General features: G+C 66.7%; 28 protein-coding genes (2 of these 28 running past the window's edge). 14 read left to right on the top strand and 14 right to left on the bottom strand.

What is annotated here, in order from left to right:
* The 6 genes from BLR94_RS16240 to BLR94_RS16215 all read left to right on the top strand — a co-directional run.
* Nucleotides 1-1,526: the 3' portion of a carboxyl transferase domain-containing protein gene (locus tag BLR94_RS16240; protein WP_084307196.1), read on the top strand. 82 nt of this gene lie to the left of the window's left edge; 1,526 of the gene's 1,608 nt are visible here — the last part of the coding sequence; the start codon falls outside the window, past its left edge; it ends in the stop codon at nucleotides 1,524-1,526.
* Between the two features lie 19 nt (nucleotides 1,527-1,545).
* On the top strand, nucleotides 1,546-2,343 hold the full coding sequence (locus tag BLR94_RS16235) for a gamma-carboxygeranoyl-CoA hydratase (protein ID WP_084307197.1): 798 nt from the start codon (nucleotides 1,546-1,548) through the stop codon (nucleotides 2,341-2,343).
* Nucleotides 2,340-4,247, top strand: a complete 1,908-nt coding sequence (locus BLR94_RS16230) for an acetyl/propionyl/methylcrotonyl-CoA carboxylase subunit alpha (RefSeq protein WP_084307198.1) — start codon at nucleotides 2,340-2,342, stop codon at nucleotides 4,245-4,247. The genes BLR94_RS16235 and BLR94_RS16230 overlap by 4 nt, the downstream gene beginning before the upstream one ends.
* Nucleotides 4,244-5,146, top strand: a complete 903-nt coding sequence (locus BLR94_RS16225) for a hydroxymethylglutaryl-CoA lyase (RefSeq protein ID WP_084307199.1) — start codon at nucleotides 4,244-4,246, stop codon at nucleotides 5,144-5,146. The genes BLR94_RS16230 and BLR94_RS16225 overlap by 4 nt, the downstream gene beginning before the upstream one ends.
* 259 nt (nucleotides 5,147-5,405) lie before the next feature.
* Nucleotides 5,406-6,140 carry a BamJ family beta-barrel-assembly machinery protein gene (gene bamJ / locus BLR94_RS16220; protein ID WP_084307200.1) on the top strand — a complete coding sequence of 245 codons (735 nt, stop codon included), beginning with the start codon at nucleotides 5,406-5,408 and terminating at the stop codon, nucleotides 6,138-6,140.
* A gap of 451 nt (nucleotides 6,141-6,591) precedes the next feature.
* Nucleotides 6,592-7,023: a YkvA family protein gene (locus tag BLR94_RS16215; protein WP_084307201.1), complete on the top strand. Its 432-nt coding sequence runs from the start codon at nucleotides 6,592-6,594 to the stop codon at nucleotides 7,021-7,023.
* An 87-nt stretch (nucleotides 7,024-7,110) separates the two neighbouring features.
* On the opposite strand, the gene BLR94_RS28200 is transcribed toward BLR94_RS16215, so the two are convergent.
* From BLR94_RS28200 to BLR94_RS16200, 4 genes are all read right to left on the bottom strand, one after another.
* Nucleotides 7,111-7,239: a hypothetical protein gene (locus tag BLR94_RS28200; protein ID WP_279615867.1), complete on the bottom strand. Its 129-nt coding sequence runs from the start codon at nucleotides 7,237-7,239 to the stop codon at nucleotides 7,111-7,113.
* A gap of 21 nt (nucleotides 7,240-7,260) precedes the next feature.
* Nucleotides 7,261-7,581, bottom strand: a complete 321-nt coding sequence (locus tag BLR94_RS27980) for an SDR family NAD(P)-dependent oxidoreductase (RefSeq protein ID WP_244158198.1) — start codon at nucleotides 7,579-7,581, stop codon at nucleotides 7,261-7,263.
* A 44-nt stretch (nucleotides 7,582-7,625) separates the two neighbouring features.
* Complete coding sequence (locus BLR94_RS16205; RefSeq protein WP_084307202.1) at nucleotides 7,626-7,919, bottom strand: hypothetical protein; 294 nt, start codon at nucleotides 7,917-7,919, stop codon at nucleotides 7,626-7,628.
* 86 nt (nucleotides 7,920-8,005) lie between these two features.
* Nucleotides 8,006-9,187, bottom strand: a complete 1,182-nt coding sequence (locus BLR94_RS16200) for an acetyl-CoA C-acetyltransferase (protein ID WP_084307203.1) — start codon at nucleotides 9,185-9,187, stop codon at nucleotides 8,006-8,008.
* A 246-nt stretch (nucleotides 9,188-9,433) separates the two neighbouring features.
* On the opposite strand from BLR94_RS16200, the gene BLR94_RS16195 reads away from it, so the two are divergent.
* Nucleotides 9,434-10,354 carry a lipid A biosynthesis lauroyl acyltransferase gene (locus BLR94_RS16195; protein WP_084307204.1) on the top strand — a complete coding sequence of 307 codons (921 nt, stop codon included), beginning with the start codon at nucleotides 9,434-9,436 and terminating at the stop codon, nucleotides 10,352-10,354.
* A 21-nt stretch (nucleotides 10,355-10,375) separates the two neighbouring features.
* On the top strand, nucleotides 10,376-11,578 hold the full coding sequence (locus BLR94_RS16190; protein WP_084307205.1) for a patatin-like phospholipase family protein: 1,203 nt from the start codon (nucleotides 10,376-10,378) through the stop codon (nucleotides 11,576-11,578).
* A gap of 264 nt (nucleotides 11,579-11,842) precedes the next feature.
* On the opposite strand, the gene zapE is transcribed toward BLR94_RS16190, so the two are convergent.
* The 4 genes from zapE to BLR94_RS16170 form a co-directional block, all read right to left on the bottom strand.
* Nucleotides 11,843-12,964 (bottom strand): cell division protein ZapE, encoded by a 1,122-nt coding sequence (gene zapE / locus BLR94_RS16185; protein ID WP_084307206.1) that lies wholly within the window; start codon nucleotides 12,962-12,964, stop codon nucleotides 11,843-11,845.
* Nucleotides 12,961-13,158: a helix-turn-helix transcriptional regulator gene (locus tag BLR94_RS16180; protein ID WP_084307207.1), complete on the bottom strand. Its 198-nt coding sequence runs from the start codon at nucleotides 13,156-13,158 to the stop codon at nucleotides 12,961-12,963. Before BLR94_RS16180 ends, zapE begins: the two co-directional genes overlap by 4 nt.
* Nucleotides 13,155-13,532, bottom strand: coding sequence for a hypothetical protein (locus BLR94_RS16175; protein ID WP_084307208.1), 378 nt, complete (start codon nucleotides 13,530-13,532; stop codon nucleotides 13,155-13,157). The genes BLR94_RS16180 and BLR94_RS16175 overlap by 4 nt, the downstream gene beginning before the upstream one ends.
* Before the next feature lie 249 nt (nucleotides 13,533-13,781).
* Complete coding sequence (locus tag BLR94_RS16170) at nucleotides 13,782-14,273, bottom strand: RNA polymerase factor sigma-70 (RefSeq protein ID WP_279615866.1); 492 nt, start codon at nucleotides 14,271-14,273, stop codon at nucleotides 13,782-13,784.
* A gap of 405 nt (nucleotides 14,274-14,678) precedes the next feature.
* Between BLR94_RS16170 and BLR94_RS16165 the strand changes: the two genes are divergently transcribed.
* The 4 genes from BLR94_RS16165 to BLR94_RS16150 all read left to right on the top strand — a co-directional run bounded on the left by BLR94_RS16165 (nucleotide 14,679) and on the right by BLR94_RS16150 (nucleotide 30,663).
* A complete protein-coding gene (locus tag BLR94_RS16165) occupies nucleotides 14,679-27,578 on the top strand; it encodes a non-ribosomal peptide synthetase (protein ID WP_084307210.1) in 12,900 nt (4,299 codons plus the stop codon).
* 450 nt (nucleotides 27,579-28,028) lie between these two features.
* On the top strand, nucleotides 28,029-29,432 hold the full coding sequence (locus tag BLR94_RS16160) for an aspartate aminotransferase family protein (RefSeq protein ID WP_084307211.1): 1,404 nt from the start codon (nucleotides 28,029-28,031) through the stop codon (nucleotides 29,430-29,432).
* 210 nt (nucleotides 29,433-29,642) lie between these two features.
* Nucleotides 29,643-29,888 carry an MbtH family protein gene (locus BLR94_RS16155; RefSeq protein WP_084307212.1) on the top strand — a complete coding sequence of 82 codons (246 nt, stop codon included), beginning with the start codon at nucleotides 29,643-29,645 and terminating at the stop codon, nucleotides 29,886-29,888.
* Nucleotides 29,889-29,898: 10 nt separating this feature from the next.
* The gene (locus tag BLR94_RS16150) at nucleotides 29,899-30,663 is read left to right on the top strand and encodes a thioesterase II family protein (RefSeq protein ID WP_084307213.1); all 765 of its coding nucleotides are present in this window, start codon (nucleotides 29,899-29,901) and stop codon (nucleotides 30,661-30,663) included.
* Between the two features lie 182 nt (nucleotides 30,664-30,845).
* On the opposite strand, the gene BLR94_RS16145 is transcribed toward BLR94_RS16150, so the two are convergent.
* The 6 genes from BLR94_RS16145 to BLR94_RS16120 form a co-directional block, all read right to left on the bottom strand.
* The gene (locus BLR94_RS16145; RefSeq protein ID WP_084307214.1) at nucleotides 30,846-31,811 is read right to left on the bottom strand and encodes a siderophore-interacting protein; all 966 of its coding nucleotides are present in this window, start codon (nucleotides 31,809-31,811) and stop codon (nucleotides 30,846-30,848) included.
* A 259-nt stretch (nucleotides 31,812-32,070) separates the two neighbouring features.
* Nucleotides 32,071-33,087, bottom strand: coding sequence for an HNH endonuclease (locus BLR94_RS16140; RefSeq protein ID WP_167359763.1), 1,017 nt, complete (start codon nucleotides 33,085-33,087; stop codon nucleotides 32,071-32,073).
* Between the two features lie 213 nt (nucleotides 33,088-33,300).
* Nucleotides 33,301-34,275 carry a lysylphosphatidylglycerol synthase transmembrane domain-containing protein gene (locus BLR94_RS16135; RefSeq protein ID WP_084307216.1) on the bottom strand — a complete coding sequence of 325 codons (975 nt, stop codon included), beginning with the start codon at nucleotides 34,273-34,275 and terminating at the stop codon, nucleotides 33,301-33,303.
* Nucleotides 34,276-34,288: 13 nt separating this feature from the next.
* Complete coding sequence (locus BLR94_RS16130; RefSeq protein ID WP_084307217.1) at nucleotides 34,289-35,029, bottom strand: SDR family oxidoreductase; 741 nt, start codon at nucleotides 35,027-35,029, stop codon at nucleotides 34,289-34,291.
* On the bottom strand, nucleotides 35,026-36,339 hold the full coding sequence (locus BLR94_RS16125) for an FAD-binding oxidoreductase (RefSeq protein WP_084307218.1): 1,314 nt from the start codon (nucleotides 36,337-36,339) through the stop codon (nucleotides 35,026-35,028). Before BLR94_RS16125 ends, BLR94_RS16130 begins: the two co-directional genes overlap by 4 nt.
* Entirely contained in the window at nucleotides 36,336-37,760 is a 1,425-nt protein-coding gene (locus tag BLR94_RS16120) for a UbiA family prenyltransferase (RefSeq protein ID WP_090423724.1), read from the bottom strand. Before BLR94_RS16120 ends, BLR94_RS16125 begins: the two co-directional genes overlap by 4 nt.
* A gap of 204 nt (nucleotides 37,761-37,964) precedes the next feature.
* On the opposite strand from BLR94_RS16120, the gene BLR94_RS16115 reads away from it, so the two are divergent.
* Together BLR94_RS16115 and BLR94_RS16110 are read left to right on the top strand one after the other, a co-directional pair.
* Nucleotides 37,965-49,010: a non-ribosomal peptide synthetase gene (locus BLR94_RS16115; RefSeq protein WP_084307220.1), complete on the top strand. Its 11,046-nt coding sequence runs from the start codon at nucleotides 37,965-37,967 to the stop codon at nucleotides 49,008-49,010.
* Nucleotides 49,010-57,671 carry the 5' portion of a non-ribosomal peptide synthetase gene (locus BLR94_RS16110; protein WP_084307221.1) on the top strand. Its footprint extends 3,083 nt past the window's final position, so only the first 8,662 of its 11,745 coding nucleotides appear in the window; it begins with the start codon at nucleotides 49,010-49,012; its stop codon lies beyond the right edge, outside the window. The genes BLR94_RS16115 and BLR94_RS16110 overlap by 1 nt, the downstream gene beginning before the upstream one ends.

The following is a 57,671-nucleotide window of genomic DNA, read 5'->3' as shown; positions in this document are numbered from 1 at the left end:
AGCTGTACGGCGTGCTCGCCCGGATCCGTGAAGGTGGCGGAACCAGGGCGCAAGAGCGACATACCGCACGGGGCAAGCTGCTGCCTCGCGAGCGCATCGACCGGTTGCTTGACCCGGGCTCGCCGTTTCTGGAAATCGCCCAGTTGGCCGCCTACCAGGTGTACGACGAAGACGTCGCAGCCGCTGGGGTGATCGCCGGGATCGGTCGTGTCGAGGGCGTCGAGTGCATGCTCATCGCCAACGATGCCACGGTGAAGGGCGGCAGTTACTACCCGCTGACCGTGAAGAAACACCTGCGTGCCCAGGCCATCGCCAGCGAGAATCGGCTGCCGTGCATCTACCTGGTGGATTCCGGTGGTGCCAACCTGCCGCGTCAGGACGAAGTATTTCCGGATCGCGAGCATTTCGGGCGGATCTTCTTCAACCAGGCCAACATGAGTGCCCGGGGCATTGCACAGATCGCCGTGGTGATGGGGTCGTGCACGGCGGGTGGCGCCTACGTGCCGGCGATGAGCGACGAGACCATCATGGTGCGCCAGCAGGCCACCATCTTTCTTGCCGGCCCGCCGCTGGTAAAGGCGGCCACGGGCGAGGTGGTCACTGCCGAAGAGTTGGGAGGCGCCGATGTACATTGCAAGACCAGTGGCGTGGCCGATCACTATGCGCAAGACGACCAGCACGCCCTGGCCCTGGCGCGCCGCTGCGTCGCCAACCTCAACTGGCGCAAGCTTGGCGAGCTGCAGGCGCGGCTGCCCATCGCGCCTCGTTATGCCGCGGATGAGCTGTATGGCGTCATTCCCGCCGACCCCAAGCAGCCCTTCGACGTCCGCGAGGTGATCGCACGGATCGTCGACGACTCGCAGCTCGACGAATTCAAAGCGCTGTTCGGTACCACCCTGGTCTGTGGTTTCGCGCACCTCAACGGTTACCCGGTGGCCATTCTGGCCAACAACGGCATCCTCTTCGCCGAAGCCGCGCAGAAAGGCGCGCACTTCATCGAACTGGCCTGCCAGCGCGGTATCCCGTTGCTGTTTTTGCAGAACATCACCGGTTTCATGGTCGGGCAGAAATACGAGGCAGGCGGTATCGCCAAGCACGGCGCCAAGCTGGTCACGGCGGTGGCCTGCGCCCGGGTACCCAAGTTCACGGTGATCATCGGTGGCAGCTTCGGTGCCGGTAACTACGGTATGTGTGGCCGCGCCTATGACCCGCGCTTTCTGTGGATGTGGCCCAACGCGCGCATCGGCGTGATGGGTGCGCAGCAGGCCGCCGGGGTGCTGGTGCAGGTCAAGCACGAGCAGGCGCAACGGGCCGGTGAAGTGTTTTCCGCCGAGGACGAGCAGCGCCTCAAGCAGCCGATCGTCGAACAGTACGAGCGCCAGGCCCATGCCTTCTACTCCAGTGCGCGGCTGTGGGACGACGGCGTGATCGACCCGGCACAAACCCGCGAGGTGCTGGCCCTGGCGATTTCCGCCAGCCTCAATGCACCCATCGAGCCGACACGCTTCGGCGTGTTGCGCATGTAGCCTGGCCGAGGACAGACCGATGAGCGATTTCAACACCCTCGAATTGCACACCGACCCGCGCGGGGTCGTCAGCCTGTGGCTGAACCGCCCGGACAAGCACAACGCCTTCAGCGCCGAGATGATCGACGAGCTGATTCAGGTATTGCGCCAGATGGCGGCTGACGACGGCCTGCGGTTTCTGGTCCTGCGTGGTCGGGGCCGGCACTTTTCCGCTGGCGCCGACCTGGGCTGGATGCAGGCTTCGGCGCAGCTCGACTACGCCGCCAACCTGCGAGATGCCCACCAGCTCGGCGAGTTGATGAGCCTGCTCTATCACTTGCCGTGTCCGACACTGGCCGTGGTGCAGGGCGCCGCGTTCGGCGGTGCGGTCGGGCTGACCGCCTGCTGCGACATCGCCATCGGTGCCAGCGAGGCATCGTTCAGCCTGTCCGAGGTGCGCATCGGCCTGGTTCCCGCGGTGATCAGCCCCTATGTGGTACAGGCCATCGGCGAGCGTGCTACCCGCCGCTACGCGCTCAGCGCCGAACGCTTCAGCGGAGAGCGTGCGCGGGAGCTGGGCCTGCTCGCCGAGTGCTATCCCGCCGCCGAGCTGGAGGGCGAGGTGGAGCAGTGGATTGCCAACCTGCTGCTCAACAGCCCGCAAGCCATGCGCGAGAGCAAGGCGCTGTTGCACGGCGTCGGTAGTGGGGTGCTCGGTGACGCCCTGCGTCAGCGCACCGAGAGCGTGATCGCCGGCATTCGCGTCAGTGCAGAAGGGCAGGAAGGCCTTGCGGCCTTTCTGCACAAACGTCCACCCGCCTGGCAGGCACAGTCATGAAAACCATCGATACGCTTCTGATCGCCAACCGCGGCGAGATCGCCTGCCGGGTGATGCGCACCGCCAAGGCGCTCGGACTGACCACGGTGGCTGTCCACAGCGCCATCGACCGCAGTGCCCGGCACGTGCGCGAGGCGGATATCGCCATCGACCTGGGCGGCGCCAAGCCCAGCGACAGCTACCTGCTGATGGACAGCATCATCGAGGCTGCGCGGGCCAGTGGCGCGCAAGCCATTCATCCTGGCTACGGCTTTCTGTCCGAGAACGCCAGCTTCGCGCGCAAGCTCGAAGCGGCCGGGCTGATCTTTCTCGGCCCGCCGGCCAGTGCCATCGATGCCATGGGTAGCAAATCCGCCGCCAAGGCGCTGATGGAGGAGGCCGGTGTACCGCTGGTACCGGGTTACCACGGCGAGGCCCAGGATCTGCAAACCTTCCGCGCGGCAGCCGCGAGTATCGGCTATCCGGTGTTGCTCAAGGCCACTGCCGGCGGCGGCGGTAAGGGCATGAAGGTGGTCGAGAGTGAAAGCCAACTGGCCGAGGCCCTGGCGTCCGCGCAGCGTGAAGCGCAGTCGGCGTTCGGCGACGGACGCATGCTGGTGGAAAAATACCTGTTGCAGCCGCGTCACGTGGAGATCCAGGTATTCGCCGATCAGCACGGCAACTGCCTGTACCTCTTTGAGCGTGACTGCTCGATCCAGCGGCGTCATCAGAAAGTGGTGGAAGAAGCCCCCGCGCCGGGCCTGTCGCCCGAGCTGCGTCGTGCCATGGGTGAGTCCGCCGTGCGAGCCGCCCAGGCCATCGGTTATGTCGGCGCGGGCACGGTGGAGTTTCTCCTCGATGCCCGGGGCGATTTCTTCTTCATGGAGATGAACACCCGTCTGCAGGTCGAGCACCCGGTGACCGAAGCCATTACCGGCCTGGATCTGGTGGCCTGGCAGATCCGCGTGGCGCGTGGCGAGCCGCTGCCGATCCGCCAGGAGCAGGTGCCGCTCGATGGCCATGCCATCGAGGTACGCCTGTACGCCGAAGACCCCGAAGGCGGCTTCCTGCCGGCCAGCGGGCACCTCGACCTGTACCGCGAGCCTGCGGCCGGGCCGGGGCGGCGGGTCGACAGTGGCGTGGAGCAGGGCGATGAGGTGTCGCCGTTCTACGACCCGATGCTGGCCAAGCTGATCGCCTGGGGCGAAAACCGTGAAGAGGCCCGTCAGCGACTCCTGGCCATGCTGGGGGAAACCGTGGTCGGCGGTTTCAAGACCAACCTGGCGTTCCTGCAGCGTATCCTGGCCAACCCTGCATTCACTGCGGCGCAACTGGATACCGGTTTCATCGAGCGTCACCAGGCGCAGCTGCTACCGCCGGCCGAAGCGCTGCCGGAGGCATTCTGGCAGCAGGCAGCGGCAGCATTCCTGGCCACCGATATCGAGCGGCGGCGGGCCGACGACCCGTACTCACCCTGGGCCGCACGCAATGCCTGGCGCAGCGGTTTGCCGGCCGAGGTGCCTATGACGCTGGTGTGTGGTGACGTCCGCCGCAGCCTGGTGCTCCAGGCCCGTCCCGCCCGCGCGGTAGCCAAGGCCGAGACCCTGCGGCAGGGCGACACCCTGTATCTGCGCAGGGGCGTGGAGTGGCTCGCCGTACGCCGCTTCGATCCGCTTGCCGCTGCCGAGGCGGGCAGTCTCCACCAGGGTGGGCTCACCGCACCCATGAACGGCAGCATCGTTCGCGTTCTGGTCGAGCCGGGGCAGCAGGTGGAGGCCGGTGCCACGCTGGTGGTGCTGGAGGCCATGAAGATGGAACACAGTATCCGGGCACCGCAGGCGGGCACGGTCAAGGAGATCCACTGCGCCGAGGGCGAGCTGATCGGCGAAGGTGCGGTGCTGGTCGAATTGGAGGCGCAGCCATGAGCCTGCCCAGCCACGTGCGCCTGGTGGAAGTCGGCCCGCGGGACGGTCTACAGAACGAGAAACAGCCGATCAGCGTGGCCGACAAGGTGCGCCTGGTGGACGACCTGAGTGCGACGGGGCTCGGTTATATAGAAGTCGGCAGTTTCGTATCACCCAGGTGGGTCCCACAGATGGCCGGCAGTGCCGAGGTATTCGCCGCTATCGAGCAGCGACCCGGTGTCACCTACGCGGCGTTGACGCCCAACCTGAAAGGGCTGGAGGCGGCAATCGATGCCGGCGTGAAGGAAGTCGCCGTGTTCGCGGCGGCGTCCGAGGGTTTTTCCCGGCGAAATATCAACTGTTCGATCGCTGAAAGCCTGACGCGCTTTCAACCGCTGCTGGAGGTGGCTCAGCGGCACGCCATCCGGGTGCGTGGTTATGTGTCGTGCGTGCTGGGGTGCCCCTATGACGGCGCCATCTCGGCTCACCAGGTCGCTGCGGTTTCCCGAGAATTACAGGCCATGGGCTGCCATGAGATCTCACTGGGCGACACCATTGGCGTGGGGATGCCTGACGCTGTGCGGCAGTTGCTCGACGTGGTGGCGCGCGTGGTACCACGCGAGCGACTGGCTGGGCACTTCCACGACACCCATGGGCATGCGCTGGCCAACATCCATGCCAGCCTGCTGGAAGGCATCTCGGTGTTCGACAGTTCGGTTGCCGGTCTGGGCGGCTGTCCCTATGCCAGGGGCGCGACCGGTAACGTGGCGAGCGAGGATGTGCTCGACATGCTGCAAGGCCTCGGCATCGAAACCGGTGTCGATCTGCCGCGCTTGATCGTTGCCGGGCAGCGCATCAGTCGCTCGCTGGGGCGCCAGTCCGCTTCGCGGGTGGCGAGGCGACATGCATCTGCTTGGTGAGGCCGGATCACGGTCTGCCAATGAACTTATACGGGTAAAAAAACTCATACCCGCTAGTCAGTTACGCTGCTGCTTCGATGAATCGCCGCGGCGAACTGAACGATCCGTTCAGTATCCCGCTTGCGCTCGGCACTTCTCGCTGGGCCTGCGTGATCTGCCTGAACAATTCACAGCGACGCGGCTTGCGTTGATATACCCACACCCCCTAAGCTCGCGCCTTCACTCGATTGCCCTAGGGCGCAGCGGACAAGGAATCAGCATGAAACAGCATCGTTTGGCAGCAGCGATCGCCCTGGTGGGCCTGGTGCTCGCCGGTTGTGATTCGCAAACCAGCGAAGTGAAACTGGAAAGCCCGGCCCAGAAAGCTTCCTACGGCATTGGCCTGAACATGGGCAAGAGCCTGGCTCAGGAAGGCATGGACGATCTGGACCCGAAAGCTGTCGCCCAAGGTATCGAGGACGCCGTTGGCAAGAAAGAGCAACGCCTGAAAGACGAAGAGCTGGTCGAGGCTTTTGCTTTCCTGCAGAAGCGCGCCGAAGAGCGCATGACCAAAATGAACGAAGAAGCGGCCCAGGCCGGCAAGAAGTTCCTGGATGAGAACGGCAAGCGTGACGGCGTCACCACCACCGCTTCCGGTCTGCAGTACGAAGTGGTCAAGAAGGCTGACGGTCCTCAGCCCAAGGCCGACGACGTGGTCACCGTTCACTACGAAGGCAAGCTCACCGACGGCACCGTGTTCGACAGCTCCGTCGAGCGTGGCACTCCGATCGATCTGCCAGTCGGCGGCGTGATTCCGGGTTGGGTGGAAGGCCTGCAACTGATGCACGTCGGCGAGAAGTACAAACTGTATATCCCTGCCGACCTGGCCTATGGCGCGCAGAGCCCGAGCCCCGCGATTCCTGCCAACTCGGTGCTGGTGTTCGATCTCGAGCTGCTGGCCATCAAGGACAAGGCTGCTCAGGAACAGGCACCTGAGGCCGCTCCGGCCAAGTAAGCAGATCTGCTTCGAGACGACGCCCCGTTCTACGGGGCGTTTTCGTTTCCGCGGCTGGCTATCGGCACCGCCGCTGTCCTCGTGGGCTGGCCGCCACGACCCTGTGGCCTTGGAAAAGACCCCGGTGGCCTTGGCGCCGGGCAGGGTGCTGGAATCGGAGCATGTGCCTAGCCGCAAAGCGGCGCGAATGCAACCCCCCGAGTGGTGGTTATACACATCGCGATGAGCTGTCTCATTGACTTGGTCAGATTTTTTAAGAAATCTTTTGATTTTTTTAAATTATTGATTATTAAGGATTTTATCTGCTGGATAAAAAATGTCCGATCTGTGGCAAGGCCGCATGGCGAGGGCGTTTGGTAAGCTAATCCAATAACTGTTCACAAGGTTATCCACAGCTATGGTGGATAACCACAGACAGCCCAGCGAACACGCGGGCTGACGAGGAGTGGTCATGAAAGCACCGTGGAATTTCGCCCGCTACCTGCCATTGGCGCAACGTTTCCTGAAGCGTGGCCGCCTGCCTGCATTGTTGCTGGCGGTAACCCGTAAAAGCACGGGCGGCGGGCGCAGCCTGTCCTCGTTGAGAGGTGATCTGAGCCTGCTGCAGGAGCTCTGCGTGGCCTGGTGGCGAGGCAGCTACCGGACGATCAATCCGCAGGCGCTGCTCGCCGTGGTGGCTGGCCTGCTGTATTTCGTGTCACCGCTGGATGCCATTCCCGACATCATTCCCGGCCTGGGGCTGGTGGACGACCTGGCTGTGCTCGCCTGGGTCATGAGAACCTGGGGCAGCGAGCTGGACGCCTTTCGTACCTGGCGCGATGCCCAGGACCGTGAAACCCGTGACGCCATTGCCAAGCTGCCCGTGGCCGAGCGGGTGACCTGAGCGAGCGGTCACCACCCGAATGGGCGCAGCAGAGGAGCGGTGACGTTCAGGCCGCGAAGCCACTGTCGATGGTCAGCGCGGCACCGGTCACCAGCCCGGCTTCGGCACCCGCCAGCCAGGCCACCATGCTGGCGATTTCATCGCTGCGGGCGCGTGTCGATTGATCGCCATGAAGCTGTGCATCAGCTCGTTCAGCGGGCCGTCGACCGGGTTCATCCCGGTGTCGGTCGGGCCTGGTTACACGACGTTGACGGTAATGTCACGCGCGCCGAAGTCCCTTGCCAGTCCCTTGACCATGCCACTCAATGCGGCCTTGCTGGCGCCATAGGCGGCCATGCCCGGCATTGATGCGCGGTCGGCGATGTTCGAGCCGATCAGGGTGATCCGGCCGCCGGCTGGCATCTGCCGCGCCGCACTGACCGCTGCATGGTAGGGCGCGTTGATATTGATGGTGAAGAGCTGGTCGACGGTATCGGTATCCAGCTCCAGGGGGTTGCCCGCGACGAACACGCCGGCGTTGACCACCGGCACGTCGATGGCGCCGAGGCTGTCGATCATCGCCGTGCCGTGCGGCACCAGCTAGCGGCCCTGAGCCCTGGCCGTCACTCGATGGTGCGGTCTATGCGGGCGATCTCCCGCGCCGACAGCGCTCGCCAGTCAGCCTCGGCGATGCCGTGATCCTCCAGGGCGGAATGCATCGCTTCCTCCAGCGACAGCCAGAGGTGATCGCCTTCGAACTGGCCGCTGGCGTAGTCGGTGTAGCGGATTTCCAGGTACACCACGTCGCCATCCTCGCAGAGCAGGGCGAAGAGCACGATGGCCGTGACGTCCGGGCGCTGCGGGCAGGTTTTGCCGCAGTCGGCGAACAGATAGTGGAGGGTCGGGAGATCGTTCATGGGGAGATTCGTTGGGATGGAGCCTGATCGTATCGCGAACCGGCCCTTGAGTGGCAGGCCCAACCGGTGGCTGGTCCTCGCCGTTTTCAATCCCGCTCGAGCAGCAGCGCCACCCCCTGGCCACCGCCGATACACAGCGTCGCCAGGCCTTTTTTCGCGTCACGCTTGAGCATCTCGTGCAGCAAGGTGACCAGTACGCGGCAACCGGAGGCGCCAATCGGGTGGCCGAGGGCGATGGCCCCGCCGTTGACGTTGACCTTTGCAGCATCCCAGCCCAACTCCTGGCCGACCGACAGGGCCTGGGCGGCGAAGGCTTCATTGGCCTCGATCAGGTCGAGCTGGTCGAGGGACCAGCCGGCCTTGTCGAGGCTGCGGCGGGTGGCCGATACCGGGCCGATGCCCATGATCGCCGGGTCGACGCCGGCGTTGGCGTACGCCTTGATCCGCGCCAGTACCGGCAGCCCCAGACTCTGCGCTTTGCTCGCGCTCATCAGCAGCACCGCAGCTGCGCCGTCGTTGAGGCTCGAGGCATTGCCGGCGGTGACGCTGCCGTCTTTCTTGAAGGCCGGTTTCAGCTTGGCCAGGGCTTCGGCCGTGGTGCCCGGGCGGGGCTGCTCGTCGGTGGCGAAGGCGATGGGCTCACCCTTGCGCTGGGGAATCAGGATCGGGGTGATCTCCTCGGCGAAACGCCCGGACTCGATGGCTGCCACGGCTTTCTGCTGGGAGGCTGCCGCGAAGGCATCCTGGGCCTCTCGGCTGATGGCGTATTTGTCCACCAGGTTCTCGGCGGTGATGCCCATGTGGTAATCGTTGAAGGCATCCCACAGCCCGTCGCTGATCATGCTGTCGATCAGTTGGCCATGGCCCATGCGCAATCCGGTGCGTGCCTTGGGCAGCACGTAGGGCGCCAGGCTCATGTTTTCCATGCCGCCGGCGATGATCACCTCGGCATCGCCGCAGCGAATGGCCTGGGCCGCGAGGTGTAGGGCCTTGAGCCCCGAGCCGCAGACCTTGTTGAGGGCCAGGGCCGGTACGGCATGGGGCAGGCCGGCAGCGATGGCCGCCTGGCGGGCGGTGTTTTGCCCGGCGCCGGCGCTGAGCACATGGCCGAGGATCACTTCATCCACCTGATTGCCATCCAGGCCGGTCTGTTCGAGCAGGCGACGGATCACCGCTGCGCCCAGCTCGGTGGCCGCAATAGCCGCCAGCGCCCCCTGGAAACTGCCAATGGCGGTACGGGTGGCGGCGACGATGACGACATCTTGCATGGGATTCTCCTGGCCATGGGCGGCTATTGTTATTGGCTGGGGACGATCCTGACGCCGGCTCGGCCGGCATGCAAGCCCCAGGCGCACACCGTCCGGGTCGCGATCGCGGCGCAGCGGGCACGGCCATAAGTTGTGCATGCGCGCCGTCAAACGCGCAGATCGCCTGGCGGCGTTGACTGGCGGTGGCGCAGCATTGCCGAGCGAGCTGTTAGACTAAGCGGCTTTGAACGCTATCCAGGATCGTCAATGGATCGTCCCGTATTTCGCCGTGCCTTCGTTCACCCGCGCTTCTGGCCGTTGTGGCTGGGCCTGGGCCTGCTGTGGCTGATCGTGCAGTTGCCCTATGGCGCACTGCTGCGCCTGGGCCGTTGCCTGGGTGGGTTGATGTACCGGGTTGCCGGCTCCCGTCGGCGTATCGCCACGCGCAACCTGGAGTTGTGCTTCCCGACGATGTCCGCCGCCGAGCGCGAGCACTTGCTGAAGGCCAATTTCGCGTCCACCGGCATCGCCTTTTTCGAGATGGCCATGAGCTGGTGGTGGCCCCGGGAGAAACTCGCACGTCTGGCCCATATCGAAGGCATCGAGCACTTGCAGCAGGCCCAGGAACGCGGGCAGGGCGTGATCCTCATGGCGATTCACTTCACCACCCTGGAGATCGGCGCGGCCTTGCTCGGCCAGGTGCATACCATCGATGGCATGTACCGCGAGCACCGCAACCCGGTGTTCGATTTCGTGCAGCGGCGCGGCCGCGAGCGCCACAACCGGGATGCCACCGCCATCGAGCGTGAGGACGTGCGGGCGATGATCAAGGTGCTGCGTGCCGGGCGGGCCATCTGGTATGCGCCGGATCAGGACTACGGCCGCAAGCAGAGCCTGTTCGCGCCGCTGTTCGGCGTGCAAGCGGCCACGGTCACGGCGACCACCAAGTTCACCCGTCTGGGGCGCGCCATCGTGCTGCCGTTCACCCAGCAGCGCTTGCCGGGCAACCAGGGTTACCGCTTGACCATTCACCCGCCGCTCGCGGATTTTCCCGGCGAGTCCGAGGACGCCGACTGCCTGCGTGTCAACGCCTGGGTCGAGGAGGCCATCGTCACCTGCCCGGCGCAGTACCTGTGGGCGCACCGCCGTTTCAAGACCCGTCCGCCCGGCGAGCCAGGGCTTTACTGACAACTTCGAAGTGGAATCGACATGACGCAGGATGCCGTTAGTACCCCAGCGACCACCGGGCTCATTCTTTCTGGCGGCGGTGCGCGCGCGGCGTATCAGGTGGGGGTGCTGTCGGCGATCGCCGAGCTGCTGCCTGAGTCGTCAGACAATCCGTTTCCGGTGATCGTCGGGACGTCGGCTGGCGCCATCAATGCCGTCAGCCTCGCCTGTGGTGCCCTGCATTTTTGCGAGGGGGTGCGTCGGTTGAGCAGCGTGTGGCGCAGCTTTCACACCGATCAGGTGTACCGCAGCGACTGGCCGGGTGTACTGCGCCAGGCCAGCCGTTTCGTCGGCCATAGCCTGCTCGGCCTCGGCAAACAGGTGCCGGTCGCGCTGCTCGACAGTTCTCCGTTGGCCGCGCTGCTTGAGCGCGAGCTGGATTTTTCCGGTATCGCCGCAGCGATCCGTCATCGCCAGCTGCGTGCGGTGGCGGTGACGGCATTCGGCTATGAGTCCGCCCAGGCGGTGACCTTCTACCAGGGTCGCGCCGCCATCGATCCCTGGTTTCGCCATCGCCGCGTCGGTGTACCGACACGCCTGGCATTGCCGCACCTGCTGGCCAGTACCGCCATCCCGCTGATTTTCGAACCGGTGAAAATCAACCGCGAGTATTTCGGCGACGGCGCGGTGCGGCAGATGGCGCCGATCAGCCCGGCGCTGCACCTTGGGGCCAGCCGGGTGTTGGTGGTGGGGGTCAGTGGCAACCCGGTGGGCGATCAGGCCAACCCCGGCGCCCCGACACCCCGACCGATCGGCAGCATGCCGAGCCTGGCGCAGATCGCCGGGCACATGCTCAACAGCACCTTCATCGACAACGTGGAGAGCGATATCGAGTTGCTCGGCCGGCTCAACCAATTGGGCCGGCTGGTGCCTGCCGAGCAGCGCAGCCGTGCCTACGGGCTGACGCCAGTGGAGGTGCTGGTGATTTCCCCGAGCCAGCCACTGGATCTGATCGCCGCTCGTCATCGCCGCGAGATGCCGGCGGCGCTGCGCCTGTTTTTGCGCGGCCCGGGCGCCAACAAGGCCAATGGCGCGGGCATACTCAGCTACCTGCTGTTCGAGCCCGGCTACTGCAACGAACTGATCGAACTCGGTCACCGCGACGCCATGGCCAAGAAGGCCGAGTTGTGCGCTTTCCTGCGCATCGAGCCGGCGGCCGAGCAGGCGCAGGCCGGTTTGCTCTAAGCAACCTGCCCATGATCGTTCAAGGCAGGTTTCCGGTATCCAGGCAGCGCAGGGCGATAGCCGTCTTTCGTAGGGTGGACCGGGGCGCGTAGCCGACGCTTCACCTACGCGGCCCGACCCGTCCACCAACCTAGCGATCGCAATGGTGGATGAAAAGAGCGTCATCCACCCTACGGCGGCTTTCGCCTTGCAGCAGCCCCACATGAAGTTCACCAACTTACAAGAGACCTAGGCGACGGGTCAGTGGTATGGGCGGCCTCTCTGTTACCCGAAGCGCTGCAATTGCATTTCCTGCAAGCGACTCAGGGTGCGGCGGAAAGCGAAGGCCAGGTAGCCCTCGGTATACAGCGCGTCCAAGGCCACCGCCGCTTCCAGGTAGAGCGGGATGCGGCGGTCGTAGCACTCGTCCACCAGGGCGATGAAGCGCCGCACGGCGTTATCGTTCGGCGACAGCGCCGGCAACTGGCGATCGCCCGCGACCACCTGGGCGGCGGCGTCCTCGGTGCCCCGGGCGATTTTCGCCGGGCGTTGCCGGGCGCCCAGGGCCGGCACCTCCCCAAGCAGGATGGCGGCGAAGCGGTCGCACAGCAGGATGAAATCCTGGGTGTGCAGCGCCTGCTCGCAGAGCTGGGCGAAACTGCACTGCAGCACACGGGCGCTGTAGCGTTGCACGGCGATCCGGCGCTGGCCCAGCGTCAGGGCATCCTGGTGCACCGTCTCGCCGGCGCTGAGCGCATCGAACAGTGCTGGCAGGGCGCTGGCCTGCCCGGCCTGGCGGACCCAGTAGCGCTGCAGCGGCTGGCCGGGATGCAGGCGGTGATCCTGCTCGCCGGCCACCGGCACCACCTCCATGTGGCGCTGCATGGCGGCGATGGCGGGCAGGAAGCGTTCGCGGTTGTGGCCGTCGGCGTACAGCAGATGCGGGGGTTGGTTGGAGGTGGCGACCAGCACCACGCCCTGCTCGAACAGGCTGCTGAACAGTCGGCCGAGGAGGATCGCATCGCCGATATCGCTGACGAACAGTTCATCGAAGCACAGCACGCGGATCTCCCCGGCGAGCTCCCGGGCCAGGCAGGCGAGGGGATCCGGCGTGCCGCTCAGTTCGAACAGGCGGCGGTGCACCCAGCGCATGAAATGGTGGAAGTGCTGGCGGCGGGCGGGCACGCGCAGCGACCGGTGGAAGCTGTCCATCAGCCAGGTCTTGCCACGGCCCACAGGGCCCCACAGGTACACCCCTGGCGTCGTCCCGTCGGTATGCAGGGCCTGGTGGCAGGCCTGCAGCGCCTGCGCCGCGCACAACTGGGCAGCGTCGGCGACGAAGCCCGCCTGTTCGACGGCGTGTCGGTAGCGGCCCAGGGGCGAGTCGTCATCCAGGCTCGGGCTCATGGCGCCGGCGCCTGGAACAGGGCTTCGATCGGGGCCTCGAACAGCCGGGCGATCTTGAACGCCAGCGGCAGGCTGGGGTCGTAGCGGCCGGTCTCGATGGCATTGACGGTCTGCCGGGACACCCCCAGACGCTCGGCCAGGTCGGCCTGAGACCAGCCGCGCTGGCTGCGCCGTTCGCGCACCTGGTTGATCACCGGTAGCGCCTCCAGGCGATCCATGTGCCCAGCGCCCACAGGGACGCCAGCAGCGGCCAGACGAAGAACATCGACAGGCGCGGGAACCCGGCAGTCTCCAGAAAGCCGTAGCTGAAGGTGAGCAGTGCCGTGCCGACGAAGGCCATGGCCAGTGCCTCGAAATGAATGCTGCGGGCCAGTTCGTCGAGCTGGCGAACCTGACGAACGACCGTGGCGGCTACCGCGAACAGCGGCGCGACGGGCAGCAGCGCGCAGAGCGTACGCAGGCCGCCCTCGGGCAGGGTGGCCAGCAGCAGGACACTGATCAGTACGGCGATGGCATAGGCAGCCATCGCGATGGCGAAATGCATGAAGAAGCGGGGCGTGTCGGGCATGGCCGGTTACCAGGATGGAAAGCAGGCTTTACATTAGACAGGCAGCGTCCCTTAGTCAAGTACGCTTTACATTGGTGTTCTCGCGCTGCGCTCGGGCGATCTAGGTGTCATCCGCCGCGGTTCACTGCAGAGGCCTGCAGGGCTGTCGGGTCATGAGGCGGCAATCATGCAGGAGGCGCTTTCGCCTCGAGGTGGCGATCGGCGACGCGTGGCGAGCGCGGCCGGTCGCCGCTCCAGCGGGAGGGGGAATCAGGCCGCCGCGCGGGCGAGGGTCTTGCGGCAATGCGCCAGGGCGTCGCGAACCATGAAGTTGACCAGGGTCGGAGAGACGCCCAGCTCCTCGGCGATGTCCTTCTGCTGCATGCCATGCAGCCGGTACATCTCGAAGGCATAGCGGGTCCGCGCGGGCAGTTCACCCAACGCTGCGTCGATCAGGCCGAGGGTTTCCCGATGCAGGCTGGTGCTTTCCGGGGTGTCCGAATGGATGGCCGCATTGAGGCCTTCCTCTTCCGATCCCGTGTACTTCTGCTCCATTGCCTGCTTACGGTAATGGTCGATCGCCAGGTTACGCACGATCCTGAACACGTAGCTCATCTGTGCCTTGAGCGGCAGGCTGACCCGTTGGGTTCCCGCCAGCCTGAGGTAGGCATCCTGAACCACATCTTCGGCCCGACTGTGGCAACCGGTGATGCGGGCTGCCGTCTTGACCAGCGTGGAACGGTTGTCCATCAACGCTTGCATCAATGGGAGCGATCCATTGGCGGATCGCTCCGCGATTCCATATTCCTGCATGGCTATACCTACGCGACGAGGGGGAGGCTGCTAGGCCAGTTGATCCTTAACGACGCGAAGTAACCTAGACTTTGTGAGAATTTATGTCAAATACGAATGATAATATTTATTATATTTAAAAGGCATATCACCCATCCAGATGTCATTGCCACGCCCGAGCAGGAATAGCGGGTGCCGTTCATCAATGACGAGCCGTCGGCAGAAGAATTTAGCGGGCCTCGATGACCCGACAGTGACCGTCTTTCGCCCGCTAATTTTTCTTCGCATCCATCCGTCATCGAGTCATGACTCTCCGGCCTGCGAGCACGCTCATGTGGTTCGCCAGCGCCGGTCACCCCGCGATTAGGTGCAGACATGACGGATACTTTCGAACGCCCGACTTCCATCGCCCAGGCCCTGATGCGGGCAGCGGCCAGCCGACCGGATGACCTGGCACTGCGCTTTCTGGAGCAGGAGGGCGAGCAGCCCCTCAGCTATGGCCAGCTGGACCGGCAGGTACGGGTAATCGGCGCTGCCCTGGCGCAGCGCTGCGCCGTCGGCGAGCGTGCCGTGCTGCTGTTCCCGAGCGGGCCGGAGTACGTCGCGGCGTTCTTTGCCTGCCTGTATGCCGGAGTGATCGCGGTGCCGGCCTATCCGCCGGAAAGCAGCCAGGAGCATCACCTGCGCCGCCTGCTGTCGATCCTCGCCGATGCCGAGCCGACGCTGATTCTGACCACCGCCGGGCTGGTCGACACCCTGTACGGACAGTTGGCCGGCAGCGTCGACCTGTTGCCCCAGGTGCTGGCGGTGGATGCGCTGCCGGTCGACGGTGGCAACGCCTGGCAGCCGCCCAGGGTGGATGCCCAGGCCATCGCCTTCCTGCAGTACACCTCCGGTTCCACCGCCATGCCCAAAGGCGTGCAGGTCAGCCATGCCAACCTCGAGGCCAACGAGTGGCTGATTCGTCAGGGCTATGGCATCGACGAGCAGGACGTGATCGTCAGCTGGTTGCCGCTGTACCACGACATGGGGCTGATCGGCGGGCTGCTGCAGGGCATCTACAGCGGTGTGCCGGTGGTGCTGATGTCGCCGCAGTATTTCCTCGAGCGTCCCGTGCGCTGGCTGGAAGCCATCAGCCGCTACCGGGGCACGGTCAGCGGCGGGCCGGATTTCGCCTACCGCCTGTGCGTCGAGCGCATTGCCGAGAGCAAGTTGGCCGGTCTCGACCTGGGCCACTGGCGGGTGGCCTTCTCCGGTTCCGAGCCGATTCGCCAGGACAGCCTGGAGGCGTTCGCCAGCCGCTTCGCCGCCTGCGGGTTCCGGCCCCAGGCCTACCTGGCCAGCTATGGCCTGGCCGAGGCGACGCTGTTCGTCAGTGGCGGACGCCCGGGCCAGGGCATCGCCGCCTGGTCGGTGGATGGCGCGGCCCTGGCGGCCAACCGTGCCGAGGCGGGCGAGGGGGCCACCCTGATGAGTTGTGGCTGGGAGCAGCCCGAGCACCCGCTGCTCATCGTCGATCCGCAGAGCGGTACGCCGTTGCCCGATGGCCAGGTCGGCGAGATCTGGTCGAGCGGGCCGAGCGTCGCCCAGGGCTACTGGCGCAACCCGCAGACCAGCGCCGCCACCTTCGTCGAGCGCGACGGGCGCACCTGGCTGCGCACCGGTGACCTGGGCGTGCGCCGCGACGGCGAGCTGTTCGTCACCGGGCGCCTGAAGGACCTGTTGATCCTGCGCGGGCAGAACCTCTACCCGCAGGACATCGAACGCACCGTCGAAGAGCGGGTGGCCGAGGTGCGGCGCGGGCGGGTGGCGGCCTTCGCGATGGACCACGACGGGCAGGAAGCATTGGGCGTGGCCGCGGAAATCAGCCGCCGCACGGCGCGCCAGGTGCCGGCCGACGAGTTGATCGAGCGCATCCGCCAGGCGGTGGCCGAGGCCCATCAGGAGGCGCCGGCGCTGGTGCTGTTGCTCGAGCCCGGCAGCCTGCCCAAGACCTCCAGCGGCAAGCTGCAGCGCAGTGCCTGTCGCCAGCGCTTCGAGGCGGGCGAACTGGCGGTGCTCGCGCAATCGCGCGCCGGGCAGGATGGCGTCGGCACGCCGCAGGTGCCGGCGGCCGATATCGAGCAGCGGATCACGGCGCTCTGGTGCGAGGCGCTCAAGTGCCAGCGGGTCGATCCCGAGGGGCATTTCTTCGCCCTGGGCGGCAATTCGATCCAGGCCGTGCAACTGATCGCCGAACTGCGTGACGAGCTGGGCCTGGACGTCCAGCTGGGCACCCTCTACGAGGCGCCGACCCTGGCGCGTTTCCTCGCCGCGGTGACCGCGCGTGCCAGTCACCGCAGCCGCATCGCGCGGCTGCCGCGCGATGGCGCGCTGCCACAGTCGGCGGCGCAGAACCGCCTGTGGTTCCTCTGGCAACTGCATCCCGAGAGCGTTGCCTACAACATCCCGGGCGGCCTGCGCTTGCGCGGCGAGCTGGACGTGGCGGCACTGCAGCGCGCCTTCGACACCCTGGTGCAGCGCCATGAAGCGCTGCGCACCCGCTTCCTGCAGGATGCTGACCAAGGCCTGCAGCGCATCCTCGCCGCGGGCGACTGGACGCTGCTGCGCGAAGACCTGAGCGGCCATCCGGCCGCCGAGCGCGAGACCCGCGCCGGGCAGATCCAGGAACACGAGGCGCGCAGCCGCTTCGACCTGCAGCAGGGGCCGCTGTGGCGCATCAAGCTGGTCAGCCTCGACGAGGAGGATCACCTGCTGCTGGTGACCCTGCAGCACATCGTCGCCGATGGCTGGTCGCTGGGCATCCTGCTCGACGAGTTCGCCCGCCTGTACGCCGCCTATACCCAGGACCAGGACCTGGCGCTGCCGCCGCTGGCGATCCAGTACGCCGACTACGCCGCCTGGCAGCGCGACAACCAGGACAGCGCCGAGCAGCAGCGCCAGCTGGACTACTGGCGTGGCGCCCTGGAGGGCGAGCGCGAGCCGCTGGCGCTGCCGCTGGACCGCCCGCGCAGCGCCAAGGTGTCCGCGGCCGAGCGCCTCAGCCTGCGCCTGGACAAGGCGCTGTGCGAACGCCTGCATGGCCTGGCGCGCAGCCGCCAGGCGAGCGGTTTCAGCCTGCTGCTGGCGGCCTTCCAGGCGCTGCTGCAGCGTTACACCGGGCAGGCCGACATCCGCGTCGGCGTCCCCAATGCCAACCGGCCGCTGCTGGAAACCCAGGGCCTGATCGGCTTCTTCATCAACACCCAGGTGCTGCGTAGCCACATCGATTCGCGCCAGGACTTCCACAGCCTGCTGGCCACCGTCAGCGCCAGCGTGCAGGCGGCCCAGCTCAACCAGGCCATCGACTACGAGCAGGTCAGCGCCGCCCTGGGCGACGCCGCGGCCTTCGAGGTGATGTTCAACCACCAGCAACGCAACAGCGATGCCCTCAAGCGCCTGCCCGGTCTGCTCGCCGAGGAACTGCCCTGGCACAGCCGCGAAGCCAAGTGCGACCTGCAGTTGCACAGCGAGGAAGACCCGCAGGGGCGTATCCGCCTGTCGTTCGACTATGCCGCCGAGCTGTTCGACGCCGTCACCATCGAGCGCCTGGCCGGGCATTTCGTCGCCCTGCTGGAGCAGGTCTGCGCGCACCCCCGGCAGGCGCTGGGCGACCTGCCGCTGCTCGGCGAGCCGGAGCGCCGCCAGTTGCACGACTGGGGCCGCGACCCGCAGCCGCAAGCGGACTGGGCGCTGGCCCAGCGGCTGACCCAGCAGGCCGCCGGCAGCCCCGCGCAGATCGCGCTGGTGGCCGGTGAGCGGGCCCTGAGCTATGCCGAGCTGGAGCGCAAGGCCAACGCGCTGGCCTTGCGCCTGCGCGCGCTGGGAATCGGCCCCGAGGTGCGCGTCGGCGTGCTGGCCGAGCGTTCGCTGGAACTGATGATCGCCCTGGTGGCCATCGTCAAGGCTGGTGGCGCCTACGTGCCGCTGGACCCGGACTATCCCCGCGAACGCCTGCACTACATGATCGAGGACAGCGAGGTGGCCCTGCTGCTGGGCCAGGCGCGGGTGCTGGAAGCGTTCGAGCTGCCCGAGCGTCTGGCGACCCTGGCGCTGGACGACGTGGCCGAAGGGCAGGGGGTCGATGCCGGCCCCGCCAGCCTGGTGCATGGGCACAACCTCGCCTACGTGATCTACACCTCCGGCTCCACGGGCCTGCCCAAGGCCGTGGGCGTCGGTTACGGGGCGCTGATCGAGCGCCTGCACTGGATGCACCAGCAGTATGCCGTCGGCCCCGGGGATGTGCTGCTGCAGAAGGCGCCGCTGAGTTTCGACGTGTCCCTGTGGGAGTGCCTGCTGCCGCTGGTCAGCGGGGCCCGGTTGGTGCTGGCCGGCAATGGCGAGCACCGCGATCCGCGGCGGCTGGTGGAATTGGTGCGCGAGCAGGGCGTGACCCTGCTGCACTTCGTGCCGCCGCTGCTGCAACTGTTCGTCGACGAACCCGAGGTCGGCGCCTGCACCAGCCTGCGCCACCTGTTCTCCGGTGGCGAGGCGTTACCGGCCGAACTCTGCCGACGCATCCACGAGCGCCTGCCGCAGGTGGTTCTGCACAACCGCTACGGGCCGACCGAGAGCGCGATCAACGTGACCCACTGGCGCTGCACCGGCGAAGAGCCGGTACGGGTGCCCATCGGCCGGCCATTGAGCAACGTGGTCAGCGAGATCCGCGAGGCCGACTGGCAACTGGCAGCGACCGGCGCCCGGGGCGAACTGTTGCTCGGCGGCAGCGCCCTGGCCCGTGGCTACCTCGGCCAGCCGGCGCTGACCGCCAGCCGCTTCCTGCCCGCCGAAGGCGGCGGGCGGCTGTACCGCAGCGGCGACCTGGCGCGCTGGCGCGGCGACGGGGTGCTGGACTACCTGGGGCGCCTCGACGAGCAGGTCAAGCTGCGCGGCGTACGCATCGAGCTGGACGAGATCCGCAACGCCATCCTCGCCCAGCCTGGGGTGCGCCAGGCCCTGGTGGTGCTTGGCGAAGGCCCGGGCGGTGGCCAGTTGCTGGCCTACCTGGTGGTGGCCGGCGAGGAGTCCGCGGCCGCCCTGGCCGAGCGCATCCGCGGCGCCTTGCGCGAGGTCTTGCCCGAGCCGATGCTGCCGGCACATATCCTGCGCCTGGAGCAGTTCCCCCTGACCCCGAGCGGCAAGCTCGACCGCCGCGCACTGCCGCAGCCGGACGCCTTGCAGCGGGCCTACCGCGCACCGGGCAACGACCTGGAACGTGGCCTGGCGGCGATCTGGAGCGAGATCCTCGGTCTGCAGCGGGTCGGCCTGGACGACGATTTCTTCGAACTGGGCGGCCATTCGCTGCTGGCCACCCGGATCGTCTCCCGGGCGCGCCAGGCGTTCGCCGTCGAGTTGCCGCTGCGCAGCCTGTTCGAATCGCGCCGCCTGCAGGACTTCGCCGCCTGGGTGGCGCGCGCGCGGGCCGAGGGCCTGAGCGACAGCCAGGGCGCCATCGCGCTGATCGACCGCAACCAGCGCGTGCCGTTGTCCTATTCGCAACAGCGCATGTGGTTCCTCTGGCAGATGGACCCGCACAGCCCGGCGTACAACGTCGGCGGCATGGCGCGCCTGCGCGGGGTACTCGACGTCGCCGCCTTCGAACAGGCCCTGCAGGCGCTGATCCAGCGTCACGAGAGCCTGCGCACCACCTTCCCCAGCGCCGACGGCAAGCCCTGGCAGCGTGTCGCCGCACAGTCCGACGTGCAGCTGCAGTGGCTGGACCTCGCCGACCTGGCGCCGGCCGAGCGCCAGGCCGAACTGCTACGCCTGGCCGAGCAGCAGGCCCACGCGCCCTTCGACCTGGAGCGCGGGCCGCTGCTGCGCGCCTGCCTGGCGAAGAGCGCCGCGCAGGAGCACCAGCTGCTGATCACCCTGCACCATATCGTCACCGAAGGCTGGGCCATGGACATCTTCGCCCGCGAGCTGTCGGCGCTCTACGCCGCCTTCGTCGATGACCGCGAATCGCCGCTGGCGCCCTTGCCGGTGCAGTACCTGGACTACAGCGCCTGGCACCGGCAGTGGCTGGAGGGCGGCGAGATGCAGCGCCAGCTCGACTACTGGAAGGTCCAGCTGGGCGGCGAGCAGCCACTGCTGAGCCTGCCCGCCGATCGTCCGCGGCCGGCGGTGCAGAGCCATCGCGGCGAACTGCACCGCTTCGACCTGGACGAGGGGCTGGCGCGGCAGGTGAACCGCTTCAACAGCGAGCGCGGGCTGACCCTGTTCATGACCGTGACCTCTGCCCTGGCGGCCCTGTTGTACCGCTATGGCGGCCAGGACGACCTGCGCATCGGCGTGCCCCTGGCCAACCGCATCCGCCCGGAGAGCGAAGGGCTGATCGGCGCCTTCCTCAACACCCAGGTGCTGCGTATCCGGCCCCATGGGCAGATGCGCGCCAGCGAACTGCTCGAACAGGTGCGCCAGGTCGCCATCGATGGCCAGTCGCACCAGGACATTCCCTTCGATCACCTGGTCGAGGCCCTGCACCCCGAACGCAGCGCCGCCTTCAACCCGCTGTTCCAGGTCATGTGCAACGTGCAGCGCTGGGAGTTCCAGCAGCAGCGCGAGCTGGCCGGCGGCCTGCAGGTCGACTACCTGGTCAACGACGCCCGCGCCACCAAGTTCGACCTCAATCTGGAGGTCACCGACTTCGACGCGCACCTGCGCTGCTGCCTGACCTACAGCACCGACCTGTTCGATGGCGCACGCATCGCGGCCATGGCCGAGCACTGGCAGCGCCTGTTGCGTGCCATGCTCGACGCGCCGGATGCCTGCCTCAGCGAACTGCCGCTACAGGGCGCCGGCGAGCGCCAGGCGCTGCTGGACAACGGCCGTGGCCGTGCGCCCGACGCCCCACCTGCCAGCGTGCAGGCGTTGTTCCAGCGCCAGGTACTGGCCACGCCGGACGGCCGGGCGCTGAGCTGCGCCGGCCAGTCGCTGAGCTACGCCGAACTCAATGCCCGCGCCAATCGCCTGGCCCACCGCCTGATCGAGCTGGGCGTCGGCCCGGAAATACGGGTCGGCCTGGCCCTGCGCCGTTCACTGGACATGGTGGTCGGCCTGCTGGCCGTGCTCAAGGCCGGGGGCGCCTATGTGCCACTGGATCCGGAGTATCCGTCACAGCGCCTGCGCTACATGGTCGAGGACAGCGGCATCGGCGTACTGCTCGGACATGACACGCTGTTCGACCAGATGGCGCCGCTGCCCGAATCGCTGCAGGCCTGGAGCCTCGAGCGGGACGGGCCGGCCCTGGCGGCTTACCCGAGCGACAATCCGGCCGAGTGCGGCATTCCCGAACACCTGGCCTACCTGATCTACACCTCCGGCTCCACCGGCCTGCCCAAGGGCGTGGCCGTGGCCCAGGGACCGCTGGCCATGCACCTGCAGGCGGTGGGCGAGCTGTTCGGCACCACCCCGGCCGACTGCGAGCTGCATTTCTATTCGATCAACTTCGACGCCGCCAGCGAGCGCCTGCTGGTACCGCTGCTGTTCGGCGCCGAGGTGGTGCTGCGCGAGCAGGGACAGTGGGACGCCGAATCGATCTGCGGGCTGATCCGCAGCCATGGCATCAATGTGCTGGGCTTCACCCCCAGCTACGGCGGGCAACTGGCCCATTGGCTGCGCAGCCGCGATGAAACCTTGCCGGTGCGGCTGATCATCACCGGTGGCGAGGCGCTGACCCCGGAACACCTGCACAGCCTGCGCGAACGCTTCGTCCCGCAGGCGGTGATCAACGCCTATGGGCCGACCGAGACGGTGGTCATGCCGACCGCCTGCATCGCGCCCGCCGAACTGCCGGAAGGCCTCGGCAGCGTGCCGATCGGCCGGGTGGTCGGCAGCCGCGGCCTGTACGTGCTGGATGCCGACCTGGCCCTGGTGCCGGCCGGTGCCAGCGGCGAGCTGTATGTCGGCGGCTACGGCCTGGCCCGGGGTTACCTGGGGCGTGCGGGCCTGAGTGCCGAGCGTTTCGTGGCCGATCCCTTCACCGACCAAGGCGGGCGCCTGTACCGCACCGGCGACCTGGTACGCCAGGGCCGTGACGGGCAACTGGAATACCTCGGGCGTATCGACCATCAGGTCAAGGTACGGGGCTTCCGCATCGAGCTGGGCGAGGTCGAGGCCAGCCTGCTGGCCCACGAGCAGGTGCGCGAGGCCGTGGTGCTGGCGCTGGACGGGCCGTCCGGCAAGCAACTGGTCGGCTACCTGCTGGCCGAGGAGGGCGTCGCGGCCGCCGAGCTGGTCGACCAGCTCAAGACCCGGCTGCACGGTGCCTTGCCGGAGCATATGGTGCCCGCCCACCTGCTGGTGCTGGAACGCTTCCCGCTGACCGCCAATGGCAAGCTCGACCGCCGTGCCCTGCCGCAGCCGGATCTCAGCGCCGCGCAGAACCACTACCAGGCGCCGCGCAATGCCGTGGAGCAGAGCCTGGCCGTGGTCTGGCAAGCGGTCTTGGGGGTGGCACGCATCGGCATTGACGACAACTTCTTCGCCCTGGGTGGCGATTCGATCCTGTCGATCCAGGTGGTCAGCCGGGCACGCCAGGCCGGCGTGCACTTCAGTGCCAAGGACCTGTTCCTGCACCAGACCGTGCGCACCCTGGCCGCCGCCGCACGGCAGAGCGAACGCCTGAGCGTCGACCAGGGGCCGGTACTGGGCGAGACGGCCCTGACGCCGATCCAGCACTGGTTCTTCGAGCAGCGCCATGGCGACCCGCAGCACTGGAACCAGTCACTGCTGCTGCAGGCGGCCAGGCCCCTGCAGGCCACCTTGCTGGAGCAGGCCTTGCAAACCCTGGCCAGCCACCACGACGCCTTGCGCCTGCGTTTCACGGCAGCGGGTGGCGCCGAATTCGTCGCCCACGAGCCGAGCCAGCCCCTGCTCTGGGTGCGTGAGGCCGACGACGCCGACCAGCGTCTGGCGCTGTTCGAACAGGCGCAGCGCAGCCTCGACCTGCGACAGGGGCCCTTGCTGCGTGCCGTGCTGATCCCAGGCGAGCAGCCGCGGCTATTGATCGCCGTGCATCACCTGGCGGTGGATGGCGTATCGTGGCGGGTGCTGCTGGAGGACCTGCAGAGCGCCTATCGCCAGCTGGAAATCGGCGAGGCGCCCGGCTTGCCGGCCAAGACCCATTCGCTGCGCGACTGGGCCGGCCGCCTGCAGGCCTATGCCGGCAGCGAATCGCTGCGCGAGGAGCTGGGCTGGTGGCAAGCCCAGCTGCAGGGCCGCGATGGCGACCTGCCGCTGGATGGCACCGGCCAGCCTAACCTGGAGCGCGACGCGTGCCGGGTCAGCCTGACGCTGGACGCCGAGACCACGCGGCAGCTGCTGCAGCAGGCCCCCCAGGCCTACCGGGCGCGGGTCGACGACCTGCTGCTGACCGCCCTGGCGCGCACTCTGTGCGCCTGGACCGGCGGCGACGCGGCGCTGGTGCAACTGGAGGGCCATGGTCGCGAGGCGCTGTTCGACGACATCGACCTGAGCCGCACCCTGGGTTGGTTCACCAGTGCCTACCCGGTGCGCCTGGTGCCTGCCGACGACCTTGGCAGCAGCCTCAAGGCGGTCAAGGAGCAGTTGCGCGCGGTGCCGCACAAGGGCCTGGGCCATGGCGTGCTGCGCTACCTGGCCGACGAGCCGAGCCGCGCCGCCATGGCCGTGCTGCCCGAGGCGCGGATCACCTTCAACTACCTGGGGCAGTTCGATCAGGGCTTCGCCGCCGATGCCCTGCTGCGTCCGCTGCAGGAGCCGGGCGGGGCCCAGCACGCCGCCGAGGCGACGCTGCCGAACTGGCTGAGCGTCGACGGCCAGGTGTACGGCGGTGAGCTGAGCCTGCGCTGGACCTTCAGCGAGAGGCTGTTCCAGCGTGAAACCATCGAAGGCCTGGCGAGCCGCTACGAGGCCGAACTGCGTGCCCTGATCGGCCATTGCCTGGCGCCGCGAGCTGGCGGGGTGACCCCGTCGGACTTCCCCCTGGCGCGCCTCGAGCAGGCGCAGCTCGATGCGCTGCCGCTGCCGTTCGACGCCATCGACGACCTGTACCCGCTGACCCCGATGCAGGAAGGCCTGCTGCTGCATACCCTGCTCGAATCCGGCACCGGCATCTACTTCATGCAGGACCGCTACAGCATCGACAGCGCGCTGGACGTCGAGCGCTTCGAACGCGCCTGGCGCCTGGTCGTCGCCCGTCATGAAGCGCTGCGCGCCTCCTTCGTCTGGAACGCCGGCGAGCAGATGCTGCAGATCATCCACCGCGGCGATGGCGACGGCGTGGAATTCCTCGACTGGAGCGCGCTGCCGGAGGGCGGGCACGAAGCACGCCTGCAGCAGCTGCTCGAGGAAGAACGCCTGGCCGGCTTCGAGCTGCTGCACAGCCCGCCATTGCGCCTGCGCCTGATCCGCCTGGCCCATGACCGCCACTGGTTCATCATGAGCAACCACCACATCCTCATCGATGCCTGGTGCCGCTCGATCATGATGGGCGATTTCTTCGCCTTCTATCGGGCCCTCGGCGAAGGCCGCGAGGCCGGCCTGGCGCCCGCGCCGCGCTACCGCGAGTTCATCGCCTGGCTGCACCACCAGGGCCTGGAACAGTCCCGCGACTACTGGCGCCAGGCCCTGGCCGGCTTCGAGCGGCCGACGCCGATCCCCAGCGACCGACCGATCCGCCACGACAACGGCGGCATGCAGGTCGGCGACCTGCACAGCCGCCTGTCGGTGGCGCAGGGCGTGCGCCTGCGCGAACTGGCGCAGCGCCACCAGTTGACCGTCAATACCTTCGCCCAGGCGGCCTGGGCCCTGGTGTTGCGCCGTTACAGCGGCGACCGCGACGTGCTGTTCGGCGTCACCGTGGCCGGGCGTCCGGCCAGCCTGCCGCAGATGCAGCATTGCGTCGGCCTGTTCATCAACAGCATCGCGCTGCGCGTCCCCATGCCGGCGGCCGGCGAACGCCTGGGCGTGCGCCAGTGGCTGCAGCAACTGTTCGAGCGCAACCTGGAACTGCGCGAGCACGAGCACCTGCCGCTGGTGGACATCCAGGCCTGCAGCGAGCTGCCCAAGGGCCAGCCGCTGTTCGACAGCCTGTTCGTGTTCGAGAACGCGCCGGTGGATGCCAGCGTGCTGCAGGGCGCCGAAGGCCTCAAGGCCCGCTCCGGTTCCGGCCGCACCCACACCAACTACCCGCTGACGGTGGTCTGCTACCCGGGCGACGACCTCGGCCTGCACCTGTCCTACGACCGCCGCTTCTTCGACGAGGCGAGCGTGCAACGCCTGCTCGGCGACTTCCAGCGCCTGCTGCTGGCCCTGGTCGACGGTTTCGAGGGCGACTTCGCCGACCTGCCGCTGCTGGCCGAGGACGAACGGCATTTGCTGGTCGAGCATTGCAACCAGAGTGCCCGCGACTATCCGCTGGAGCAGGGCTATGCGCCGTTGTTCGAGGCGCAGGTGGCGGCCCATCCGCAACGTATCGCCGCGGCCTGCCAGGGCGAACAGTGGAGCTATGCCGAGCTCGACCGGCGCGCCAATCGCCTGGCCCATGGGCTGCTCGCTGCCGGGGTGCAGCCGGACCAGACGGTGGCCCTGCTGGCCGAGCGTTCCCTGGCCCTGCTGGGCATGATCCACGGCACCCTCAAGGCCGCCGCCGGCTACCTGCCGTTGGATCCGGCGCACCCGCGCCAGCGCCTGGCCCAGGTGGTCGAGACCAGCGGCACGGGCGTCCTGGTCTGCAGCGCCGCCTGCCGCGAACTGGCCGAGGGGCTGCTCGACGAACTGGGCTGCGCCGGAGGGCGACCGCGCCTGCTGGTATGGGAGGAGCTGCAGCGCAGTGACGTCGAGCACACCAGCCCGGGGCTCGCCGTCAGCGGCCAGCACCTGGCCTATGTGATCTACACCTCTGGCTCCACCGGCGTGCCCAAGGGCGTGGCGGTGCACCAGGCGGGCATGCTCAACAACCAGTTGAGCAAGCTGCCGTACTTCGGCCTGGACGAGCAGGCGGTGATCGCCCAGACCGCCTCGCAGAGCTTCGACATCTCGGTCTGGCAGTTCCTCGCCGCTGGCTTGTGCGGGGCCCGGGTCGAGATCGTCCCGGACGTGATCGCCCATGACCCGGCAGCGCTGCTGCGCCACGTGCGCGACAGCGGTATCAGCGTACTGGAAAGCGTGCCGTCGCTGATCCAGGGCCTGCTCGCCGAACCGCCGGCCGAGCTGGGCCGGCTGCGCTGGCTGCTGCCTACCGGCGAAGCCATGCCGCCGCAGCTGGCCCGCCAGTGGCTGTCGCGCTATCCAGGCGTCGGCCTGGTCAACGCCTATGGCCCGGCCGAGTGCGCCGACGACGTGGCGCTGTTCCCGGTCGACGCCGCTTCCTGCGCCGGCAGTTACCTGCCGATCGGCACGCCGACCGACAATAACCGCCTCTATGTGCTCGACGACGACCTGCAACCGGTGGCCAACCGCGCCCAGGGCGAGCTGTTCATCGCCGGCACCGGCGTCGGTCGCGGCTACCTGGGCGATCCCAAGCGTAGCGCCGCCAGCTACCTGCCCGATCCGTTCGGGGCGGCGGGCCAACGCCTGTACCGCAGTGGCGACCTGGCCCGGCGCCGTGACGATGGCGTACTGGAATACGTCGGCCGCGTCGACCACCAGGTGAAGATCCGTGGCTACCGCATCGAACTGGGCGAAATCGAGGCGCGCCTGCGCCAGCGGCCGGATCTGCGCGATGCCGCCGTGGCCACCCAGCACACCGCCAGTGGCCATTACCTGGTGGGCTACGTGGTGGCGCGTGACGAAGCGCCGGACTTCGAGGCGATCAAGGCGCAACTGGCGCAGCACCTGCCCGAGTACATGGTGCCGCGTCACTGGCAGGCGCTGCAGCGCCTGCCGCTCAATGCCAACGGCAAACTCGACCGCAAAGCCTTGCCGGCCCTGGCGTTCGGCGCCAGCCAGGCGTACCAGGCCCCGGTCGGCGAGCTGGAGACCACTCTGGCGCGCATCTGGGGCGAGGTGCTGGGTACCGAGCGGGTCGGCGCCACCGACAACTTCTTCGACCTCGGCGGTCACTCCCTGCTGGCGACCCAGATCGCCTCGCGGGTGCAGCAGGCCCTGCAGCGCAGCGTGCCGCTGCGGGCGATGTTCGAGTGCAGCACGGTGCGTGAACTGGCCCGGCACATAGAAGGGCTCGAGGGCGCGGCGCTGACCGAGCAGAAGGTCGAGCGGATCGACGACCTGATGGCCCGGTTGGAGGCGTTGTAGCCAGAGAGGCGCCAAGGCTGGCGCCCTGGAATGGGACAGGAAGGAGGGAACCCGCCGCTAGGGAGGGCGAAACCCGGAGCAATGCCTTTTGGTTGCTTTTGGGCGAAAGCAAAAGTAACCCGCTGTAAGAACCCGTTCACGATCTTTATCGGCAAGGTCGTTCGCGACGACCGCAATGTGGTGCAAGCGGCTGTTCGTAGGGTGGACGACGCTTCACCTACGCGGCCCGACCCGTCCACCGCTCTGCGATCGCAATGGTGGACAAAAGAGCGTTGTCCACCCTACGCAGGGAGGGTCCGCTTTTGCCTTACTGCCGTCTATCGGTCGGTAAAGATCGTGAACTGCTTCTAAGGGCGGAAAGGTGACGCGAGAGCGCCATTTCAGCAGGCGGGTGCACACCGCAGGTACAGGTCAATACAACCAGGATTCATCCTATCCAGGAGCGCCACCATGAGCACAGCGTTAGCCGAAAACCCGGGCACGGCCCAGGACGAGGACAAGGACTACCAGTTCGCCGAGCACCCCATCCTGATTCGGCAGAAACAGCAGGAGTCCAATGCCCGCAGTTACCCGCGACGCATCCCCCTGGCGCTCAAGCGCGCCCGGGGCATCCATGTCGAGGACGTCGAGGGGCGGGTGTTCATCGATTGCCTGGCCGGCGCCGGCACCCTGGCCCTGGGCCATAATCACCCGGTGGTCACCGAGGCGATCCGCCAGGTGCTCGACGACGAACTGCCGCTGCATACCCTGGACCTGAGCACGCCGATCAAGGACCGTTTCGTGCAGGATCTGTTCGCCGTGCTGCCCCCGGCCTTCGCGGCCAAGGCGAAGATCCAGTTCACCGGGCCGACCGGCACCGATGCCGTGGAAGCCGCCCTGAAGCTGGTGCGCATCGCCACCGGGCGCAGCACCGTGCTGGCCTTCCACGGCGGCTACCACGGCATGAGCCAGGGCTCGCTGAGCCTGATGGGTAACCTCAAGGCCAAGACTCCCCTGGGCTCGCTGCTCAGCCACGGCGTGCAGTTCATGCCGTTTCCCTACGACTACCGCTGCCCGTTCGGCCAGGGTGGCGAGGCCGGGGTGCAGACCAACCTGCACTACCTGGAGAACCTGCTCAGTGACCCGGAAAGCGGCGTACAGCCACCGGCCGCGGTGATCGTCGAGGTGGTGCAGGGCGAGGGCGGGGTGATCCCGGCCGCCAGCAACTGGCTGCGCGGGCTGCGCGAGATCACCAGCCGCTACCAGGTGCCGCTGATCATCGACGAGATCCAGACCGGTTTCGGCCGTACCGGCAAACTGTTCGCCTTCGAGCATGCCGGTATCGTGCCGGACGTGGTGGTGCTGTCCAAGGCCATCGGCGGCAGCCTGCCGCTGGCGGTGATGGTTTACCAGGACTGGCTCGACAGCTGGCAGCCCGGCGCCCATGCCGGCACCTTCCGTGGCAACCAGATGGCCATGGCCGCGGGCTCGGCGGTGATCCGCTATATCGAGACGCACGACCTGGTGGCGCATGCCGCCGCCATGGGCCAGCGCCTGCGCGGCCACCTGCTCGACCTGCAGCGACGCGTGCCGCAACTGGGCGATGTGCGCGGTCTGGGGCTGATGCTCGGAGCGGAAGTGGTCGACCCCCATGGCCGGGCCGATGCCCAGGGCCACGCCCCGCACGACGGCGTCCTGGCCAGCCGTATCCAGCGCGAGTGCCTGAAGCGTGGGCTGATCCTCGAACTGGGTGGCCGGCATGGCAGCGTGGTGCGTTTCCTGCCGCCATTGATCATCAATGCCGAGCAGGTGGATCAGGTGGCGCGGGTCTTCGCCAGGGCCGTGCAGGCGGCCATCGCCGCGGGCACTGAGTAGCCTGGATCAGCCGAAGGCGTAATCCGGGAAACGCGCAGGAACCAGAGGAATGGCCACTGCACGAAGCGAACCCCGGATTACGCCGTTGCGCGGCCAATCCAGGCTACGACATCGGTGAGATCGCTGCTTCGCCGGCATTAATTTTCCTCGTCGGCGGCTCGTCTTGTCAGGTAATGGCCCACGGGGGCCGGGTATCCAAGGAGAAACAGCATGACCTCAGTATTCGACCGCGAAGACATCCTGTTCCAGGTAGTGGTCAACCATGAAGAGCAGTACTCCATCTGGCCGGACTACAAGGAAGTCCCGAAGGGCTGGCGAACCGTCGGCAAGAGCGGCTTCAAGAAAGAGTGCCTGGCCTACATCGAGGAAGTCTGGACCGACATGCGCCCGCTCAGCCTGCGCCAGCACATGGAAGAGCAGGCGCGCCAGAAGCAGCAGGCCGAAGCCGTTCATTGAGGTTTGTGCCATGACCGCCGTGCAACTCTTCTGCCTGCCCTATTCGGGCGCCAGCGCCATGGTCTACAGCCGCTGGCGCCGCAAGCTGCCGGATTGGCTGAGCGTGCAGCCGATGGAGCTGCCCGGGCGTGGGGCGCGCCTCGGCGAGCCGCTGCAGACCGACATGCAGGCCCTGGCCCGGCAATTGGCCAGGGAGCTGATCCCGCGCCTGGACGGCCCCTACGCGCTGTTCGGCCACAGCCTCGGCGCCTTGCTGGCCTTCGAGATGGTCCATGCCTTGCGCGAGCTCGGCGCGCCTGCACCGGCCTCGCTGTTCGCCTCTGGCACGGCGGCGCCCAGCCAGCGTGACGACTACGCCCGGGGCTTCGCCGACCCGAAGAGCGACGACGAGCTCAAGGAGGAGTTGCGTGAGCTCAACGGCACACCCCAGGAGGTGCTGGACAACGATGAGCTGATGGCCCTGACCCTGCCGATCCTGCGCGCCGATTTTCGCCTCTGCGGCCTCTATGCCCGTCGCCAGCGGCCACGCCTGAGTTGCCCGCTGCACGTGCTGGGCGGCAAGCAGGACAGGGCGACCCAGGAACAACTGATCGCCTGGCAACTGGAAAGCGACGCCAACTTCTCCCTGGAGATGCTGCCCGGCGGGCATTTCTTCATCCATGAGCACGAAGCCAAGGTGCTGCGCATTCTGCGCGCCAACCTGGAGGTGGACCTGCGCCGCTACCAGCGATTCATTGGCCTGCCGGCTGCCCAGCGGCAGTTCGCCCGCGCCTGACGACGTCGGCTGCGGGCGCGCACGCGGCAGCATGTAGGGTGGATGGCGCTGTTTTCATCCACCATTGCGATCGGTGCACGGTGGACGAATGAAGTGTCGGCTACGCGCCCGGCCCACCCTGCCGGGAGGGGCGGATTGGGGCGCGGGGCCTTGCGGCCATGGGGCGGGCTTAGCCAGACGCCTCACTCCAGGGCGCGGCCCAGTCGCCAGTAGCCCATGAAGGTCAACGCCCGGCGATCCAGGCCCAGTTCGCCGACCAGATAGCGGCGAATCGACATGACCGCCGCCGATTCACCGGCCACCCAGGCATAGAATTCGCTGTCCGCCGGCTTGGCGCGGTCCCAGAGGATCTGCGTCTCGATGTCCACCTCCTCGATCGTCTGCCGGCCCTTGGCGCGCGCTGCCGAGGCCGGCAGCAGAGCCAGTCGCAGGACGGCGTGGCGCATGCCGGCGCCGTGTTCGAGCGCCAGCTCGTCGCGCACCAGCCAGTTCACCTCGGCAGTGCCTGGCTGGCGGAGTGTCTGGCGATCAGCGGCGTGGGGCACTTCGATGAAGGCCTGCACCGCTGGGGGCTGCGGCCAGTCGGCCAGTGCTTCGAGAATCCCGGCGATGGCCGGCAGCGCGGTCTCGTCGCCAATCAACAGCACGTGACGAATGCCCGCCGGCGGCTGCCATTCGTAGCCACCGGGATCGCCCGCCGATTCGCCATCCGGTGCCACCATCTGCAGGCGGTCACCGGGACGGGCATGGGTAGCCCAGCGCGACGCCGGGCCGTTCTCGCCATGCAGTACGAACTCCACGTCCACCTCCGCCTGGGCGCTGCGCAGGCTGCGGATGGTGTAGGTGCGCATCGGCGGCTTGCGTTGCGGCTCCAGGCTGCGCAGGGCCTGGTGCCAGTCGTCGTGGTGGGGCAGCTGCGGCGGGGTGCCATCTGGCCCGGGGAACAGCAACTTGACCCGTTGGTCCGGGGCCAGGGTGTTCATCAGGTGCACATCCGCCCCGGTGAAGACGAAGCGGGTCAGTGATGGACTGACGGTGATGCGCTGTTTCAGCTCGATGTCGAAGAGGCGATAGCGGGCCGACTTGGCGAGCCCGGTACGCTGCGCGAGCTGGCGCAGGTTGCGGGTGACGGCATTGGCGAGAGACATGGCAGGGCCTATTGCTGGTGATGTTCAGCAAAGGGACGAATGGGCGCCAGGCAAATACACGCCCGATGCACCGGCGGCAGCCGTAGCCTGGATTACGCCGCGGCGCGGCTAATCCAGGCTACCGGGATTGGACTGGATGGTTTTGATTACGCTAATGACTTGAAATGAGACGCGGACTGCAATATTAATTTATCTATATTCATTTTCCTCAGCGCAACAATGAGCCACATCTTGGAGAAGGCTTGTTAAGCCCTTAAATTTACTCATAAACCGAATTTATAGTTTGAGAAAGGGTTGCCCCTTTTGCACGATTACAGCGCCAGCATAGAGCTTGCAGGTTATCCTCGGTCGTAGTTCCTCTCTTGGAGATTGGAATGATATGGTCAATTTCAATTAATAGGTTTGGCTCATCTCTAACCGAAATTCCGCATCGCTGGCAGGTGTTTTTGTCTCTCGTCTTAATCTTTTCACGAAGCTGCGGAGTCATCAATGCTCGTTGGCCTTTAGCGCTATTCTTGAAACGAAGCCTGTCACCAAGGTACTTTATAAATCTTTCAAGATTTTCCATGTCAAGAGTAATGGGGACCTCGTAGGAGCTATTGCCACCCGGGGAAACATACTGAAATTTGTAGGTTTGGAAATTGATATCAACCAATCGCACAGGTTCAAGTCCGAGTTCTTTTGCTAAACGACTCTTGTTCAGCTTGTAAAATAAAGAAGGCAAAGGGTCAGTGAGGGTCTGCATGAGCCTGTCTCTCTCTTGTTCAAGCAGGACTTTTCCCTGGTACGCGGTGAGGTAGTTGTTCAGCGCATTCTCAAGATGAGATAGCGTTTCTTCGTTCACGTCTATGTAGAAGTATTTGCAGAGATACTTGAATGGTTGGTCATTGGCAGCTTTGCACACAGAGGCCGAGCAGTTGTGAATTCTGTCACCTCTCTTGGTTTTGGCCCATTCGTTCCGTTTGAAATTATATCGACTAGTGTCGTAACGATCACCCAGGCCGTAGTCGTAAGAATTGATGTTCAGCCGTGTTCTTTTTAACTCTTCTATGTGGCGATTGAGGTTGTTGCAATCCGTGGCGTGATCTTTAATTCCGCTCTTTAGCTTAAGGAACTGTTCGTTGCGAAAGTACCAGAGGGAATATATCTCCCAGGCGGATATTGAGAGTGCTACCAAGCAGAGCCCTATCTTACCCTCAATTGATAGAAGTAAACCCGGGTGGCCAGTGTCAAGGATTATTGCAATAACCACAAATCCGAGAATAATCCTTAACATTCTACAACGTCCATATTTAAATGTTTTGAGAATCTTGAACGATAGTGGTGAATTATAATTCGGGTTCCGCGCCATTTCCACGGACGGTTTGATAAAGGGCTGAAAACTTCGTCCCGTAGCCTGGGTCAGCCACAGGCGTAACCCGCGAGCGCTGGCGAGTGGACGAAGCGAAACCCGGATTACGCCGCTGCGCGGCTGCTCCAGGCTGCGCCATTACCGTACAGGTCGGGATCGCCCGGCAGGTTGCGAGCGGCCCAGGGCGATCGCACCGATGCCCACCGCGAACCACAGCGTCGCCAGGCGGATCACCAGGGTCACGGCGATGGCGTCGGGCTGGGCCACGCCACTGCTCACCAGCAGCGCGACCATCACCGCCTCGGTGCCGCCCAGGCCGCCCGGCATGAAGCTGAGCGCGCCGGCCAGGGTGGAGGCGGCATACACGAACAGGGAGAACGCCAGCGACACCTCGGCGCCGAGCCACTGCAGCAGGAAATGGAAGGCCAGGGCCTCCGCGCCCCAGCCGGCCAGGCTCAGCAGCGATCCACCGGCCAGCAGCAGCGGCGTATGACAGCGGCGGGCATCGAGCAGCAGGGCAAAGGCCTGTTGCGCCAGGGCCACCAGGCGTCCGCGGCGGCCTTCGAACCACCGTAACGCACGCTGCAGCAGGCGGTGCTGGGCTAGCAGGAATAGCGTGACGAGGATGATCACCAGCCCGGCCATGGCCATCGGGCGCGTCTGTGGGTAATGGCCGAGGCCGATGGCCGCCAGGCCGGTGATGGTCAGCAGGTCGGACAGGCGTTCGCTGAGCAGCGCTGCCAGGCTCCTGCTATAGGGGACGCCATGGTGCTTGAGCAGCCCGCTGCGCAGGGTTTCGCCGATCTTGCCGGGGGTCGCCGAGAGGGCGAAGCCGGCCAGGTAGATGCGCAGGCTGGGGCGCCAGGCCAGGGCGTGGCCCAGCGCCACCAGGTAGCACTGCCAGCGCAGGAAGCGCAGCAGGTAGTTGAGCAGCGACATGCCCAGGGCGAAGGCCAGGCCGGCCAGACCGACCCTGGCCAGGGCCGCACCGACCTCCTGCCAGCCGCCCCACAGGGAAAAGGCCAGGTAGCCCAGCACCGAGACCAGGGTCGAGTAGATCGCCGCGCGGTAGGCCCAGCTGCGGTTCTCAGCGTTTGCCGCTCTGTTGTCCATCAGGAAGGCCGCTTCACAGCGAGAGCCGCTTGAAGATGAATTCGGGGATCAGCCGGATGACCAGCATGATCGGCGCCCAGAACCAGGGGGTATACAGCGTCGAGCGCCGTTTGCGCAGCGCCGCGAGAATATCCCGGGCCACCCGTTCCGGTTGCGCGAGCAGTGGTCCCGGCAGCGCCAGGCCCTGGGTCATGGGGGTGTCGACGAAGCCGGGCTTGACCGTCAGCAGGTGCACGCCCGACTTGTACAGGCGCGCGCGCAGGCCGCTGCAGAACACGCTGACCGCCGCCTTGGCGCTGCCATACAGGTAGTTGCTGGGCCTGCCACGCTCGGCGGCCACCGAGGCGATCACCGCGAGGCTGCCGCTGCCCTGGGCCTCCATCAGGTTGCCCAGGCGGGTGAGCAAGGCGATCACGTTGAGGCCATTGCTGGCGAAGGCACGCACGGCTTGCTCCGGGTCCCGTTCGCAAGCGTCCTGGTCGGGCAGGCTGCCATGGGCGACCAGGGCGATGTCGATGCGCGGCAGGAGCTGCCGGGTGCGCTCCAGCATGGGGGCGTGGCCAGCGAGGTCGTCGAGGTCCAGCACCTGGGTGTGCACCTCGTCGGCACCGCGGGCCCGCAGGTCGGCGGCGGTCTGCTGGAGTTTTTCGTCGTTGCGCCCGACCAGCATGAAACGGCCGTGCTGTTCGGCCCACAGGCGGGCGCAAGCGGTGGCGATGGCGGAGGTACCACCGATGATCAGGATCGTGCTCATTGTTGGGTCACTCGTTGCCAGAATCGGGAAAGCAGGGCCGGGTCGCGCAGGCGCTCCAGGCGCTCCCAGGACGGGTAGGCGAGCCTGAAGTCGTCGCCGTGCATGTGCGCATCCTTGGCCGGGTAGAGCCGACCGCCGGCCTCGCGCACGATCTGGTCGAGCTGGCGCAGCAGCCTGTGGGTGCCTTCCCCGCGCTGGGGGAAATCCAGGGCCAGCGACACGCCGGGCAACGGAAAGGACAGCAGCCCCGGCGAGGGCAGGTCTCCACAGTTCTTCAGGACCGCGAGGAAGGAGCCCTCGCGGTGACGCTGGATGGTCGCCAGCAGGGCGCCCATGGCGTCCTCGGCAATCGCCTGGGGAATCACGCACTGGTACTGCTGGAAGCCACGCGGGCCATAGATGCGGTTCCAGTCGAGCAGGCGATCCAGGGGGTAGAAGAACGCATCGTAGTCCTGCAGGCGCTCCGGCCGCGTGCCCTTGCTGTGGAAGTACAGGCCGTTCAGCGCCTTGAGTGTCAGGCTGTTGAACAACGGCACCGGGGGCGTCACGGGAATCCGCAGGGCGGTGACCGGCCGCGGCTTGCACGGTGCCCGGTCATGGTGGTCGCCGGCGAGAAATACGCCTCGCCCGAGCTGGGCCCGCGGCGCCAGGCAGTCCACCCAGGCGACGTTGTATTCGTGGCGGGCATCCAGCTCGCGGCTGATGGCGAAGTATTCCCGCAGGTTGGCGAAACGGACCTGTTGCAGGCGGATCTTGCTGGAAGCGATCCGCCGCAGGCGCAGGGTCGCGGTGAGGATGATGCCTGTCAGCCCCAGCCCACCCACCGTGGCGTTGAACAGCTCGGCGTTTTCCGCCGGGCTGCAGCGCAGCAGGCCCAACTCGCTGCGAACCAGCTCGAGGGCTTCGACGTGGCGGCCAAAGGTGCCCTGCACGTGATGGTTCTTGCCGTGCACGTCGTTGGCGATGGCACCGCCCACGGTGGCCAGGCGGGTGCCCGGCGTGACCGGCAGGAACCAGCCCCTGGCGATGCTTTGCTGGAGCAGTTCGCCGAGGGTCATGCCGGCCTCCACCGTGACCAGGCCCTGTTGCCAGTCGGCGGCGACGAAACGCGCCAGCGGGCGCATGTACAGCACCTGGTCGCTGCTGGCCAGGCAACTGTCGCCATAACTGCGGCCATTGCCGTAGGGCAGGCCGGCCGCCGGGCAATCGCGCCATGCCAGCCCCTGTTCGATGACCTGCTGGCGCCAGTGGCAGGGCAGCGGCTGTTGCGCAAAGTAGGGATAGCGCCCCCAGGAACCGAGGGGCTTCATGCGGCGAGCCAGAAGACCAGCGCGAACAGTGCGCCGGTGATCAGGCTGATGCGGTCCTTGGCGGCGAATACCACCGGGTCGTCGTGCATCAGCCCGCGATGGGTGAGGAACCAGGTGCGGCTGACCCAGAACAGCAGCAGCGGACAGGCCAGCCAGATGATCACCGGGTAGCGGTACAGTGCGGTGTGGGAAATCTCCTGGATGTACAGCGCCAGCACCAGCACCGAGAGGTAGCCGGAGGTGGTGCCGATCGACGAGATCATCTCCAGGTCCGCGGGGAAATAACCCCTGCCGGAGGCCTGGCCGGTCTTGCCCAGCTCCCGCGCCTCGCGCAGTTCGGCGTAGCGCTTGATCAACGCCAGGCTGAGGAAGATGAACAGGGAGAAGGCGAGCATCCAGAAGGTCGGCTGCAGGCCCAGGGCGAAGGCGCCAGCGATGATTCGCAAAGTGTAGAGCAGGCCCAGGGTGATGACGTCCACCGCCATGACCCGCTTAAGTCCCAGGGAGTAGGCCAGGGTCAGCAGGTAGTAGGCGAGCATCGCCACGCCGAACAGCGGCGGCAACAGCAGCCAGGCGCCGACGAAGGCGGCCGCCAGCAGCACGGGAAACACCAGCAGGCCCGCCTGTATGGAGAGCTTGCCGGCGGCGAAGGGGCGCGTGCACTTGCGCGGGTGGCGGCGATCGTCGTCGATGTCCAGCAGATCGTTGAGGATGTACACGCTCGAAGCGCACAGGCCGAACAGGAAGAAGGCGACCACCACCTGCGTCAACTGCTTTGGGTCGTCGGCCAGGTGGGCGGCGAACAGCGGCACGAACAGCAGCAGGTTCTTCAGCCATTGATGCAGGCGCAAGGCCTTGAGCCAGTTCTTCAGCGGGCTGTCGTCGCTCCTGAACACCCGCGCGACGTTGCCCAAGGCCCTGGCCCGGCGCTCCACGCCCGAGTGCGGCTGCACCACGTAGGCCCGGTTGGCCGACGCCCAGACGAACAGGTCGGCATGGGCATTGCCAGCGTAGTCGAAGCCTTTCTCGCCATACTCGCGCACCAGCAGGTCACGCTTGGCCTTGGCGCCGAGGTTGCAGTCGTGCTCGGTGGCGAATACCCGGTCGAAGACCTGCAGGTGGGCGGCGATCTTTTCCGCGAGCAGCCGGTGCGTGGCGGTCGCCAGCACCACCGGGGTACCGCGCGAGCGGTGCTGGGCGATCAGCTCGATGACCTGCGGGTTGTAGGGCAGGTGCTCCACCTCGAACGGCGTCTGCCGTGCCAGTTGCTCCTTCAGGTACGCCTTGCCACGGGCCAGCCAGCCGAACAGCGACGCCACGCGCCACGGGCTGCGCTTGGCGAAGCGCAGGCTCGCCTCGTGCAGCATGTCGGCGCGGAGCAGGGTTCCGTCCAAGTCGATTACCAGCGGGAGTTCGGCCACATTCCTGTCCTCGTGAGAAGGGCATCCGGCCGTCACGCTCGACGGCCGTTCTCCATGAACGAGGTGGCTGCGCAATTCTTTAGCGATGGCGTTCGTCGGGTTCGCGGGAGCGGCTGCGCTGGCCGTTGTGGTTGGCTAAATCGCCGCTGCGAGGATTCGTTTGAGCTTCATAGTCATCGCTAGATTGCCAGGAAGACGCCCGACATGAATGCCGAACAGACCCTCAAGCTCGCCCGCCGCTTCATCGAACTGCCGCCGGAGAAACGGCGCCTGTTCCTCGACGGGCTGCAGGCCGAGGGCATCGATTTTTCCCTGTTGCCGATCCCGGCCGGCGTCACCTATGACGAGCGCGACGGGCTGTCCTATGCCCAGCAGCGGATGTGGTTTCTCTGGCAACTCGATCCGCGTGGCGCCGCCTACAACCTGCCCATGGCCGTGCGCCTGAACGGCGAGCTGGACGAGACCGACCTGCAGGCCGCCTTCGATGGCCTGGTGGCCCGCCACGAGACCCTGCGCAGCCTGTTCGGCGAGCAGGATGGCCAGGTCCGGCAGCGTATCGTCGAGCCGTTCGCGGTAGCCATCGCCCGCCATGACCTGAGCGCCATGCCCGCGGCGGCGCGAGAGCAGCAGGTGCGCCAGCGGGCCGATGCCGAGGCCCTGGCGCCGTTCGACCTGGCCCAGGGCCCGCTGCTGCGCGTGCAGTTGCTGAAACTGGGCGAGCAGGAACACGTGCTGCTGCTGACCCTGCACCACATCGTCGCCGATGGTTGGTCCTATAACGTCCTGATCGATGAATTCATCCGCCTCTACGATGCCGCCTGCAGTGGCACCGAGGCCGATCTGCAAGCGCTGCCGATCCAGTACCGCGATTACGCCCTGTGGCAGCGCAGCTGGCTGGAGGCCGGCGAGCAGGAACGCCAGCTGGACTACTGGCGCGGCAAGCTCGGTGAGGATCATGCACCGCTGGCGCTGCCCACCGACCATCCACGGCCGCTGTCGCCGAGTTACCGTGGTGCGCGTCACCAGTTCCAGGTCGACCCGGCCCTGGCCGAGCGCCTGCGTGGCCTGGCCCGCGAGCAGGGCGTGACCCTGTTCATGGTCCTGCTGGCCGCCTTCAAGGTGCTGCTGCACCGCTACAGCGGCCAGCAGGCGATCCGTGTCGGCGTGCCGGTGGCCAACCGCAACCGTACCGAGGTCGAAGGGCTGATCGGCTGCTTCATCAATACCCAGGTCCTGCACACCGAGATCGATCCGCTGAGCGACGTGAATCAACTGCTGCAGCGGGTCAAGGACACCGCCCTGGGCGCCCAGGCGCACCAGGAACTGCCGTTCGAGCGGCTGGTGGAAGCGTTGGGGCTGGCGCGCAGCCTGAGCGTCAGCCCACTGTTCCAGGTGCTCTACAACCACCAGTCGCAGGTGGCGGATGCCGCCGCGATAAAGGGGCGATCCGGTCTGAGCCTGGCGGCGCTGGAGCGTGAGACGCGTATCGCGCAGTTCGACTTGTCGCTGGATACCGTCGAGCAGGGTGGCAAGCTGTTCGCCGCCTTCGGCTATGCCACCGAGCTGTTCGAGCGCTGCACCGTGGAGCGCATGGGCGTTCACTACCGCCGCTTGCTGGAGGCCTTGGCCGACGGCTCGACCAGGCGGATCGGCGAACTGGCGATGCTCGGCGACGCGCAGCGGCAGCAGATTCTCCACGACTGGAACGCCACCCGGGCCGACTATCCACTCGAGCGCCACGTCCACCTGTTGATCGAAGCGCAGGTCGAGCGGGCGCCACAAGGCACGGCCTTGGTCTTCGGCGGGCAGTCCCTGAGCTATGCCGAACTCAATGCCCGGGCCAACCGCCTGGCTCATCGCCTGATCGCGCTGGGCGTGCAGCCCGACGGGCTGGTGGGCATCGCGGTGGAGCGTTCCATCGAGATGGTCGTGGGCCTGCTGGCGATTCTCAAGGCCGGCGGCGCCTACGTGCCGCTGGACCCGGACTACCCGGCCGAGCGCCTGGCCTACATGCTCGAAGACAGTGGCGTGAAGCTGCTGCTGAGCCAGTCGCACCTCGACCTGCCGCTGGCCGAGGGCGTGCAGCGCATCGACCTGGATCGGCAAGACGATGGGCTGGAAGGCTACAGCGAAGCCAACCCTGACGTTGCCGTCGAAGGCGAAAACCTTGTTTACGTGATTTATACCTCCGGCTCCACCGGTAAACCCAAGGGCGCCGGCAACCGCCATTCGGCCCTGACCAATCGCCTGTGCTGGATGCAGGAGGCTTATGGCCTGGATGCCAGCGACAGCGTGTTGCAGAAGACCCCGTTCAGCTTCGACGTGTCGGTGTGGGAATTCTTCTGGCCGCTGATGACCGGTGCCCGCCTGGTGGTCGCGGCGCCGGGCGACCACCGCGACCCGGCGAAGCTGGTCGAGCTGATCAACCGCGAGGGCGTGACCACGCTGCACTTCGTGCCCTCGATGCTGCAGGCGTTCCTGCAGGACGACAAGGTATCCACCTGCACCAGCCTGAAACGCGTCGTCTGCAGCGGCGAAGCGCTGCCGGTTGGCGCCCAGCAGCAGGTTTTCGCCAGGCTGCCGCAGGCGGGGTTGTACAACCTCTACGGCCCGACCGAGGCCGCCATCGACGTCACCCACTGGACGTGCGTGGAAGAAGGCCGTGACGCGGTGCCGATCGGCAGGCCCATCGCCAACCTGGCTTGCCACGTACTCGACGCCGACCTGCAGCCGGTGCCGGCCGGCGTGCTGGGCGAGCTGTACCTGGCCGGCGCGGGCCTGGCCCGGGGTTACCACCAGCGCCCGGCGCTGACCGCGGAGCGTTTCGTCGCCAGCCCGTTCGGCGACGGCGCACGCCTGTACCGCACCGGCGACCTGGCACGCTACCGTGCCGATGGCGTGATCGAATACGCCGGGCGCATCGACCACCAGGTCAAGCTGCGCGGCCTGCGCATCGAACTGGGCGAGATCGAGGCGCGCCTGCTGGAGCACCAGTGGGTGCGCGAAGCGGCGGTGCTGGCCGTGGAGGGCAAGTCCCTGGTGGGCTACCTGGTGCTGGCCGACCACCCGGCCGACTGGCGTGATGCGCTGGCCGCGCACCTGGCGCAGCACCTGCCGGACTACATGGTGCCGGCGCAGTGGATCGACCTCGCGCAGATGCCGCTGAGCCCCAACGGCAAGCTTGATCGCAAGGCGCTGCCGCGACCCGATGGGACTGCACAGGCCGACTATGCCGCGCCGCAGGGCGAGCTCGAAACGCGCATCGCGGCGATCTGGCAAGGCGTGCTCGGCCGCGAGCGCATCGGTCGCCACGACAACTTCTTCGAACTGGGCGGCGACTCCATCGTCTCCATCCAGGTGGTCAGCCGGGCCCGGCAGGCCGGTATCCAGTTCACCCCCAAGGATCTGTTCCAGCACCAGACAGTGCGCAGCCTGGCTGCGGTGGCCGAGGTTGGTAGGCAACTGCTGATCGACCAGGGTGCGGTAATCGGCGAGGTGCTGCTGACTCCGGTGCAGCACTGGTTCTTCGAGCAGGATATCGCCCGGCCACAGCACTGGAACCAGTCGCTGCTGCTCGAACCCCGCGAAACGCTGGACGCGGCGCAACTGCAAGCTGCGCTGGCGCGATTGATCGAACAGCATGACGCCCTGTGCCTGCGTTACCAGGCCGGCGCGCAGGGTTGGACGCAAGCGCCTGCCGCGCTGCCGTTGCCGGCGCCGCTGTGGCTGCGCCAGGCCGCCAGCGCCGATGAATTGCAGGCCATCTGCGACGAGGCGCAGCGCAGCCTGGAACTGAGCCAGGGGCCGCTGCTGCGGGTGGTACTGGTGGCGATGCCCGACGCTTCGCAGCGCCTGCTGCTGGCCGTCCACCACCTGGTGGTGGACGGCGTGTCCTGGCGCATCCTGCTGGAAGACCTGCAGAGTCTGCTGACGCAGGCTAGGGCCGGTGAGGACTTCACCTTGCCTGCCAAGACCAGCTCCTATCAGACCTGGGCCGCACGCCTGCAGGGCCATGCCGGCAGCGAGGCGCTGGACGCCGAGCTGGACTACTGGCGCCAGCTGGGCGATGCGCCGACGGATCTGCCCTGCGACAACCCTGAAGGCGGCCTGCGCAATGCGCAGGAGCGCAAGGTCAGGCTGAAGCTCGATAGCGAATCGACCCGCCAGCTGTTGCAGGACGCACCAGGGGCCTACCGCACCCAAGTCGGCGATCTGCTGCTGACCGCGCTGGCCCGTGTCGTCACCCGCTGGGCCGGCGCCGAGTCGGCGCTGATCCAGCTGGAAGGGCATGGCCGCGAAGAGCTGTTCGAGGGTATCGACCTGACCCGCAGCGTGGGCTGGTTCACCAGCATGTTCCCGCTCAAACTGACACCTCAGGCCGATCTGGCCGGCTCGATCAAGGCGATCAAGGAGCAGTTGCGCGCGGTGCCCGGCAAGGGCCTGGGCTTCGGTGTGCTGCGTTACCTGGGCGCTGCCCGGGTGCGCGCCGAGCTGGCAGCCCTGCCGCAACCGCGCATCACCTTCAACTACCTGGGCCAGTTCGATGGCCAGTTCGACCAGCAGGCACTGTTCGTCCCAGCGAGCGAATCCCCAGGCCTGGCCCAGGACGAGCAGGCGCCACTGGCCAACTGGCTGAGTATCGAGGGCCAGGTGTATGGCGGCGAACTGTCGCTGCAATGGAGCTTCAGCCACGAGATGTTCGCCGAGGCGAGCATCCAGTGCCTGGTCGATGACTATGCGCAGGAACTGAAGACGCTGATCGCCCATTGCGTGCAAGGCGAATCTGGCGGCGCCACGCCCTCGGACTTCCCTCTGGTCAGCCTGACCCAGGAGCGTCTGGACACATTGCCCATCCCGATGGTGCAAATCGAGGACATTTACCCGTTGTCGTCGATGCAGCAAGGCCTGCTGATGCATACCCTGCTGGAGCCGCATTCCGGCATCTACTTCATGCAGGATCGTTACTGCATCGACAGCGACATCGACCTGCCTCGTTTCCGCAGTGCCTGGCAGGAAGTGATCCAGCGTCACGACGCCTTGCGCGCTTCGTTCGATCTCGACCAGCACGGCGACATGCTGCAGATCATTCACCGCCATGCGCCGCTGCGTCTCGACTACCTGGATTGGAGTGCGCACCCGCGCGACCAGCACGAGGCGGATCTGCAACGCCTGCTGGAGCAGGAGCGCCAGCAGGGCTTCGATCTGCTGGCGCGACCGCCTTTCAGCCTGCGCCTGATCCGTCGTGCTCCGCAGCAATACTGGTTCATCCTCAGCAACCATCACATCCTGATCGATGCCTGGTGCCGCTCGCTGCTGCTCCAGGACTTCTTCGCCCTGTACCAGGGCAAGCCGACCACGCCGCCCGCGGCACGCTACCGCGACTTCATCGCCTGGCTGCAGGAGCAGGGCGAGGAGGCGGCGATCCAGGCCTGGCGCGAGGAGCTGCAAGGCGTCGAACGGCCGACCTGGCTGCCCTACGACCGACCGCCGCAGCGCCAGGGCGGACAGTCGCAGATCGGCGATCGCTACCTGCAATTGCCGCGTAGCGAAGGTCGTGCGCTGCGCGAGCTGGCCCAGCGCTACCAACTGACGGTCAATACCTTTACCCAGGCTGCCTGGGCGCTGGTCATGCAGCGTTACAGCGGTGACAGCGACGTGCTGTTCGGTGTCACCGTGGCCGGGCGCCCGGTCAGCCGCCCGGAAATGCAGGATACCGTCGGCCTGTTCATCAACAGCATCCCGCTGCGCGTGCGGATGCCAACAGCCGGCAGTGTCAGGCAATGGCTGCAGGCGCTGTTGGAGCACAACCTGGCGTTGCGCGAGCACGAACACCTGCCGTTGCTGAAGATCCAGGCCTGCAGCGCCATCGGTGGCAACCAGCAATTGTTCGACAGCCTGTTCGTGTTCGAGAACGCACCGCTGGAAAGCGCCGTGGTCAGTGGTGCCGAAGCGCTCAGCGCCATCGCCGACAGTGCCCGAACCCATACCAACTACCCGCTGACGGTGGTGATCTATCCGGGGGACGAGCTGGGTCTGCACCTGTCCTATGATCAGCGCTTCTTCGACGAGGCGACCGTTGACCGCCTGCTGCGCGATATGAACGTTGCCCTGGATGCCCTGGTCAGTGGCTTCCATGGCGAGTTCACGGCCTTGCAACTGATGTCCGAGGACGACCGCCAGCAATTGCTCGAGGCCTGCAACCGCACCGCGCGCAGCTATCCGCTGGAGCAGGGCTATGTGCGTCTGTTCGAAGCCAGCGTGGCGCGCCACGCCGAGCGCACTGCAGCATCCTGCCTGGGACAGAGCTGGAGCTACGCCGAGCTCAACCGCCTGGCCAATCGCGCCGGCCATGCGCTGATCGCCGCTGGCGCGCAGGTTGACCAGCCTGTCGCGCTGCTGGCCGAACGCGACTTGCCGCTGCTGGGCATGATCGTCGGCAGTTTCAAGGCGGGAGCCGGTTACCTGCCGCTGGATCCGCACCTGCCGGATGAGCGCCTGCTGCGCCTGCTGGAACTGAGCCGTGCACCCGTCCTGTTCTGTAGCCGAGACTGTGTCGAGCGGGCGCGCCAACTGGTCGATTCGCTTGCAGCCGCCGACGCACCACGCCTGCTGGTGTGGGAGGACGTCCAGGCCGGCGATGGCCCGCAACATGAGCCTCGGGTCTATGTGGGGGCCAGTCACCTGGCCTATGCGATCTATACCTCCGGTTCCACCGGCACGCCGAAAGGGGTGCTGGTGGAACAGGGCGGCATGCTCAACAACCAGTTGAGCAAGGTGCCTTACCTGGCACTGGACGAGCATGACGTCATCGCTCAGACCGCTTCGCAGAGCTTCGATATCTCGGTCTGGCAGTTCCTTACCGCGGCGCTTTGCGGGGCTCGGGTGGATATCGTGCCGCAGGCCATCGTTCAGGAGCCGGCGGCCCTGCTGGCCCATGTCCATGAGGCGGGCATCAGCGTACTGGAAAGCGTGCCATCGCTGATTCAGGGGCTGCTGGACGAGCCGCAGGCCGCCCTCGGCAGCTTGCGCTGGCTGCTGCCCACCGGTGAGGCGATGCCGCCGGAGCTGGCCCGGCGCTGGTTGCAGCGTTATCCGCAAATCGGCCTGGTCAATGCCTATGGCCCGGCCGAATGCTCGGACGACGTGGCGCTTTACCGCGTGGCGATGGACGCCACCCATGGCGCCTGCCTGCCGATTGGCAGCCCGACCGACAACAACCGTCTGTACCTGCTCGATGGCGACCTGCTGCCCGTACCTGTCGGTGCGGTGGGCGAGTTGTGGGTGGCGGGCACCGGGGTCGGCCGTGGCTACCTGGGTGACCCGGCACGTACCGCCGTGGCCTACCTGCCGGATCCTTTCGCGGCCGATGCGGGCGGGCGGCTGTATCGCACCGGCGATCTCGGTCGGCGATGCAACGACGGCCTACTGGAATATGTCGGTCGGATCGACCAGCAAGTGAAGATCCGGGGTTTCCGCATCGAATTGGGTGAGATCGAGTCTCGCCTGCGTAGCTTCGATGGGGTACGCGACGCTGCCGTCCTGGCGCAGGACGGCCCGACGGGCAAGGCATTGGTGGCCTACCTGGTGGCGGCTGATACGACGAGCCAGGCGACACTGTGCGAGCGCTGCCGCACCGGGCTCAAGAGCTGTCTTCCGGGATACATGCAGCCAGCGGCTTGGCTACTGCTGGAGCGCTTGCCGCTGAACGCCAACGGCAAGCTGGAGCGCAAGGCTCTGCCGCGCGTCGAACTCGGCGAGCGCTCGAGCGGCTTCGTCGCTCCCCAGGACGACGTGGAGGCGCAATTGGCGGCGATCTGGCAGGAGGTGCTGAAGGTCGAGCGGGTTGGCCGCGAGGACGACTTCTTCGAACTCGGTGGCCATTCCCTGCTGGCCACCCAGGTGGTTTCTCGGGTACGCCGACAGTTCGGCATAGAACTGCCCCTGGCCAGCCTGTTCGAGGCCGGCGAACTGGCCGCGTTCGCCGAGCGCGTGCGCTTTGCCGAGGGCATGGCACAGCCGCCGTTGTGCGCGCAGGCCGACGAGGCAGCCCCGATCCTGTCGTACGCGCAACAGCGCCAGTGGATTCTCTGGCAGTTGGAGCCGAACGGCTGCGCGTACAACATTCCCGCCGTATTGCGCCTGCGCGGGACACTGGACCGCGCTGCACTGCTGTACAGTTTCGAAGCTCTCCAGGATCGGCATGACACACTACGCACCACCTTCGCCCAGGACGGTACCCAAGCCCGGCCGGTATTGCATGCCAGCCTGCCACTGCAGTTCAGCGAGTTGAGTGTCGAGGTGGGTGACCAGGCGCGAATAGACGCACTGGTGGAGGAGGAGATACGCCAGCCTTTCGACTTGCGTAATGGCCCACTGCTAAGGGTACTGCTGCTGCGTCTGGCGGCTGACGAACACGTCATGGTGCTCACGGTGCACCATATCGCCGCCGATGGCTGGTCGATGCAGGTGATGGTCGAGGACTTCTTCCAGCTCTATCAGGCCCGGGTGCAGGGCGTCACGGCTGAACTGCCGGTACTGCCGGTGCGCTACGCCGATTTTGCCCGCTGGCAGCGCGACTGGCTGGCTGCCGGGGAGGGGGAACGCCAATTGGCCTGGTGGAGGGCCCAGTTGGGCGAGCCACAGCCGCCTCTGCAACTGCCTGGTGAACTGAGCCGGCCGGCACAGCGCAGCGAGAGGGGCGCGCGCCTGGAACTGCAACTCGATGACGACCTGGTGACTGGCCTGCGCCGCTGCGCTCAAGAACAGCAGGTCACCCTGTTCACGTTGCTGCTGGCCAGCTTCCAGGCGCTGCTGCAGCGCTGCAGCGGCCAGCGCGATATCCGTGTCGGCGTTCCCAGCGCTGGCCGCTCGCGCCTGGAAACCGAGGGCCTGATCGGTTTCTTCGTTAACACCCTGGTACTGCGTGCCGAGGTAGAGGACCAACAGCCGTTCAGCGAGCTGCTGCAACGGGTCAGGCAGACCGTGTTGGGTGCCCAGGCGCATCAGGAGCTGCCGTTCGAACAACTGGTGGAGGTTCTGCAGCCGCAGCGTAGCCTGACTCACAGCCCGCTGTTCCAGGTGCTTTACAACCACCAGCAACACCTGGGGCAGAGCGTCGAGCGCGAACTGCCGGGGCTCGTCGTGCAACGTCTGGACTGGCGCCAGCACAGTGCTCAGTTCGACCTGGCGCTGGACACCGAGGAGCAGGGCGAACGCTTGCACGCCAGCCTGACCTACGCCACCGATTTGTACGACGCCGCCAGTGTCGAACGCCTCGGCCGCTATTGGCTGCGCCTGCTGGAGTCGGTGGTCGCCGATCCCGGGCAGCGCGTCGGCGAACTGGCACTGCTGCGTGACGGGGAACGCCAGGCGCTGCTGCGGCAGTGGAACCCGGCGTTCCGCGCGCACTCGGGGGAGCCCGGTCTGGCACAATTGTTCGAAGCCCAGGCGGCCCTGCGCCCCGATGCGACAGCGTTGACCTGCACCGGCCAGCAACTGAGCTATGCCCAGCTCAATATCGAAGCCAACCGCTTGGCACATGAGCTGCGCAGGCTGGGTGTCGGCCCCGAAGTGAGGGTGGGCATCGCCTGCGAGCGAAGCGTCACGTTGGTGGTGGGGTTGCTGGCAATCCTAAAGGCCGGCGGTGCCTATGTGCCGTTGGACCCGGAATACCCGGCCGATCGCTTGGCTTACATGATCGAGGACAGTGGCATCGACCTGCTGCTGACCCAGAGCCATCTGCAGCCTGGTCTGCCGCTTCCCGACGGATTGCGGGTGATCTGTCTGGACCTTTTGGCGCTGGGAGGGCACCGTGAGGATAATCCGCCGCCGCTTACCAGCGCGGCCAACCTCGCCTACGTCATCTACACCTCCGGTTCCACCGGCCGGCCCAAGGGCGCGTTACTCACCCTGGGCAACGTTACCCGTCTGCTCGGTGCGACGGCAGCGGATTTCCATTTCGGCGCCGAGGATGTGTGGACGCTGTTCCACTCCTACGCTTTCGATTTCTCGGTGTGGGAACTGTTCGGCGCGCTGTGCACGGGCGGCCGCCTGGTGATCGTGCCGTACTATGTCAGCCGCTCGCCGGAAGCCTTCCATCGCCTGCTCGGCGACGAACGCGTCAGCGTGCTCAACCAGACGCCCACGGCCTTCCGCCAGTTGCTGCCGCTGGCCTGCGCCAGCGAACGCGAGTTGCATCTGCGCCTGGTGATCTTCGGTGGCGAGGCACTGGAGCTGGCCAGCCTGCGGCCATGGTTCGCCCGCTTCGGCGAGCAGCGCACTCGCCTGGTGAACATGTACGGCATCACCGAGACCACGGTGCATGTGAGCTACCGGCCAATCGCTTTCGCCGACCTCGAAGCCGGAACGCACAGCCCGATCGGTCGGCCCATCGAAGACCTGCGCTGGTACCTGCTGGACAGTCAACTGCAGCCCATACCGCCAGGCTGTCAGGGCGAGCTGTACGTGGCCGGCGCGGGCCTGGCGCGCGGCTACCACGGGCGCCCGGGGTTGAGCGCCGAACGTTTCGTAGCCAACCCGTTCGCCCCCGGCGAGCGCCTGTACCGTTCCGGCGACCTGGCGCGGCAGCGTGCCGACGGGGGCTTCGACTATCTTGGGCGGCTCGACCAGCAGGTGAAGATTCGGGGCTTCCGCATCGAGCTGGGCGAGATCGAGGCATGCCTGCAGGGCCAGCCGGGCGTACTCCAGGCGTTGCTGATGGTGCGCCAGGATGCCACCGGTCCACAGCTCTGCGCCTACGTGGTGGCCGAGACGAGCCCGGAAGATCCTCAGGCCTGGCGTGCGACGCTGCGTGACGCATTGAAACGCGAGTTGCCCGACTACATGGTGCCTGCGCATCTGCTGCTGCTCGACGAACTGCCGCTGACCCGCAACGGCAAGCTCGACCGTCAGGCCTTGCCGGAACCACAGGGTAATGGTCAGCAGCGTGCGCACGTCGCCCCCCAGGGCGAGTTGGAGAATCGTCTCGCGGAACTCTGGGGCGAACTGTTAGGCGTCGAACGGGTGGGCCGCACGGACAACTTCTTCGACCTGGGTGGTCATTCCCTGCTTGCCGCCCAGGCCAGCGCCCGGGTGCAACTTGAACTGGGCCTCGAACTGCCGCTACGAGCACTGTTCGAAGCCGCCGACCTGCAGGCCTATGCGGCCCTGGCCGGGCAGCACGCCTCGGCTAACAACGATGAGCGTCTGCAAGCGCTCGAGTCGCTTCTCGACGAGATGGAGACCCTCTGATGGAAAACAATACCGCCTGGCGTATCGCCAACCGCTTCGCCGGTCTGGCCGCTGAGCAGCGCCGCGAGTTTCTCCAACGTATGCGTGAGCAGGGCGTCAGCTTCGGCCAATTGCCGATTCCGCCGAATGTCACTGCAGGTGAAGTACAGGCGCTTTCTTATGCTCAGCAGCGTCAGTGGTTCCTCTGGCAGCTCGATCCGCAGGGTTCGGCCTATAACATCCCCACCGCCCTGCGCCTGCGTGGCCGGCTGAACGTGGCAGCCCTGCAATACAGCCTCGACGCCGTGGTAGCGCGCCATGACAGCCTGCGAACCTGTTTCGTCGAGGTCGACGGCCAGGTTCGCCAGCAGGTGCGGGACACTGTCGAGGTATCGCTGGCTCGCCATGATCTGCGTTGCTATCCGCAGGGGACGCGTTTGGACGCAGCCTTGGGGCTGGTCGACGAAGACATCCGCCGGCCCTTCGATCTGGCCGGTGGACCGCTGTTGCGGGTCGGCTTGTTGCAGCTGGATGAAGACGACCACGTGCTGGTACTGACCCTGCACCACATCGTCGCCGATGGCTGGTCCATGGGTGTTCTGGTGGAAGAGTTTTCTCTGCTCTACACGAGCCACTGCCAGGGCCGCGAGCTGCAATTGCCGGCTCTGCCGATTCAGTATGTCGATTACGCGTTGTGGCAACGGCGCTGGATGGAGGCCGGCGAACTACAGCGTCAGTTGCAGTGGTGGATGGCGCAGCTCGGTGAGCAGCAGCCCCTGCTGGAGCTTCCCTGCGATCGACCGCGGGCGCCGCAACCGAGCCAGCGCGGTGCACGTTTCGACTTCGTCCTGGCGGCGGATATCGCCAATGGGCTGAAGGCCCTGGCGCGGCAGCAGGGAGTAACCCTGTTCGTGCTGCTGCTAGCCAGTTTCCAGGCCTTGCTGCACCGCTACACTGGTCAGCGCGACCTGCGTATCGGGGTGCCGGTAGGCAATCGCAACCGTGCGGAAACTCGCGGCCTGATCGGGTTCTTCGTCAATACCCTGGTACTGCGCGCCGAACTGGACGGACGTCTGCCGTTCGAGCGCCTGCTGCAGGATACCGCAGATGCCGTACTGAGCGCCCAGGAACATCAGGAACTGCCGTTCGAGCGCCTGGTTCAGGCCCTGGGAGGGGAGCGCAGCCTGAGCCACAACCCGTTGTTTCAGGTGATGTACAACCACCAGCAGGCCCTGCCCGGAGATCTTGAGAACGTGTTGCCGGGATTGCAGGTGCAACGCCTGGAATGGAGTGGGCGAACCACCCAGTTCGACCTGCAGCTGGACACCCAGGAGGATGGCGAGCGGCTGCTGGCCAGCCTGACCTACGCCAGCGACCTGTTCGACGCGCCACGCATCGAACGGCTGGCACGGCACTGGTGCAATCTGCTGGCCGGTCTGCTGGCCGATCCCCGAGCCAGCCTGGCCGAGCTGCCGCTACTCGACCGTGACGAGCATCAGGCCCTCGTGCAGGGGCTAAACGCCACTGCCGTCGATTATCCGGGGCCGCCTTGCGTGCAGCAGCATATCGAGGCGCGGGCCGCGGAGAACGGCGCGGCTACCGCCCTGGTATTCGGCTCCCGCTGCATGACCTATGCAGCGCTCAACCAGCGTGTCAACCGCCTGGCCCATCACCTGCGCAAGCGCGGCGTCGGCGCGGAGAGCCTGGTGGGTATCGCCTGCGAGCGTTCCCTGGAAATGGTCGTCGGCCTGTTGGCGATCCTCAAGGCCGGTGGCGCTTACGTGCCGCTGGACCCGGACTATCCCGAAGAACGGCTGGCCTACATGATCGAGGACAGTGGCATCGAACTGCTGCTGACCCAGCCCCATCTGCAGGCTGCCCTGCCGCTCGCGCCGGGCGTGCAGTCGCTGTGTCTGAGCGATGCGCAAGACTGGCTGGCCGAGGAATCCGACGCGAATCCGCAATGCAGCGTCGCTGGGGAGAACCTGGCCTACGTGATCTACACCTCCGGTTCCACCGGGCGGCCCAAGGGAGCCGGCAACCTTCACCTGGCGCTGTACAACCGCTTGGCGTGGATGCAGGAGGCCTATGCGCTGGGGGCCGACGACAGGGTACTGCAGAAGACCCCGTTCAGCTTCGACGTGTCGGTCTGGGAATTCTTCTGGCCGCTGATGCAGGGCGCTACGCTGGTACTCGCCGCTCCTGGCGAGCACCGCGATCCGCAGCGGCTTGCCGCGCTGATCGTCGAGCAGGGCGTGACCACCGTGCATTTCGTGCCCTCGATGCTGCAGGCCTTCATCGCCGCGCAGGAAGCGGCCGACTGCCACTCACTGACCCGCATCCTGTGCAGTGGCGAGGCGCTACCGGTCGAACTGCAGCGCCAGACCTTGGGGCGGTTACCCCGAGCCGCCCTGTACAACCTGTACGGACCTACCGAGGCAGCCATTGACGTGACCCACTGGCGTTGCCTGGAAGAAGGACGCGACGCAGTTCCCATCGGTCGACCCATCGCCAACCTGCGCTGCCATGTCCTCGATGCTGAGCTGCAGCCGCTGCCGAACGGCGCGGTCGGCGAACTCTATCTCGGTGGTGCTGGGCTGGCGCGTGGTTATCACCGGCGTCCGGCGCTGACGGCAGAGCGTTTTGTTATCGACCCCTTCGCCAGCGGCCAGCGCCTGTACCGTACCGGAGATCTGGCACGCTACCGCAGCGATGGTGTCATCGAATACTGCGGGCGCATCGACCACCAAGTGAAGATTCGTGGATTGCGTATCGAACTGGGCGAGATCGAGGCACGGCTGCAGGAGCACGTGGATGTCCAGGAAGCGGTCGTGCTGGCCGTGGATGGTCATGGCGGCAAGCAACTGGTGGCCTACCTGGTGCCGGCTTGTGCCGAGCGGCTGCGCGACGACCGGCAGGCATCCTGGCACGAGGCTCTGAAGGCATACCTGCTGGCCGGTCTGCCGGACTACATGGTGCCGACGCAGTATGTCCTGCTCGAGCGCATGCCGCTGAGCGCCAATGGCAAGCTGGAGCGCAAGGCCCTGCCGGCGCCCCAGGCGATCTCCAGCCGGCGCGAGTTCGAGGCGCCGAGCGGGGAGCGGGAAATCCTCCTGGCGCGGATCTGGCAGGCGGTTCTGGGCGTCGAGCAGGTAGGGCGCCAGGACAATTTCTTCGAACTGGGTGGTGACTCGATCATCTCCATCCAAGTGGTGAGCCAAGCCCGCCAAGCCGGCCTGCGGCTGACCCCGCGCGACCTCTTCCAGCAGCAGAATCTGCAGGCCCTGGCAGCGGTAGCACGCGAGCAGTCGGGCGTTGCCTGCGAGCAGGGCCTTGTACAGGGCGAGCAATTGCTGACACCGACTCAATGCGCGTTCTTCGCCCAAGACATACCCCAACGCCAGCACTGGAACCAAGCATTATTGCTGCAGCCGCGTTCCCTCCTCGAACCCGACCGCCTGCGAACCGCGATGCAACGGCTGCTGCAGCAGCACGATGCGCTGCGTCTGCGCTTTTTCCAGGACAAGGGCGACTGGAGGGCGGATTACCGTCAGTTGGGGGATCCTGTCGTCGACGAGCTATTGTGGACTGCTGCAACTGATGGCAACGAGGCCTTGCAGGCGCTGTGCGACGAGGCCCAGCGCAGCCTGTCGTTGCACGACGGCTGCTTGCTGCGAGCGGTGCTGATCAGTCATGAGGACGGCAGCCAGCGCCTGTTGCTGGTGATTCACCACCTGGTGGTGGACGGCGTATCCTGGCGGGTGTTGCTGGAGGACTTGCAGGCAGCCTATGCCGGTCGCTCCCTGGCGGAGAAAAGCACCTCGCTGCAGGCCTGGGCGGCGCGCCTGCAAGCCCATGTCGGCAGTGGCCGGCTGGATGCCGAACTGGCCTGGTGGCAGCGGCGGTTGCAGGGCGCCGACGCCACGCTACCGGCGGCCCGCCCCAACGCAAGCCAGGCCCTGCGCCATCGCCACTGCGTCAGCGTCGGCCTGGACCGCGAGCAGACGCGGCGGCTGCTGCAACAGGCGCCGGCTGCCTACCGCACCCGGGTCGACGACCTGCTGCTGACGGCGTTGGCCCGTGCCCTGTGCGCCTGGAGCGGGCAGGCGTCGGCACTTGTGCAGCTCGAAGGGCATGGCCGCGAGGACCTGTTCGACGATATCGACCTGAGCCGCACGGTGGGCTGGTTCACCAGCCTGTATCCGGTGCTACTGAGACCATCGGACGGACTGGCGGATTCGATCAAGGCGATCAAGCAGCAATTGCGCGAGGTACCTGGCAAGGGCATGGGCTTCGGTCTGTTGCGCCACCTGGGCGACGAGCGGGCTCGCGAGGCCCTGGCCGCATTGCCGCCAGCACGGGTGACCTTCAACTACCTGGGCCAGTTCGACCAGAGCTTCGCTCCCGAGGCGCTGTTCGTTCCGGCCCGTGAGGCCTGCGGCGCGACCCAGGATGATGAGTCGCCGTTGATCAATTGGCTGGCGGTGGACGGCCAGGTCTACGCCGGCGAATTGAAGCTGGAGTGGAGTTTCAGCCGTGACTGTTTCGACAGCGCTGCCATCGAGGCGCTGGCCGAATCCTTCCGCGAAGAGCTGCTGGGGTTGATCGCGCACTGTCTGCAAGAGGAGGCGGGCGGTGTGACGCCGGCGGACTTCCCCCTGGCCGGACTCGATCAGGCGCAACTGGACGCGCTGCCGATCGCGCCGTCGCGCATCGAGGATATCTACCCGCTGTCGCCAATGCAGGCCGGCCTGCTGTTCCATAGCCTGTACGAGCCTAGGGCCGGTGCCTACGTCAATCAACTGCGCGTGGAGGTGCGTGGTCTGGATGCCGAGCGCCTGGAACGGGCGTGGCAGGCGACCCTGGATGCTCACGCGATCCTGCGTAGCGGTTTCCATTGGCCGCAGGGCGCTGACGCGCCGTTGCAGCTTGTGGAACGCGGCCTGAAACTGCCGCTGCAGTGCTTCGATTGGCGCGATCGGGCCGACCTCCAGCAAGCCCTGGAACGCCTGGCCGGCGCCGAGCGCGAAGCGTTCGACCCGGCGCGGCCACCGTTGTTGCGCCTGGCCCTGGTGCGCCTCGACGGGGAGCGCCAGCAACTGATCTACACCCATCACCACCTGCTGCTCGACGGCTGGAGCAACTCCCTGCTGCTGGGCGAGGTGTTGCAACGCTACGCCGGTGAACCGATCGCCATGCCTGGCGGGCGTTTCGTCGATTACATCGGCTGGCTGCAGGCGCGCGACGCCGAGGCCGAAGAAGGCTTCTGGCGTGCCCAACTGGCCGCGCTCGACAGTCCCACCCTGCTGGCGCAGTACGTGCGTCATGGTGCCCAGGAGGAAGTCGAGCAAGGGGGGTACGGCGATCACCGGCAGCTTTTCGACGCCGGGCGCAGCCAGGCTCTGCAGTCGTTCGCCAGGCGCCACAGGATCACGCTCAACACCTTGGTGCAGGGCGCCTGGTTGCTGCTGCTGCAACGTTACAGTGGGCAGCGCAGCATTGCCTGCGGGGCCACGGTGTCCGGGCGCCCGGCCGACCTGTCGGGCTCGGAAGGTCTGCTCGGCCTGTTCATCAATACCCTGCCCGTGATCGCCAGCCCCGACCCTGCCCAACCTGTGGTGCAGTGGCTGGAGCAGTTGCAGGCACACAATCTGTTGCTGCGCGAGCATGAAAGCACCCCCTTGGGCGATATTCAGCGCTGGGCTGGGCGCAACGGCGAGCCGCTGTTCGACAGCCTGCTGGTGTTCGAGAACTTCCCGATAGCCGCTGCCCTGCAACAGGGGGCGCCAGCCGGTCTGAGCTTCTCGACGCCGGACAATCACGAACGCACCAACTACCCGCTAACCCTGGCGGTGGTGCACGACGACCGCCTGAGCCTGACCTGGAGCTACCTGCGCAGCCATTTCAGCGCCTCGGCCATCGCCCGTATCAGCGAGCATCTGGCGACCCTGCTGGACGCCATGTTGGCCGCGCCGGAGCGTGCCCTGGGCGAACTGGACATGCTCGTCGGTGATGAGCGTGAGCGTTTGCGACAATGGAGCGGACAATGGGTGGCGATACCCTCGGAGCCCTGCGTGCACCAGTTGATAGCGGCCCGGGCCGCCGAACAGCCCGAGGCCACGGCGCTGATCTTCGGCGAGCTGGCGTTTAGCTACGCCGAGCTGAACCGCCGCGCCAACCGCCTGGCCCATCGCCTGCGTGAGCTGGGCGTCGGCCCGGAGGCGCGGGTCGGCCTGGCGGTGGAGCGTTCGGCGGAGATGATCGTCGCCCTGTTGGCCATCCTCAAGGCCGGTGGTGCCTACGTGCCGCTGGATCCTGCGTATCCGGCCGAGCGCTTGCGCTACCTGATGGAGGACAGCGGCATCGCCCTGTTGCTCACTCACTCTTGGCTACGCGACAGCCTGCCTGTGGTGGGTGGGGTGACGTTACTGGAACTGGACGGCGAGAACCTGACGGCCTTGCCGGAGCATGACCCGCAGAACCTGAACCATCCGGGAAACCTCGCTTATCTGATCTACACCTCCGGCTCCACCGGCCAGCCCAAGGGCGTCAGTGTCGCCCATGGCCCGCTGGCGATGCACTGCCTGGCCATCGGCGAGCTGTACGGTATGACCCCGCAGGACCGTGAGCTGCAATTCGCCTCAATCAGCTTCGACGGTGCCCATGAGCGCTGGCTGACCCCGCTGGTGTTCGGTGCCGCCCTGATGCCGCGCGATAACGAACTGTGGAGCGTCGAGCGAACCTGCGCTGAAATCCGCCGGCACGGCATCACCATCGCCTGCTTCACACCGAGCTATCTGCTGCAGATGGCCGAGCACCTCGGCGAAACCGGGCGCTCGCTGCCTATCCGCTCCTACACCGTGGGTGGCGAGGGCATGCCCCGGCACGCCTTCGAGTCCGTTCAGCGGATACTGCGACCGCCGCGGATCATCAACGGCTACGGCCCCACCGAGACGGTGATCACGCCGCTGATTTGGCGTGCCTACCCGGATACCCGCATCGACTCTGCTTTTCTGCCCATAGGCCGGCCGGTCGGCCGACGCAGCGCCCATGTCCTCGATGCCAGCCTGCTGCCATTGCCGATGGGCGTGGCCGGCGAACTGTACCTGGGCGGCGAGGGCGTCGCCCGTGGCTATCACCAGCGCCCGGCACTGACGGCCGAGCGTTTCGTGCCGGATCCGTTCATGCCTGGTGCGCGACTGTACCGCTCGGGCGACCTGGCGCGTCTGCGTGACGATGGCGTGGTGGAATACCTGGGGCGGATCGACCAGCAGGTGAAGATTCGCGGCTTCCGCATCGAACTGGGCGAGATCGAAGCCTGCCTGCTGCGCCACGAGGGCGTGCGCGAGGCCTGGGTAGTCGACCGCGAAGGCCCGGCAGGCCGACAACTGGTCGGTTACGTGGTGCCGCGCGAGGCGCTGGCCGACGAAGCGCAGTTGTGTGACGCGCTGAGTGGGTATCTGCGCGTCAACCTGCCGGCGCACATGCTGCCGGCGCATATGATGTGCCTGGCCGCGTTGCCGCTGACACCCAACGGCAAGCTCGACCGCCAGGCGCTGCCGGCGCCGCAGGCCGGCCAGCGGGAAGGTGAGCGACTGGCTCCGGCCACGCCGGCGGAAGCCCTGCTCGTGGACATCTGGAAGGCGCTGCTGGGGCTCGAGGAACTGGGCGTCGGCGAAAATTTCTTCGAACTGGGCGGCGACTCGATCATCTCCCTGCAGGCGGTGAGCCGTGCCTGCCAGCGCGGCTTGGTCTTCACGCCCAGGCAACTGTTCGAGCAGCAGACCATCCGCGCCCTGGCGGCCGTGGCCAGCTGGCAGGCCGAGGCTCCGGCACTCGCGCCGCGGGCCGAGGCCTTCTCCCTGGCGCCTGGGCAGGCAGCGCGAGCGGGACTGGACGATCTCTACCCGCTGTCGCCGATGCAGCAGGGCATGCTGTTTCACTGTGTCGAGTCGCCGGAATTGAACCTCTATGTCAACCAGCTCAGCGTGGCGGTGGATGGCCTGGACCCAGCGCGTTTCCGCAGCGCCTGGCAGACGCTGATGGAGCGCCACGACGTGTTGCGCACGGCTTTTCTCTGGCAGGACGGCCTGGCCGATCCGTTGCAGGCGGTACGGACTGGTGCCGAACTGCCGATCCGGGAACTGGACTGGCGCGATCGCGAGGATCTGGACGGGGCGCTGCAATGCCTGGCAGAGGACGACCAGGCCCACGGCTTCGACCTTGGCCGGGCGCCGCTCATGCGTTTCACCCTGGTACGCCTGGGCGACAGTCGCTGGCAGATGGTCTGGACCTATCATCACCTGCTGCTGGACGGCTGGAGTGCTTCGCGCCTGCTGGGGGAGATGCTGCGCCTGTACGCCGGGCAAAGCCTGCCGCAGGTGCAGGGCCGTTACGCCGATTACATCGCCTGGCTGCAGTGCCAGGATGGCGCCGCCGCCGAGCGCTTTTGGCGCGAGCGCCTGGCCGTGTTGGAATCGCCGACCATCCTGGCCAATGCCAGCGGTGCCGGCGGCGATGGCCACGGCGTGCGCTACAGCTATCTGGATGCGGAGGCCTGCCGCACCCTGCAGGCGTTCGCCACGTCCCAGCGGGTTACCCTCAATACCTTGATCCAGGCCGCCTGGCTGTTGTTGCTGCAACGCCACAGCGGGCAGCGCAGTGTGGCCTTCGGCGCCACGG

This window comes from Phytopseudomonas flavescens, assembly GCF_900100535.1.
In the GTDB taxonomy this organism is placed as follows: domain Bacteria; phylum Pseudomonadota; class Gammaproteobacteria; order Pseudomonadales; family Pseudomonadaceae; genus Aquipseudomonas; species Aquipseudomonas flavescens.
The sequence above is the reverse complement of the archived record's forward strand: the minus strand, read 5'-3'. Positions and strand labels throughout refer to the sequence as shown.

Excerpts from the sequence above, each read along its gene's own strand:
- BLR94_RS16140 (WP_167359763.1), bottom strand. The coding sequence starts at position 33,087 with ATGTTAAGGATTATTCTCGGATTTGTGGTTATTGCAATAATCCTTGAC.
- BLR94_RS16160 (WP_084307211.1), top strand. The coding sequence starts at position 28,029 with ATGAGCACAGCGTTAGCCGAAAACCCGGGCACGGCCCAGGACGAGGAC.
- BLR94_RS16235 (WP_084307197.1), top strand. The coding sequence starts at position 1,546 with ATGAGCGATTTCAACACCCTCGAATTGCACACCGACCCGCGCGGGGTC.
- BLR94_RS16150 (WP_084307213.1), top strand. The coding sequence starts at position 29,899 with ATGACCGCCGTGCAACTCTTCTGCCTGCCCTATTCGGGCGCCAGCGCC.
- BLR94_RS28200 (WP_279615867.1), bottom strand. The coding sequence starts at position 7,239 with ATGAACCCGGTCGACGGCCCGCTGAACGAGCTGATGCACAGCTTCATG.
- BLR94_RS16230 (WP_084307198.1), top strand. The coding sequence starts at position 2,340 with ATGAAAACCATCGATACGCTTCTGATCGCCAACCGCGGCGAGATCGCC.
- bamJ (WP_084307200.1), top strand. The coding sequence starts at position 5,406 with ATGAAACAGCATCGTTTGGCAGCAGCGATCGCCCTGGTGGGCCTGGTG.
- BLR94_RS16200 (WP_084307203.1), bottom strand. The coding sequence starts at position 9,187 with ATGCAAGATGTCGTCATCGTCGCCGCCACCCGTACCGCCATTGGCAGT.
- BLR94_RS16145 (WP_084307214.1), bottom strand. The coding sequence starts at position 31,811 with ATGTCTCTCGCCAATGCCGTCACCCGCAACCTGCGCCAGCTCGCGCAG.
- BLR94_RS16170 (WP_279615866.1), bottom strand. The coding sequence starts at position 14,273 with ATGCAAGCGTTGATGGACAACCGTTCCACGCTGGTCAAGACGGCAGCC.
- BLR94_RS16190 (WP_084307205.1), top strand. The coding sequence starts at position 10,376 with ATGACGCAGGATGCCGTTAGTACCCCAGCGACCACCGGGCTCATTCTT.
- BLR94_RS16135 (WP_084307216.1), bottom strand. The coding sequence starts at position 34,275 with ATGGACAACAGAGCGGCAAACGCTGAGAACCGCAGCTGGGCCTACCGC.
- zapE (WP_084307206.1), bottom strand. The coding sequence starts at position 12,964 with ATGAGCCCGAGCCTGGATGACGACTCGCCCCTGGGCCGCTACCGACAC.
- BLR94_RS16205 (WP_084307202.1), bottom strand. The coding sequence starts at position 7,919 with ATGAACGATCTCCCGACCCTCCACTATCTGTTCGCCGACTGCGGCAAA.
- BLR94_RS16215 (WP_084307201.1), top strand. The coding sequence starts at position 6,592 with ATGAAAGCACCGTGGAATTTCGCCCGCTACCTGCCATTGGCGCAACGT.
- BLR94_RS16175 (WP_084307208.1), bottom strand. The coding sequence starts at position 13,532 with ATGCCCGACACGCCCCGCTTCTTCATGCATTTCGCCATCGCGATGGCT.
- BLR94_RS16225 (WP_084307199.1), top strand. The coding sequence starts at position 4,244 with ATGAGCCTGCCCAGCCACGTGCGCCTGGTGGAAGTCGGCCCGCGGGAC.
- BLR94_RS16165 (WP_084307210.1), top strand. The coding sequence starts at position 14,679 with ATGACGGATACTTTCGAACGCCCGACTTCCATCGCCCAGGCCCTGATG.
- BLR94_RS16195 (WP_084307204.1), top strand. The coding sequence starts at position 9,434 with ATGGATCGTCCCGTATTTCGCCGTGCCTTCGTTCACCCGCGCTTCTGG.
- BLR94_RS16155 (WP_084307212.1), top strand. The coding sequence starts at position 29,643 with ATGACCTCAGTATTCGACCGCGAAGACATCCTGTTCCAGGTAGTGGTC.
- BLR94_RS16130 (WP_084307217.1), bottom strand. The coding sequence starts at position 35,029 with ATGAGCACGATCCTGATCATCGGTGGTACCTCCGCCATCGCCACCGCT.
- BLR94_RS27980 (WP_244158198.1), bottom strand. The coding sequence starts at position 7,581 with ATGATCGACAGCCTCGGCGCCATCGACGTGCCGGTGGTCAACGCCGGC.
- BLR94_RS16115 (WP_084307220.1), top strand. The coding sequence starts at position 37,965 with ATGAATGCCGAACAGACCCTCAAGCTCGCCCGCCGCTTCATCGAACTG.
- BLR94_RS16125 (WP_084307218.1), bottom strand. The coding sequence starts at position 36,339 with ATGAAGCCCCTCGGTTCCTGGGGGCGCTATCCCTACTTTGCGCAACAG.